Source organism: Nonomuraea sp. NPDC003709, from assembly GCF_040610775.1.
GTDB classification, from domain to species: domain Bacteria; phylum Actinomycetota; class Actinomycetes; order Streptosporangiales; family Streptosporangiaceae; genus Nonomuraea; species Nonomuraea angiospora_A.
Window position 1 is genome coordinate 1 of sequence record NZ_JBEXMW010000048.1, and the last position, 54,143, is coordinate 54,143.

Genomic DNA, 54,143 nt, shown 5'->3' on the forward strand with positions numbered 1-54,143 from the left:
TGCTACTCGAAGGATCACGCGATGGCCGTCTTCATTTCACGACGCCACGCCTGTGACCAGGCCAAACTCGTACACCACTCCCGTGGACGCAACCCGAACTGCAGCCTCCATCGCCCGCCTCATACTCAGCGGACGAACGAGAAAGAGAGGCTGGAGCATGCTCCTCGGTGCTCTTTTGCGCTTCACGAGCCTGTCTCACCTGGCCCATCAGCATCTCGTAAGCGCCGATCAAGGCGAAGGAAGGCCAGGCGGCGACGATGCGGGCAATTGTGGAAGGGTCGGCGACCGTAACATTGGCGCCTAGACTCGCCAGGCTGCCCACGATCAGGAGTGTCCAGGCAAGGGGGCTGCCTCGCTTCCCATGTCGGCTCGCGTAGAGGATGGACATCGAAGAGGCGACGATCATGCCGTCGACGCTCAGCGGGACCAATGCCGCTGACCACGCCTCCTCGCCGTGTCGAATGGCGAGTTCGTGCATGTGACGGTAGCTGACAAACGCGGCAATCCCGGCGAGGATCGCCACCGCCGCCGTTGTGGTCCGGCGAATGATCGCATCTGAGGTTGGCGCCCTCCAGCCTTGGCCAGGTGTACTGCCATTCAAGAGACTTGGCCCTCCTCGTCAGGGTTGAGGATCAAGGTCTGTCCGGGGGCGCATGCACTCGGACAGATCCCTTCTTATCGTGCTGAACGGTTGCGGATCTTTGAGAACGCGTCCAAGGCGGTCTCGTCCGCGTCGTCCAGCGTGTGCAGGTACTTCTCAGTGGTGGCGATGGAGGCGTGGCCGAGTCGTTCTTTGACTACTTGAAGGTCAGCACCGCCAGACAGCAACCATGAGGCGTGCGCGTGGCGAAGGTCGTGAATTCGGACGTTGATCGTGAGTCCGGCCTTGGCCAAAGCGGGCTTCCATATCTGCTTGCGGAACGCTTCGGCGGGAATATGTCCATCCGTCTCTCGGACGGCCCGAGGACGGCGAGGCTTGTCCGCGCCTTTGATCCGGCGTCGTTCGGCACGGTACTGAGCGAGAGCGGCCCGGCAGTGCGGGCATCGACATTTCCCTATGTTGTAGGCCATCAGGGTGCCGTGCTGGTAGGTCTTTCCCCCAGCGTCAGGCCTTGTGAATCCGAGAGCGACTGGTGACGAGGCCGGCGGGGGAGCTGTGGCCGTGAGTTCTACTCGCCAGGTGAACAGGAGATCGTCCGGGTCGAGCTTGTTCTGCTTGATATGGGCTGCCAGCTTGTCCGCCAGCTGTTTGCTGATCTTGAAGCGGCGGAACTCCTTGTCCTTCGGGTATTCCTTGATGAGGAAGCGCCCGCCTTGGGGATGGAACTTGGGATTCAGCTCGACAACGGCTCGGCTGATCGTCAGGATCCTGGTCCTCGGCTCGAGATCCCGCACGCGCAGCTCCGTAAGCTCGCCCCAGCGCAGTCCTGTTTCGATGTCGGTTTCGACCAGCAGGCAAGCGTCTTCGTTGGGCAGCTCCTGATAGAGGACGTCGAACTGCTCCGGGGTGATGATCGTGCGGGGCTTGGCCGCGACGGGCGGGGACTTGACGCCCTTGCAGGGGTGCAGAAACGTCACCTGGTCATTCAGCGCAGTCGTGAAGATCGCGCTAAGGATGATCTTTCCTTTTTGGATGGTCACGGGCTTTGTCCCGGCGGCTTTCGCTGCAGCGATCCAGGCCCGGACGTGTTCGGGCATGATGTCGATCATCCGCATGGATCCGAACTCTGGGATCAGGTGCTTCCGGATGACGTACGTGTAGTTCTGCCGGGTACTGGCTTCCATCTCATGGTTGGGAAGCCAGGTATCTTCGACGTAGTCCTTGAATGGTTGGCGGCCTCGCTTGGAATCCCAAATGCGTCCCTTGGCAGCCTCGGACTCGGCTCGCTGCCATGCCTTGTCGGCCTGCTTCTCCGTGGCGAACGTGCCAGCGTGCCGGATCTGGCCCTTCAGGTCCCGGTAGACGGCCGCGTAACGGACCTTGCCGCCCGTGCCGATGCGTTGTCGAGAGAATCCCACCGGCGCTCACCCCTCTCGCTGTGTGATCTTCTGCCACCGATTTGCCATCAGGACGGTGTGGCACGGACCGATCTCCGATGACACTCGCTGGCACTCAATCGTCGTTCTACCTGCAATTTTACGGAGCAGGTAGTTGATTGACTACAGAGGGTTGAACGTGCGGTAAAGGCTGATAAGGAAGAGGTCCCAGGTTCAAGTCCTGGTAGCCCCACAGAGTTTCACCAGCTCAGAGGCTAGATCCCAAGATTGCGGATCTGGCCTCTTGATCGTTTGACCGTCATGTGACGGCGGCGGGGTGATGCCGTGTTCAAGTAGATTCTCCGGTCTTTCCGAGGATCTTGAGCGGTGTCCTGCAGAGGGGCCTTCAGCCCAGTCGAGAGTCTCTTGCCGCCTGTGCCCGCGCCGACACGCCCTCCAGGTCGAGAAACAGGGCCTCCAGGTCTCGCGCGCCTCGGCCTCGATCGGCTGCGCAGCGCGTTCTCAGTCTGCGGGGCCCCGCTCGCCGTGCTGTCCGCGTGGACCGGTCTGAGAGGCGGTTGATCAGCTCGCCGCGAACATCTGTGCCGCCAGGCGCCGCGAGTTGTCGATGGCCGCGAAACCACGCGGCAGCATGATTGCCTGGTAAGCCGCAACGGCTTCGACCAAAGATTTCCCGCCTCGTGCGGCGGAAAGGATTTCATCCGCCAGTGTGGCGGCGTCGGCCAGCGCGGTGTTCGCTCCGGCCCCCGCAGTGGGCGGCATGGTGTGGACCGCGTCGCCGAGCAGGGTGATCGGGCCCGGCGCCCACGCCGGTATCCGTTCGCTGATCCGGAACGTGATCGGGAAAAACGATTCGGTGTCGGCGCGGGCGTAGATTTCGCGAATAGCCGGATGCCAGTCGGCGACGGTGTCCGTCGAGAGTTTCCACAGTTCTTCCGACGACATGCGAAACAGCCTCTCGTCCGTGACGCCGAGATGATCCGGGGTCGCGACGAGGGTGACCATCAGGTAGTCCTGCGGCCCGTCCACGGGGGTGCGGAACCGGACGGTACCAAACCCGGCGCCGCACGTGCTGCCACCCGAAACCCAGCACAGACCACGCTCGAATTCCTCGGGAGACAACGATCCGGTGAGGGGCATCCGGCCGTACACACACCGCAGACCGAAGTCGTGCACCACCGCTCCGGGGAGCAACAGGCGCCGAACGGCTGATCCGACGCCGTCCGCGCCGACCAGCAGATTCCCCTCGTCGCTGCCGCCTTCGGCGAACTCGACCCGCACCCGTCCCGAGCCGGTCACCTGATAGCCGGATACTGTGCGCCCGAACCGGACGACGTCCTCGAGGCCGGTGAGCAGGCCCTGGCGGAAGGTGTTGCGGTCGACGGCGGTGAGCTGGTCGGCGGGAATGTCGGGGAAGTGCTGTGTGAACACCTGCCGCAGCCCGGTGGTGAAGGTCGTCACCAGATCGCCGTTGCGGCCGCTGGTGCGGCGCAGCACTGCCAGTACGTCCGGTGGGACGCAGTCGGCCAGTGCTGCGTTGCCGGTCGGGTCGAGGTGGATCCGGTAGCCCTGGTTCCGGGTGCGGGGTGTCGGGTCCTGCTCGTAGACGACGACATCGAGCCCGGCATGGTGCAGCGCCTGCGCGAGCGCCAGGCCGCCGACACCGCCACCGGCGATGAGAATCCTTGTGCTTTCCGGCATTTCACTCCCCTTGTTGGCTGCGAGGCCCCAATGGTGCGCCTGGGGAGCAACGCTGTCAAGCGTTCATTTGATACATTCAAACGGCCGCTTGATAGAACCAGGTGAAGATATGATCGCGTGCATGTCCGCGTCGAAACCCCGAAGGTCCCCCAAGCCGCAGGAGCGGCAGCGCGATCCCGAACGCACCCGCGCGCTGATCCTGGACGCCGCGATGGCCGAGTTCGGCGCGCATGGCTACGCGGGCGCCCGGATCAGCGCGATCGCCGCCCGCGCCGGAGTGAACGTGCAGCTGATCTCGTACTACTTCGACGGTAAAGAGGGCCTGTACCAAGCCATTTCGCGGCAGTGGCAGCAACGACAGGCCACGCTGGCGCCCGCGGGCACGCCGTTGCCGGAGCAGCTACGCCGCTATGCGCTGGAGGCATTGCGCAACCCGGACGGGGTCCGCCTGCTGGCCTGGAACGGGCTCGAATACACCGGATCCGACGCGCACCCGTCGGCCGGCATGTTCGGCGAAACCATCGACGAGCTGCGGAAACGGCAAGAAGCCGGTGAACTGCCCGCCGATCTCGATCCAGCCTGCCTGGTCGTCATGCTGATGGCGATGACCATGGCGCCCACCACACTGCCGCATATCATCGAGGGCACCTGCGGCGTCGACCCGCGCTCGTCCGAATTCCTCGACCGGTTCGCCGGCCAGGTAGCCATCCTGGCCAGGCACCTCGGGCTCGGCTGAGTGGTACCACAACTCGCCTTCAGAACATGGCCGTGCAGCTGTCCTACTGGTTCATGCCGCTGCTGTTCCTGCTGGCCGGCTCGGCCGGCTTCTACGCGCTCAAGCGCAGGTCGGCGGGGCGCTACGTCAGCGAGCGGGTGTCCAGGCTGCTGGTGCCGCTGCTGTTCGGCGTGCTGGTCGTCGTTCCGCCGCAGGCGTACTACGCCATGCGGTTCCACCGCGGCTACGAGGGCTCCTACGCCGGCTTCCTGTGGAAGTACTTCACCGACTTCTCCGACTGGTCGGAGTACGAGGGCGGGATCTCGCCTGCGCACCTTTGGTTCATCCTGTTCCTCTTCCTCATCTCGGCCGCGCTTGTGCAGCCGATGCTGGCTCTGGTCAGGCGCGGCTACACCCCGGGCTGGTTGCGGCGGCCCCTGCCCGCGCTGCTGCCGGTCGTGCTGCTGACCGCGCTGTCGTACCTGCCTGAGGTGGGCGGGAAGAACATCTTCGTCTTCGCCGCCTACTTCATGCTGGGCTTCCTCATCGCCACCGACGACGCGATCATGGACATGATCGAGCGGTGGCGCCCGCTGTTTCTGGTGCTGGCGGTGTGCGGGGGCGCGGGTGTACTCATGCTCGGCGGTCAAGAGGGCCTGCCGGCGACAGCCGTGCGCGACCTCGCCTGCTGGACGGCGTTGCCGGCCATGCTCGGGTACGGCAGGCGGCACCTCAACGGCGGGTCGAAGGCGTTGGCGTACTGCAACGAGGCGGCCTTCCCCATGTACGTCCTGCACCAGACGTTCCTGGTCGCCGTGGGCTTCTACGTTCTGGAGCACGCCGACGCCGGGACCCTGCCGTACGTGCTGATCATGACCGTGTCGTTCGCGCTGAGCCTGACCACCTACGAGGTCGTGCGACGCTGGGGACCCACCAGATTCGCCCTCGGCCTTGGCCGCCGGAAGACGTCCGCGGTCGTCGGGTCCGGCTCAACAGGCGGCACGGCCCGCCCGAGCTAGGGCACGTTCGGGGTTCGGATCAGTGTGGACGACGCGGGGCTGGGCGACGGTGAGCAGCAAGCGAGTCGGGTATGCGTGGGATGAATCCGCCGGCCTCCCAGCGGTCCTGCGCGGGCGCAGGTTGTAGACCTCGCGGATGAACCGGCCGGATCGGCGCGGCCCGCGTACTGGCCAGGCGCCGCCGGCTACGTCAGTAAGGCGGTGTGGCAGCGGACCCGGAGGGGCGCCCTGACACCGTCCGGCGGCCACAGCGCGGAGGCGTGCGCGTGGATCAGGTCGTGGAGCCGGTACAGGCCCGGGGCCGGCTCCTGCAGGAGGTGGGCGTTCAGGAGGTGGTCCAGGAGCCGGATCGCCTGGGTGGTGGTCGTGTTCAGCAGGGCAGCGGCGGTGTCGAGGTCGAAGGCCGGGTGGAGGGCCGAGCCCAGGAGCCGGTAGGCCTCTTGCTGGTCGGTGGGCAGGCGTTCGTAGGAGCGGTCGAAGGCGGCGGTGACGCTTTGGTGGCCGGCTGTCAGTTCGGTGAGGCGGTCGGCGGCCAGGCGGTCGAGCAGGTGGTGGGCGTTCCAGGCGGGGTGGGCCTGGAGGCAGGCGGCGGCGATGCGGATGGCCAGGGGGAGGAGGCCGCAGCGGCGTACGATCTCGGCCAGGACGTCCGGAGGCGTGTCCCCGTCGCATCCGGCAGTGCGGCTGAACAGGGTGATCGCCTCTGCCAGAGGCAGGGCGTCCAGGGACAGGATGCGGGCGTTGCCCGGGCAGGTCAGGCGGTGGCGGCTGGTGACGATCACCTGGCAGCCGGGGGTAGCGGGCAGGAGCGGGTGGAGCTGGCGCTCGTCGGCGGCGTCGTCCAGGACGATCAGGAGCCTGCGGCCGGCCAGGACGCTGCGGTACAGCGCGGCGCGGTCGTCCAGGTGCCACGGGATGTGTTCCGCCGGGACGCCCATGGTGCGGAGTATGCGGGCGAGGGCGGCGCCCGGTTCAACCGGTGCCGTCGCCTGGGCGTGGCCGTGCAGGTCCACGAAGAGCTGCCCGTCGGGGAAGCGAGGGGCGAGGCGGTGGGCGGCGTGTACGGCCAGCACCGTCTTGCCCGTCCCGGCCATGCCGTTGACGAAGACGACGGCCTCGTTCAGCTCAGGCATGGTGGTGGTGTGGTCCTCCACGATCGCGAGTTCGCGTTCCCGGACGCCCGGCGTGGCGACGTCGGCGGGCAGCTGCCGGGGGATGGTCCACGGCCTCGGGCCGGTCACAGACGGGTCAGCCAAGGCTGTGGTGGGGCGGCCACGGGCGACCGCGTTCAGGGTCGCCCGTTCCGCACCGTCCAGCTCCAGCGCCTTCGCCAGCTGCAGAACCGAGGTGGTCCGCGGCTGCAACAGCCCGTCGTTCTCCAGCCGACGCACCGTCCTGACATTCAGACCCGCCCGTTCGGCGAGTTGCTCCTGCGTCAGCAGCGCCCTCCTGCGCCACATGCGTAGCAGCGTCCCCAATGACATCCCGACACCCCCGTCTTCTTCGGCGGTCCTGCCCCCGCGAACAACCACGACCATCGAAACCGCGTCCCGGCTGTTCAGGCCACTGGTCGGACGGCATTGGACGGAATCGGACGGGGCGGATGAATCCGGCTATCCGCGCAAACGTGATTGAGGGCGTGCGGGCGATTGGCCAGAATGAGCGCCATGGGCGAGCGAGGCGGGGCCGGCCGATCCCACGATGTGTGCCCTTACCAAGGTCTGGTGCCGTTCGAGGGCACGAAGGCCGAACTGTTCTTCGGGCGTACGCGGGCGACCCGCAGCCTCCTGGATCGCCTGGGGAGGCGGCTGGCGCGGCACGGATCCATCCTGCTGGTCTCGGGCGCCTCGGGGGTGGGCAAGTCGTCGCTGCTGCGGGCAGGGCTGATGCCGGCGCTGGCGGAGGGGATGCTGCCGCTGGCCGGGTCGAAGGACTGGCCGCGCCTGCTGGTGACGCCGAGCGCGAAGCCGTTCGGCGCGCTCGCCGGGGTGTGGGTGGGGGAGTTCGGCGGGCTGGTCGAGACCGTGGCCGAGCGATTACGGGAAGATCCGGGGGAGGTCGTCGCGGGAACCGGGCGGTTCGTGCTGGTGGTCGACCAGTTCGAGGAGCTGTTCACCCTGGTGGGCGACGAGCGGGAGCGACAGGCGTTCGTACGGGCCCTGCACGCCCTGGCCGAGGGCGCGGACGGCGGCGGGGTGATCGTCGGGGTGCGCGCCGACTACTGGGACCGGTGCGCCGCCTACCCGCAGTTCGCCGAGGCGATCCAGGACGGTCAGGTCATCGTCGAGCCGATGACGGAGCCGGACCTGCGGCTGGCCATCACCGGCCCCGCGGCCGCGGCGGGCCTGGAGCTCGAACAGGGGCTGGTGGAGATCATCCTGGCGGAGCTGCGCGCCGGCGACCGGTACGAGGCCGGCGCCCTGCCCCTGCTCTCCCAGGCCCTGCGCAACACCTGGGAGCGGCGCGAGCAGGACACCCTGACAGTCCGGGGGTACGAGGACTCCGGCCGGGTACGCGACTCCGTACGACGTACGGCCGACGAGGCCCTCGACGGGCTGCGGCCGGACGATCGCAAGGCGGCGCTCAGGTTCTTCCGGCGGATGACGACGATCACCGCGGGCGGCCGGGTGGCGCGGCGCCGGGCGACGCTGGCCGAGCTGCACGCCGCCGCGTCGGCACGTTCGGTGGAGGACCTGGAGCGGACGGCGGCGCTGCTGTCCGCGTTCGCCGACCGGCGCTTGCTCACCCTGCACGAGGACAGCGCCGAGATCGCCCACGACGCGCTCCTGACGGCCTGGCCCACCCTGCGGCAGTGGCTCGAACCGGACCTCGCCGCGCAGACGGTGTACGACGGGCTCCTGGAGGCCGCCGCCCAGTGGGCGGAGAACCACCGCGACCCGGCTTTTCTCTACCGGGGACCCCGGCTGCTGGCGGTCCAGGACAGCCGGCCCCGCTGGGAGCGCGACCCCGACAGCTTCCCCCCGCCCGGCGCCACCGTGGAGAGCTTCGTCGCGGCCTCCACGCGGGAGGCGCGGCGGGTGACCCGGCGCCGCCGGCTCGTCATGTCGGGTCTGGCAGCGCTGTCGGTCCTCGCCCTCGCCGCGGCCGGCACCGCCGTCAACGCCGCGGCCGACGCGAACTGGCAACGCGGTCTGGCCAGCTCCCGCCAGCTGGCGGCGCAGAGCGAGGTCACCGGCGACACCGCCCTGGCCTCGATGCTCGCCGTGGCGGCGTGGCGGATCGCGCACACCAACGAGGCCAGGAACCGGGTGCTGACCGCGGCGACCCGTACCGGCAGGGGGACGCTCACCGGGCACCAGCGGGGCGTCACGGCGGTGGCGTTCACTCCCGACGGCGCGACCATCGCGACGGGGGGCGACGACGGGACGGCGCGGTTGTGGGACACGGCGACGCGGCGGCAGCTCGGCGCTCCGATCACCCGGGCGAAGTACGACTGTTCGAGCGTGCGGCTGGATTTCAGCCCCGACGGCCGGACGCTGGCCACGGCGTGCCTCGACAGCGTCCGGTTCTACGACGTGGTCACCCGTCGCGAGCTGGGCGCCCAGGTGAAGGCCGAGGGGGTCGTGACGGCGCTCGCATTCAACCCGGACGGGAGAACGCTGGCGACCGGCGACAGCAGAGGCGTGGTCCAGCAGTGGGACGTGGCCACGCGCCTCCCGCACGGGGCTCCCATGGGCCGTCCGGACGAGGGGCACGCCATCCACGGGGTGACGTACAGCAGGGACGGGAAGATCCTGGTCACCGCCGGGGAGGACAAGACCGCGCGGCTCTGGGACACCGCCACCTCCCGCCAGCTCGGCGCCCCCTTCACGGGGCACACCCAGGCCCTCGGCGACGCGGCGCTCAGCCCGGACGGGTCAACCCTGGCAACCGTGAGCTGGGACCGTACCGGCCGGGTGTGGGACGTGGCCACGCGCAAGCCGAAGGGGATGCTCAAGGACCGCACGGCCGGTTACTACTCGGTCGCCTTCAGCCCGGACGGCACGCGGATCGCGACCGGCGGGGACAGCGGCCGCACCGTGGTGTGGGACACGGCCAGCCGGCAGCAGCTGTTCGCGCTCTGGGACAACTACGCCAGTGTCGACGACATCGCGTTCAGCCCGGACGGGAGTGTGCTGGCCGCCGCCAGCAATGACGGCGTGGTCCGGCTGGCCGACCCGCAGGTCCTCCAGCAGAAGGGGACCCGCGTGCCGGCGCAGGGGGCCGTCGCGCTGAGCCCGGACGGGCGGATTCTGGCCACCGGCGTCGCCGACGAGAAGAGCCCCGACCTCCAGCTGTGGGACGCGGCCACCCAGCGTCCTCTCGGCCCGCCGCTGCATCCCGAGGGCGCCCGCCGTGCGGCGGCGTACCGGGTGGAGTTCACTCCCGACGGGCGGACACTCCTGTCGGAGGGCGCGGACGGGATACGGCTCTGGGACGTCGCGAGCCGCCGCGAGGTCGCGCACGAGAAGTCGCTTCACTGGGCCAGGATCAGCTCCGATGGCAGGTTCGTCGCCGCCCAGCGGGACAAGTCCATCGTGTTCTGGGACATCGCGAGCCGCAGGGACACCGGAGCGCGCATCACCGTACGCGACGGCACCGACGTCATCACGGCGATGACGATCAGCCCCGACGGCACGATCGTGGCGACCGCGGGCTTCGACAACCGGATCCGGTTCTTCGACGTCGCCACCGGCCGGGAGCTGCCCGGCCCGACGTTCACGGCTCACGGCGGATTCGTCAACGACCTGGCCTTCAGCCCCGACGGGCAGCGGCTGGCCGTCACGGCCTACGACAACAGCGTGCGCCTGTGGGACGTGCCGCAGCGCCGTGCGGTCGGCATCGGCCTGATCGCCGAGGAGGGCATGACGACCTCGCTCGCCTTCAGCACCGACGGGAAGGTCCTCGCCACCGGCCTCACCAACGGTGAGGTGCAACTCTGGGACCTGCTGACCTACCGGCGGCTCGGCCCCGCGATGAAAGGCCACACCAAGGGCGTGACCGACCTCGTCTACAGCGACGACGGGACGACGGTCGCCACGGCCTCGGGAGACAGGACCGCGCGGCTGTGGAACGTCCGCACACCCCCCGACCTGGTGGCCGCGGCGTGTGCCAACGCGGGCCGATCCCTCACCCGAGAGGAGTGGGAGAATCTCGTGCCCCAGGAGGAGTACCGCCAGACGTGCACGTGATCCTGGACCCGACCACGGAGAGAACACGGATGTTCCTGCGAGGCTTACGGCGGCGGACAGGCAGACCCGTCCCGGAACTGGTCGCGTTGTTCCGTTCGATCGTCGAGGGAGGCCGCGACTTCCACCCGATCGCGTCCGACTTCCTGGAGCACTTCATGGACGGCGCGGGCGCGTCGAGGACGATGTCACTGCGGTGGCTGCGCTCGTTCAAGGTGATCAAGAAGGCCGAGCGCAAGAATCAGCGCCGGTTCGAACGGCAGCTCGCCCGTACGGCGCGGCAGCTGCGGGAGGGGGAGTCGAGCTGGTTGCACGACTACTGGGACGCGCGGATCAACGCCTTCATCGGTACGGAGCTGTTCTACGTCAGCAGGATGAGCCTGCTGCGCTCGCAGGGGTCGTTCGTGCTGACCAGGGACGGACCGGAGGTACGCGTGTCCGGCACGGTTCGCCACCGCTGGTTCGACCCCTACGACTGGGACCGCGGCCGCTGGGTGTACATCCCCCGGCACGGGTTCGTGCCCATCGCGGTCGGCCGTGACCTGGTGGAGGCCGACGAGGCCCGCAACTTCCTGATGGAGTCGCGCCACGTGCAGACGCTGGAGGGCCGGTGCCTGGAGGGCCGGTGGCCGCGGCGCGGCAGGGACGAGTTCGGCTGGGCGCTGGTGCGGGCGGGAGAGGAATGATCGAGGAGCGTCCCCGTCCGCCCGATCCCGCCGAGGCGGGCAGCACGGCCGACTTCGTACGGTCGCTGGCCCGGCTCAAGCAGTGGGCGGGCGAGCCGTCCCTGAGCAAGCTGCGTTCGCTCGGCGGCCAGACGACGGCCACGGACGGCGCCACGGTCGACGCGTTGCCGAAGAGCACGGTCTCGCACGTCCTGCGGCAGGCCGACCGGCTGCCGCGGTGGGATTTCGTCCGGGCCTTCGTCACCGCCTGCTTCCACTACTGCGACTACCCGGCCGAGCTGATCCCCGGCGAGCTCGAACGCTGGCGGGCGGCCAGGACGGCCCTGGCGAAACCGTCCGCGTCCGTCCCCGAGCCGCCGGCGACGCCGGCCGTCTCCACGCCCGATCCCGCCGTCGAGCTGCTGACCCGCCGCGTGGTCCGCGAGGAGGACAGGGCGCGCAAGGGGCTGCTCGGCGGCTACAACCTCGCGGCGCTCTCCTTCAGCCTGTACGGCGACACCGGCGAGACCGAGTGCGACCTGCACACGATCGGCCGGTTCTTCGGCGACCTGGGCCTGCGGCGCCTGCTGGTCGTGGGCGAGTCGGGGGCCGGCAAGACGGTGCTGGCGATCGAGCTGGTGCTGCAACTGCTGGAGCCCGTGCTCGCCGCCGGCGGCCGGCTCGACCAGGGGCAACTGGTGCCGGTACGGCTGAGCGCGGCCCGCTGGACCCTTGGCAGGCCGTTCGAGGCCTGGCTGGCCGAGCAACTGGCGCAGGACTTCGGGCTCGCGGCCAGGGACGCGCAACGGCTGGTACGCGATCGCCGGGTGCTGCCGGTGGTGGACGGGCTGGACGAGCTGGACCCCGAGCCGGCGTGGGGCCCGCCGCGCCGGGCGATCGGGCTGCTGGCCGAGCTCAACCGCTACAGCGACCTGTCCGGCCGGCGACCGGGCGCGGTCGTCGTGACCTGCCGCGCCGACCGTCACGCCGAACTGCGCGAGGCCGGGGCCGGGCTCGACAACGCCGCCAGGATCCACCTGCACAACCTGACCGGCCAGCAGATCGGCGCGTACCTGCGCACCCGCTGGCCGGACGGGCACCTCTACGGCGCGCACCGCGAGGCCATCCACGGGGCGCTGTCCGGTCCGGCGGGCAAGGCCGTGCACGCCGCTCTCGCCACACCCTGGCGGCTGGTGCTGACCGTGACCGCCGTGGAGTCCGGCGCCGATCCCGCCGGGCTGCTCCGCGTGGATCCGGGGCTCGACACCGGTGAAGGGGTGGCACGGATTGTCAGGAGGCTGCTGGAGGCGTACGTGCCGGCGGCGACCGTGCTGACGCCCCGTACCGCCCACGGGGCTCCGTACCAGGCGGAACAGGTGCGGTCGTGGCTCGTGCACCTGGCCGCCCACCTGCGCTGGCAGGCCGCCCGGGGCGCCGAGGTGGACCGGCCGCCGCCTGGCCTGACGGCGATCGACATCGTTCCGCACCTGCTGTGGCCGATCGGCGGCAGGCGGCGGGTCTGGGCGCTGCACTGCCTGGTCTGCGCGCTCTTCGCGGTCGTCGCGATGCTGGCGTACTGGACGGGGTCGGCGGCTGACGATGCTGGAGCCGGCCCTGAGCGGCTGCTCACCCTGACGCTCATGGCGGGCTGGGTGGCGATCGCCACCGGCCTGTCGTTGTCGCCCTGGCCGGCCGCCGCCGGTGGGCGCAGCGAGGTCCCCCGCCGGCGGCGCGTGATCGGCGGCCTGCTGGGCGCCCTGGCGGGCACGCCCGTCGGGGTGCTCGGCGGCCTGGCCGGACTCGTGCTGACCGAGGGGAAGGTCTTCGGGCCCGGCTTCGCCGTCGCCGCGGGCGGCACCGGAGGGCTGGTGCTGGGCGCGGTCATCGGGCTGACCGCGGCAGGACAGCGGGGCGCCGAGCGGATGACCGTCCCCGAGGTGCTCCACGCCGAGCCCATCACGCTGCTGGGCTTCGGGTTGTGCGGCGCGATCATCGGGCTGGTGCCGCTGCGGCTGGCCCACGCCGGCCCGCTGCCGCTGGCCGTGGGGCTCGCCGGGACCTTCGCCCTCGCCTTCACACTGGGGGTCGTCTTCAAGATCGCTACCGGGGGCTGGAGCAGGGATGCCGAGCTGGCCCACCCGCGGGAGGCACTGCACCGCAACCCGACGATCGGGCTGGCCTTCGGCCTCACCGGCGGCGTCGGCGCCTTCCTGGTGTTCGTCATGAACACCGGCGTCGTGGAGTCGCTGGTGTGCGCGCTCGTCGGCGGCGTGACCTTCGGGCTGTCCTTCGGGGCGATCGCCTGGGCCCGCACGATGATCGGGCTGGTCGTCGCGGCCATGCGCGGCCTGCTGCCGCTGCGGTTGTGGGCCTTTCTCGACTGGGCCTGCGAGGCCCGGCTGCTCCGGGTCAGCGGCGCCACGTACCAGTTCCGGCACCGGGAGCTCCAGGACTTCCTGACCCCCTCCGACGATGACCGGTGAGCTCAGGGCCGCTCGGCTGCGTGTGGCTCGCCTGGGCGGGCGTCAAAGCTCGCTGCGCCGCCACTGCTCGATCTCGTCCTCCAGCGCCTGCTCATTCAGCATCGGTACGAACACGTCGGTCGCCCATGCAGTGAACAACCGCACGAACTCGTGGTCCTCGTCGTCCGGCTCACCGTTGACGTGGAACCACGAGATCAGTGGGGCGGCGTGCGGATCATCCGTGTCGCAGTCCGAGCACAGCACCACCCCGGTGTAGCCCTCCACCCGCGTGCCGACGGCGTTGTACCAGCCGTTCGGCACGCGTGCGTACAGCAACCCCTCTCGGCCGCAGCGGGGGCACCCCGGCGCGTCGTCGGAGCTGATGACCTCGATCCGCCGGCTCAAAGCGACAGTGCTTCAGGCCCGAGCAGCGCCTTGATATCGGCGGCGAAGCTCGGTTCGGCGTTGACCGGCCACTCCGGTAGCGACATCACCATGACCTTGCCCGCCGGCCGCCGCAGGTTGATGTGCAGCGGTACGCGGCCCTGGTGCATCTTGAGCACCTGGCGCAGTTCGTCCAGCAGGGTCGGAGTGATGCGCTCTTCCCGCAGGAGAAGCGTGATCGGGGCGCCGGACTCGCTGTTGACGCCGGACACATCGATGAGGGCCATCTCCTGGGCGAAGACCGAGATCGCGCCGTCCCGGTTGTTGATCTGGCCCTTCACCGACACCACGATGTCCGGCCGCAGCTCCGGCCCGTACAGCTCGTAGTTGCGGGGGAAGAACAGGCATTCGACGGCGGCGTCCATGTCCTCGACCGTGAGGATGGCCCACGTGTTGCCTGCCTTGTTCACCCGCCGGTCCACCTTGGTGACCAGGCCGGACACCTGGACGTCGCCGCGGTCGTCGCGGCCGCTGTCCAGCAGGTCGGCGATCGTGGTGTCCCGGTTCCTGGCCAGGAGCCGCTCGGTGCCGGCCAGCGGGTGGTCGGACACGTACAGGCCGAGCATCTCCCGCTCGAAGTCGAGCTTGGTCTTTTTGTCCCACTCGCCTTCGGGGACGGCGATCGTGAACGCCGCGTCGTCGCCGGTGTCGTCCATCCCGCCGAACAGCGAGTCCTGGCCGTGCGCCTCATTCTTCTTGATGTCGATGACGGACTCGACGGCCTGCTCGTGAATCATGAGCAGGCCCTTGCGCGGATGTTCGAGGGAGTCGTACGCGCCCGCCTTGATCAGCGATTCGATGACGCGCTTGTTGCAGGCGGTGAGCGGCACCTTGCCGAGGAAGTCGTTGAAGTCGGTGAAGCGGCCCTTCTCCTTGCGGGCCTTCACGATCCCTTCGACGACGTTCTCCCCGACGTTGCGGACCGCGCCCATCCCGAACCGGACCTGCGTGTCCCCGACCGCGACGAAGTCGAGTTGGGAGTCGTTGACGTCGGGCGGGAGCACCTGGATGCCCATCTTGCGGCACTCGGCCAGGTAGACGGCCGCCTTGTCCTTGTCGTCGCCCACCGACGTGAGCAGGGCGGCCATGTACTCGGCGGGGTAGTTGGCCTTCAGGTACGCGGTCCAGTAGGCGACCAGACCGTAGCCGGCGGTGTGGGACTTGTTGAACGCGTACCCGGAGAAGGGCAGCATGACGTCCCACAGCGCCTGGATCGCCTCGTCGCTGTAGCCGTTGCCGCGCATGCCGGCCTGGAAGTTGGCGAACTCGGCGTCCAGGATCTCCTTCTTCTTCTTGCCCATGGCGCGGCGCAGCAGGTCGGCGCCGCCGAGGGTGTAGCCGGCCAGCTCGCGGGCGACGGCCATGATCTGCTCCTGGTAGACGAGCAGATGGAAGGTGGGGCCGAGGATCGGTTCGAGCGCTTCCTTGAGCTCCGGGTGGATCGGCTCGATGTCCTGGCGGCCGTTCTTGCGGTGGGCGTAGTTGGTGTGCGCGTTGGCCGCCATCGGGCCCGGCCGGTAGAGGGCGAGCACGGCGGCGATGTCCTCGAACCGGGTCGGTTCCATCAGCTTCAGCAGCGACCGCATGGGGCCGCCGTCGAGCTGGAACACGCCGAGCGTGTCGCCGCGGGCCAGGAGCTGGTAGGTCTTGGCGTTGTCGAGCGGCATCGTCAGGGTGTCGAGCTCGACGCCCCGGTTCTGCTTGATGATCTTGATGGCGTGGTCGATGATGCCCAGGTTCCGCAGTCCCAGGAAGTCCATCTTGACCAGACCCATGTCTTCACAGGACGGGTAGTCGAACCCTGTGATGACCACGCCGTCCTTGTCCCGCATGTGCATGGGGATCAGGTCCAGCAGCGGGGTCGAGGACAGGATGACCGCGGCGGCGTGCACGCCGGTGCCGCGGATCAGCCCCTCGATGCCGCGGCCGGTGTCGATGACCTTCTTGACGTCGGGGTCGTTCTCGTACAGGGCGCGGAGCTCGGTGCCCTCGTTGTAGCGGGGGTGGCTCTCGTTGAAGATGTCCGCGAGGGGGACGCCCTTGCCCATGACATCCGGTGGCATCGCCTTGGTGATCTTGTCGCCCATCGCGAACGGATAGCCGAGAATCCGGCTCGAGTCCTTGACGGCGGCCTTGGCCTTGATCGTGCCGAAGGTGTTGACCTGCGCGGTGAACTCACTGCCGTACTTCTGGGTGACGTAGGCCACCATGCGATCGCGCTGGCGGTCGTCGAAGTCGAGGTCGACGTCCGGCGGGTTGATCCGCTCAGGGTTGAGGAACCGCTCGAACAGCAGGCCGTGCTCCAGCGGGTCGAGCTCGGTGATGCGGGTGGCGTACGCCACGATCGAACCGGTAGCCGATCCACGGCCGGGCCCGACCGGGATGCCGTTGTCACGGGCATATTTGCAGATGTCGGCCACGACGAGGAAGTACGAGGAGAACCCCATCGGACCGATGACCTTCATCTCGGTCTCGTACCGATCCATCACCTCGGCCGGAATCGGGGTGCCGTACCGCATCTCCAGGCCGCGCTCGCATTCCTTGCGCAGCCACGACTCCTGGGTCTCCCCCTCGGGCACGTCCGGATAGTCGGGCATCCGGTCCACCTGGGCGAACACGTCGCCGTAGTCGCCGATCATCTCGGCCACGAGCAGCGTGTTGTCACATGCCTCGGGCAGCTCCGGGAACAGGGCGTACATCTCGTCGGCGGGCTTGAGGTAGTAGCCGGATCCGTTGAACCGGAACCGGTTCGGGTCGTCCTTGTTCTTGCCCACGCCGACGCACAGGAGGCTGTCGTGGGCGTCGGCCTGGTCCTCGGTCACGTAGTGGGAGTCGTTGGTGGCCAGCAGCGGAATGTTGAGCTGCTTGGCCAACCTGAGCAGGTCCTCCCGGACCTCCCGCTCGATGCTGATGCCGTGGTCCATGAGCTCCAGGAAGTAGTTCTCCTTACCGAAGATCTCCTGGTACTCGCCGGCGACCTTGACGGCTTCGTCGTACTGGCCCAGCCGGATCCGGGTCTGCACCGCGCCGGACGGGCAGCCGGTCGTGGCGATGATCCCGGTCGCGTACTGCGAGATCAGGTCCTGATCCATGCGCGGCTTGGAGTAGTAGCCCTCGAACGACGCCAGGGATGACAGCCGGAACAGGTTGCGTAGCCCGTTCGCGTCCTTGGCCCACATGGTCATATGGGTGAACCGGCCACCGCCGGAGACGTCCTTGCCACCCTCGCCGTCCGCCACGCCGGTCTCGGCCCGCTGCCCCCAGAACACCGGCTTCTTCACGAACCGGCTGTGTGGGGCCACATACGCTTCGATCCCGATGATCGGTTTGACCGGTGTGCCCGACGCGACCTTCTGGAACTCGTACGCACCGAACATGTTGCCGTGGTCGCTCATGGCGATCGCCGGCATGTCCAATCGTTCGGCTTCTTTGAACAGCGGCTTCAGCTTGGCCGCCCCGTCCAGCATGCTGTACTCGGTGTGGACGTGCAGATGCACGAACGACTTGCTCACCCGTTCCCCCAACTTCGCATCGGCCCGGATCCTCGCATGAGCCTATTCCGTCTCGCGAGGCTCATGGGGCATCGCGCCCGGAGGGCGGGAAGGTTGTTGCCAGGCTGTTGTTGACGCTGCGTGAAGGACATACCACACCGACCGTGAGCTGGGGAAACGCCTGTGTCTTGGGTCCATACCCGCTGTTCGACAGACTCGAACGTATGAGCGAGCCGCGCAGTCCGACCGCCTCCGATACGGCGAGTCTGCGTTCACCGACGGTGCCTGCGGCCTAGGCTCCAAGCGCGGCCCGGCTCGGGCGGCAGATCCCCCCGGCCTTGGCTGCACGGATCGTCCAGCCGCTCCACAGGACAGCCACTGCGGGAGAGACGAATGGAGTGGTTGGTCTCGCTGCTCGGGGCCGCGCTCATCATGGCCGCCCTACGAGACCTGTTCCACACGCTCTGGCACCCCACCCGCCACGGAGGGCTGAGCCGGCTCGTCATGGCGGCGTTGTGGAAACTGGCCCGGCATCTCCGAGCGCGCAGGCGCGTTGTGGGGCTCGTCGGTCCGCTCGCCATGGCGACGGTGGTCGGCATGTGGGCCGTCACCATCATCATGGGCTGGGCCATCGTCTACTGGCCCCACATGCCGGAGGCGTTCGCCTTCGCACCCGGTTCCGGGCTGTCGCAGGAGCCGGCACTCCTCGACTGCGTCTACCTGTCGCTCGTCATGGTCGCCACCCTCGGGCTCGGGGACATCGTGCCTGTCGCAGGCTGGCTCCGCGTGGTCTCGCCCCTCGAAGCTCTTATCGGCTTCGTCCTGCTGACGGCCACCGTCTCCTGGGTGCTGGAGATCTATCCGACGCTGACCCGCCGGCGAGTGCTCGCGATCCGGTTGGCGTTGCTGCACCGCTCGGACCCGTCCATGCGGCAGCTCGACTGCGCTGCGGGTGCGTCATTGCTGGGAAGCCTGGCCACCGAGGTGGTGCGTGTCCGTATCGACTTCACCCAGTACGCGGAGGCCTACTACTTCCATGACGGTGAGGACCACTCGTCCCTGGCGGCCACGATCGGCTATGCCACTCGCCTCGCCCAGCGCGGGCAGGCAGCCCGACGGGCAGATGTGCGCCTGACGGCCGACCTGCTCGCCGGTGCGTTGGAAGACCTCGCCACCATCCTTGACCAGCGTTTCCTCCACACGAATGGATCACCTGCGGAGGTGTTCGCCGCGTACGCGGCCGACCACGGCCGTGCCCTCACCGGGGCCTGAGCGCTGCTCATCCCATCGGCCCGGCGACCCGCTCGGCCCTTTCGACCGCAACGCCTCCAGCACGGGTGTGCCGGACTCGGGACGGTGCGGCGGGCGAATTCCGCATAAATGCAAGGGTGCCGTCACGATCCGACATGGCGCCGTGTGTCGCATCAGCCGCCTCTGTCCGCCGGGCCATAGTGGTCGAGCCGGCTGCCTCTTCAGGCGAGCGGGTCTGCACCCCGGTCTCCACCACCGGTCCGCCGAGCCACGCGTGGCCCTGAAAGGTCCGCACGACACAGGCACGACAGGGCGCGTGCGCGTCCATGAACGAGAAGGCTTCCACCACTCGCATGACCAAGAGGGACCGAATCCGAGAAGCGGGCAGAAAGCCTCGGAGGCTGGCGCTCAGCGTGCCACAGATCGTGGGAAGCGCGATGGCCGCGGTCACGGCGGCGGTCGCGGCGTCGTACCTGGGCGTCGCCGGCACGGTGATCGGCGCCGCTGTGATGAGCCTCGCCAGCACGGTGGCCACCGACGTTTACACGCACTATCTCAAGCGCACCGGCGACAAGGTCAGGCAGCATGCCGTGAGCGCGTGGCACGAGCGGACAGCCGAGGCGGGTGATGGCGCGGCGCGGCGGTCCGCGCGGGCCGGGGCACTTCTGAAGGCGTTGCCGTGGGCCAAGCTGGGTGTGGCGGCCGCGCTGGTGTTCTGCGTCAGTATGGGCGGCATCCTGACCTACCAGGTGATCGTTGATCAGACGGTGGCCGACCAGGTGACCGGCAAGTCCCGGAAACGGGCCGAACCCCGCAAACCATCTTCCAAGAAGAGCAGGCACGCCGAGTCTCCGGCTCCGGCTCCGTATCGGGAGTCAGCCACCTCGACGCCGACAGGCGCGTCTCCGTCCTCCACCCCCTCCACATCACCGACCACCCGCACCCCCACGCCGGCCCCCACTCTGACGCCGAAGCCGACGCAGAGCGTGCCGGAGCCGTCCGAGCCTTCCACTTCGGAAGGGACTCCCGACGTGACCAGGCAGCCCCCGGCGCCAGGTCAGGGTGGGCCCGCCGGCTCGCCCTCCGCCACGCCGCCGGGCACTGTGCACATAAAGCTCTTCTGAATGTGGCGAAAGACTGGCTGCCGCGCCGACCAGTCGTAGGTGAGCGTGACCTCGGTCTCGGAGGGACCGAGCGGCGCAAGGTCGCAGCGCCGGCGATACGTCCATATTCGTTGAAGCGTCGGCGTGGCGACGTCCGGCCTCGGTAGCTTTCGACGCCGTGAGACGTACGATCTGCGCTGTATTGGCGTTCCTCTCGACGTGCCTGTCGGTGGGAGCGACGCCCGCGACGGCGGCGGGAAAGGTCCCGGCCCAGTTCTTCGCCAAGCTGTACAGCGAGGCCCTGGGCAGGATGCCCGACCCCAGCGGCTGGTCCGCGGCGGTCGGCGACTTCGCCGCCAAGGGCTGCTCGCCGGACCGCGTCAGAGATTTCGCGCGGGGCTTCTACACCTCGGCAGAGTTCATGGCCCTGAACTACGACGCCGAGGAGCGTGTCCTGGCGCTCTACCGGGGCGCGCTCAACCGCGAGCCCGATCGGAGCGGGTTCGACCACTTCACCGGGCTGCTGACCGGGGGCGCGCGGAGCTGGCCGCAGATCGTGGACGCGATCGTCTCCAGCGGCGAGCTGGCCTCGCTCGCCGCGACCATCTGCGGCTCGTCCGCGAGCTACCACTACGGCACCGCGCCTGCCCTGACGCTCACCCCCAAGGGCGCCGGGTTCGCGGGCGGCACGGGCGAGCAGCTTCAGGCGCTGCTGGACGCCACTCCCGAGGGCGGCACGGTGTACCTGGCGGAGAAGGCGGTGGTGCGGGTCGGCGCGATGCTGGTCATACCCCCTGGTCGTACGCTGGCCACCACCGGGACGCCGTCGCCCCGCGAGTATGCCCGGCAGGGGCGCCTGGTGCGCGCTGCCTCCTTCGGCGAGCCGGTCGTGCGGCTGCAGAGCGGCGCCCGCCTGCGTGGCGTCTGGGTGGACGGCCAGCGCGGCGCGTACACGAACTTCACCTTGAACGCCATCAACGTCCAGCTCATGGGCGGCGACGGCACCGAGGTCAGCGGCTCGAAGATCTCTGACAGCCGGGGCTGGAGCAGCTTGCTGGCGCTCGGCAGCGGCGACAATCGGCCGTGCCCGAGGGCCGTGATCAGCGGCAACCTTGTCACCGCGTACTCGTCGGAGCATGTGATGCACGACGGCGTGGGCCGCTGGACCGACGGCATCTCCGTCTCCTGCGAGAACGCCGTCGTCGAGGGCAACGGGATCGTGGACGCTACGGATGTGGGGATCGTGCTGTTCCGTTCGAGCCCAGCGACCCAGCGTTCGAGCGTGCGGGGCAATGTCGTGCTGAACGCAGGTAATGCGGCGTACGGGGCGATCGTCGTGGACGCCCTGTACGGCGGGGACGTGACGCACGACTTCACCGGCGCGACCGTGTCGGGGAACGCCTTCTGGACCGGCCCGGACACGCACGCCGACATCGGCATCGCGGCCGGGACCCGGATGTGGTTCGGCGAGCGCGCCGACGACGGCGCCGGGCTGTCGGTACGCGACAACACCACCAACGGCCTGACGGCGGTCGTCGGCACCGGGATCGCGGTCGGCGGCATGAACCGCGCCACCGTCCAGGGCAACGACCTGCGGCTGTCGGTGCGGGCGATCAGCTCCTGCCCGCACGTGAACTTCGGCGTGGACCAGGAGGGGCACGCCCAGGACGGCGACTTCCAGCCGGGCGCCACGCCGGTCGACTTCACCAACCCCTCCGGGGGAGGCTGCATAGGCCACTGAAGCCCCCAGGGGGGTCCGAGAGGTCGTACTGTTCCTGTCAGCCGAGCCAGCTCGCGACCTGCGACTTGACCCCGGGGTACCAGCCGAGTTGGAGATGGTTGGCACCGGCGATCAGCGCGGTGCCGGCCACCGTACCGATGCCCACCGTGGACAGCGCGCTGCTGACGAACACCACGCCGTCGCTGGGTCCCCGGTTCTCGTTGTAGATGCCCACGACGCTGGGCGACCCGCCGGCCAGCAGGTACGTCGCCACCGACGCCGGCACACCCGCCTGCTGGATTCGCGAGATCAGCGAGCCCGCGTTGATCGCGGCCTGGATGCCGGGCCCGGAGGTGTAGAAGCCCTGTCCGCCGTAGTACGTGGTGTACCAGTCCTGCTGCGTCTGGTCGATGCCGTGGGTGCCGTCGAAGCGCGCCAGCATCTGCCGCTGCCCGGGATAGCAGTCGAACCCGCCGGCGGGTACGAACGAGAACTCCGGATGGTTGGCGTAGATGCCGTAGCAGGTCATGTACGTGTGTGGCGCGGGGGAGTTGACGCTGCCGCCGCACTCCGGCCAGATCGAGAAGTCGTGCGCCCAGCCGTGAGCGAACGGATAGTCGTAGCCGGCGTTCGGGCCGCCGAGCGTGATGAGCTTGCGCACGTCGCCGGCGTACGAACGGCCCCAGCTCGGCTTGACCGACGACACGTACATCCGCGCCGACATCTCACCCTTGCTCCAGCCCACCAGATCCACAGCGGACACCCCGAGCTTGGCCTTGATGATCGCGATCGCGTCGCCGACCTCCTGGGCCTGCATCAGGTTGTCGCCTTCCTTGTGCGCGAACCCGATGGCGAAGACCCGGTATCCGGCGTTCGACAGGTGCTGCATCAGGCCGGTACTCGGGCAGCTTATGGCGCCGCAGCCGAAGCCGCCGGACTCGCCGGGATTGGCCCACGCCCGGTCCGGATTGTCGTTGGCGCCGTGGACCAGCAGTACCGGAGTGGCCTTGGGGTTGGCGTTCCAACCGGGTGCGTGGTACAGCAGGAACCGGCCGGAGAACGGCCGCTTGACGCCGCCGAAGAAGCTCAGCCGCTGGCCGTCCTGATCTCCGCGGCCGTCCGGCGGGTAGCTCTCTTGGGTGAACCCGGACGTGGTGTCCAGGTACCGCTCCACCGAGGACCAACCGTTCGCGACATTGGCGTACGTGGCTTCCAGCGTCAGGTACGAGGGGGTCGCGGCATGGGCCGCGGTCGGTACGAGCAGTGCGGTCAGCATCACCGCGACCGTCCATAAGCAACGCATTTGGGCCTCCTGTCTACGGGATTTCGGCGACCGCGGCGGCAACGCGCGCGGCGAGCAGGATCGTGTGGTGGCCGGTGTCGTCGACGGTGCGCGCCGGCATCCGGGAGCCGGGGCATGGCGGCGAGGCCGTGGAGGCCGGCAGGGCGGGCATGACGGTCGTGTCGGGCATGAGTGCTCCCTGAGTCGGTCGGCAACCCCGAGACCGGCCGCCATCGTCACTTGAGCGCCGTGGCCGTTCCAGTGCCGCCCGCCACACCTTTGCCGCACCGGACGTGTGCGTGCGGCACATCCGTGGAGGGCAGCCAGGGCGTCGCGGGCGAAGAGCTAGGGCCGCTGGTAGAGATCGGGGATCCCGTCATGGTCGGAGTCGGCGGTCTCGGACCGGTGGATGCGCCGGTAGACGCGGGCACGCAGCCGAAGGATCACCGTGGCCAGCAGGGCCGCGGTCAGGGAACCGGCCAGGACCGCGATCTTGAACCGCGCGTCGGCCTCGCCCGTTCCGAACGCCAACTCCCCGATCAGCAGCGACACGGTGAACCCGATGCCGCCCAGGACGGCCAGCCCGGCCATGTCGATCCAGGCCAGCCCTTCGTCCAGAGTGGCGCGGGTGAAGCGGGCCACCAGCCAGGTGGCGGCCAGGATGCCGACCGGCTTGCCGACCAGCAGCCCGGCCACGATCCCCATCGCCACGGGGTCGCTCAACGCTCCTGCCGGCCCGCCGAGGCCACCGAGGCCGACCCCGGCGGAGAAGAACGCGAACACGGGCACGGCCACACCGGCGGACAGCGGGCGGAACCGGTGCTCGAAATGTTCGGCCAGGCCCGGTCCCTCCGTGCCGCCCGGCGGTGTCCGGGACAGTACGGGGACGGTCAGAGCCAGCAGCACCCCGGCCACGGTGGCGTGCACCCCTGAGGCGTGCACCAGTGCCCAGCAGGCGAACGCCGGCGGCAGCAGCAGCCACCACGCACGTACCCCACGCCGTACCAGCACAGCGAAGATCGCCAGCGGCACCACAGCGGCCAGCAGCGGGAGCACCGACAGGTGTGAGGTGTAGAAGGTGGCGATGATGACGATGGCGATCAGGTCGTCCACCACCGCCAAGGTCAGCAGGAACGTGCGCAGCGCGTCCGGCAGGGAACGGCCGATCACCGCGAGCACCGCCAGCGCGAAGGCGATGTCGGTGGCCGTCGGGATCGCCCACCCCCTGGCCGCCGTTCCGCCGGCGACCGCCAGATACACCAGTGCGGGCACCACCACGCCGCCGGCTGCCGCGGCCACCGGCACCACGGCCCGGCGCAGGTCACGCAGATCGCCGGCGACGAACTCCCGTTTCAGCTCCAGACCGGCCACGAAGAAGAAGATGGCCAGCAGCCCGTCCGCGGCCCAGGTGGCCAGGTCGAGGTTCAGGTGCAGAGCGGCAGGGCCGGCCTCGATGGCGCGCAGGTCCTGGTAGGTCTGCGCCCACGGCGAGTTGGCCCAGATCAGCGCGGTGAGCGCGGCGGCGAGCAGCAGTGCCCCGCCGATGGTTTCCTTGCGCAGGATGTCGGCGATGCGGCGCGCTTCGGGCCAGGTGCTCCGGCTGAACAGGCGGGGAACGCGCGTGGGGCTGGTGCCGGGCATGGAACTCCGCTCCTTCGGCAGGGGTCGGGTCGCTCACTTGCCGACCAGACTTCCCGGCACACCTATAAATAAGGTATCAGGACACGTAAAGAGCTACGTAACGGACTCTCGTCCGGTTCGGATGGTCCACGGGATCTCCTGGTCGTTCGGGTGGCCGGGGTTGAGTGCCAGCTGCGCGCAGCGGCGGCCTTGGTCTCGCAGCGGGTTGGTGACGGACGTGATGCCGAGCCGGCGGCCGGCCGGTGAGGCATCCCAGCCGAGGTAGGCAGCCTCCGGGTGAGTCTCCTGGAGGGCCTGGTGGGCTCCCAGGACGAGTTCGTCGCTCATGGCGATGATGAGCGCGGTGGGGGTGAGCTGGGGGGCGAGTTCTCGTGCCGCGGCGAGGCCGTCCTGTTGGGTGTTGCGGGCCACGACGGCGATCGGCGTGCTCGTCCAGTCGAGCCCGGCCTGTTCGATGGCGGTGCGGTAGCCACGCAGGCGGGCGTCGGTGACGGGGAACGGTGCGCGTGGCGGCAGCTCGGCGCCGGTCGTCACCATGTGCTCGCGGTCGCGATCGAGCGGGAATGAGATCACGACGGGCGTCCGGCCTTCGCGGAGTCCCTGGGAGGCGACCGCGAGCGCGGCCCGGTAGTCGTCCTGGGTGACGCACGCGATCCCCTGGCGTGGTGGGCCGCCCTGGATGACAGCGGGACGGGGGTCGTCGGCGACTGCCGCCAGCACCGGGTCGTCCTCTGCGGTGGTCCACAGCACGAAGCCGTCGACCGCCGCGGACAGCACGCGGTCGGCGTCGGCGGCATCGCCCCGTGTGGGGATGAACGTGAGGCCCCGGCCTTCCTCGACGCAGACCTCCGCGACCCCGGCCAGGAACTGCGCTGCTTGGGGATCGTCGAAGGCGTACGCCAGATGCTCGCTGAAGACCACCCCGATCTGATGCGTTCGACCGGATTTCAGCGCGCGGCCCACGGCGTCGGGGTGATATCCCAGCTCGTCGGCGGCGCGGTGCACGCGTTCGCGGGTGTCGGTCGCGACCCGGGCAGGCCGGGTGAAGGCGTAGGAGGCGGTCATGGGTGACACCCCGGCACGAGCCGCCACATCTTTCAGTGTCACGCGTCTGCGGTCGGTTGGCACGGTGCCATTCTAGTTGTGTAGCGTTACACATATGTCCACAGTGATCGCCCGCCCCGGCGGCATGTTTCGCGCGGCGCCGTTTCTCGGCTTCGCCGGTTTCGGCGCCTTCTGGGGTGTGTGGGGTGCCGGCCTGCCCCTGCTGCGAGCCCAGGCCGGTGTGAGCGATGCGGAGTTCGGCGTCGTACTGCTCTTCATCGCCGCCGGAGCTCTGCCCGCCATGCTGCTGGCCGGGCGGCTCGTCGACGCGCTCGGTCTGCGTGTCACCGGAGTACTGCTCGCGCTGCTGGGTGTCATGGGTGTCGTGCTCTCCGCCGCCGCGGTGAACTATGCCGCGTTGTGCGCCGGCATCCTGTTGATGGGAGCCTGCTCGGGAGCGGCCGATGTGGCGCTCAACACGCTGGCGGCGACGGTCGAGAAGCGAACCGGACGTCCCGTCGTGACCCGTTCGCACGCGGCGTTCTCCGCCACGGTCGCGCTCTCGAGCCTGGCCACCGGTGCACTCACCGCGATCGCGGACAGCCTGCTGGTGAACTTCGCCGCGGGCGCGGTGGTGGTCGTGGCGCTCGGTCTGGCCGTCGTCACCGCGACGCGACCGGCCCATGCTGATGACGACGCCGCCGCACCTGAGGGCGCCGCCACGCGTCCTGGTCGCATGTCGGGGTGGATCGCGCTGGTCATGGTCGGGGCGATCGGCGCGTTCGCGTTCGCGGCGGAGAACGCCTACCAGTCCTGGAGCGCCGTCCTGCTGACCGACGCGTTCACCGCCTCGCCGGCGCTGGCCGCCGTCGCGCCGGCGGCGTTCGCCACAACGGCGGCACTGACCCGTTTCGCCACCGGTACGGTCACGCTGCGCCGCCCGATCGCCACGCTGGTCGTGGCAAGCGCGATCGCCACGGCCGGTGGCGTGCTGACGGCGTTCGCGGCCACGCTGCCGCTCGCCCTGGGAGGCGTCATCGCCGCCGCCGTCGGCACCTCGGCGCTCTTTCCCACCCTGCTGTCCTACGGGCTTCGGCCCGTTCCCGACGGGTCACGAGGACGGGCCACGTCCGCCATCTCCACGGTTGCCTATCTCGGCTACCTCGCGGGCCCGGCGTACTTCGGGCTGCTCGCCGATGCCACCGGGGTGCAGAGGACGTTCCTCGGTATCGCCGCGCTGACCGCCGTGGTGCTGGCGGCGATCCCGGCGCTGCCGGCGCTCAAGCGAGCAGGAGGATGGCCGGCGCGGGGCCGAAGGCGCCGCCGAGCTGGTAGCACAGGGTGAGCAGGCTCACGGCGGTGGCCCGGTGCTCGTCCGGTACGACGGCGCCGCCGCGGGTCGCGTACCAGGCCATCGCCGCTGTGGCGGCGAACACCGCGAACGCCGTGGACGCCGCGACGAGCACCGGCCACGGGGCGATCGACGGCAGGGCGACGGCCGTGGCGCCCGCGGCCAGCAGGACGGATCGGGTGACGGCGGGACCGAGCCGAGCGGCCCGCCGGGTGAACAGCAGCGCGGCGATGGAGCCGGTGGCCAGCATGATGAGCGCCAGATCGCCGAGCGCGGCCTGCTGCGGCTCGACGACGCCGACCTCGCCGCCGCCCACCTCACCCTGCTGACCATCACCGACGTGAACCAGTAGACGTTCTACGGCGCCGTCCCCCTTCCCCAGGAAGAGGTCGACCGGCTCGTCACCGCGGGCGTGCGGGCCTTCCTCCGTAGCTACGCTCACTCCTCCGCATAGCACCAACCCTGAGGCGCCACTCGATGCGGACCGGGTCAGATGGGCTTGGCCTCGAGGAGGCTTGCTCCCGCGCCCAACTCCACAACCTCTCCCAGTTCCAGATCGGCCGAGGCGAAGAGCTGCGCGTACTCCTGTCGGCTCCGTTCCGAGCCGCCGTTGAAGATGGCCAGCATCCGCAGGTCCAGGTCCTTGCCCAGATGCGGCTCAGCGTCGTCGGGCAGCACCACTTCCAGGATCAGCACGCGCCCGCCGGGTTTCATGGCGTGCCGGACATTTCGCAGAATGCGCACAGCGTCGTCGTCGCCCCAATTGTGCAGGACGCTGGCAAGCAGGTAGACGTCCCCTCCCGAGGGCACCGAGTCGAAGAAGTTCCCGGCCACCACCTCGCACCGATCAGCCAGGCTCTCGGCGGCCAGCACGTCCCCGGCATGGGCCACCACGTGGTCGAGATCGAGGAGGATGCCCCGCATGCCGGGATTGGCGCGCAAGACCGTGGCCAGGATCGAGCCGCTGCCTCCGGCGACGTCGACCATGGTGCCGACGCCGGTGAAGTCATAACGCGTGACCAGGACCCGCGTGAAGGCGTCGGCCCTGGCGGTCATGTAGTCGTCGAAGATGTGGCTGATGTCGGGATGGCGGGCCAGGTGCTCGTAGAGCTCTCCATACCTGGTGACGAACGCGGAGCTGCCCTCGCGTACCGTGTCCGGCAGTTTGCCCATGGCGTACCAGAAGCTCTCCTCGCCCAGCATGCGCATGGAGGAGCGGATCGAGCCGGGGATGTCCGAGCGGAGCGCCGAGCCCTCCTCGGTGAGGGCGTATCGGTCGGCGCCGGACGGACGGACGACTCCGATGCCCGCCAGCTCGCGCAGGACCCGGCGGAGCGAGGGAGCGTGCGCCCCGCACCGTGCGGCGAGCTCTTCGGTGTCGAGCGGCCCATGCGCGAGCTGATCGGCCACGCCGAGCTCCGTCATGGTCAAGAGTGCAGCGAATCGGGAGATACCGGAGACCGCTTCCCAGAGGAGCTTGTCGGATGACGGCATGTGTCCTTTTCCCAGAAGTCATGGCGTACGGTTCGCCTGCCTGTGCCAGACCAGCAGCCGGCGCTCCGCGAGCACGAACAGCGCGTTGACGATATAACCGAGAATGCCCAGCAGAGCGATCGTCGCCCAGACGCCGGGTGTGTCGAAGCTCCGCTGCGCCACCAGCAGTTGGTAGCCGATGCCGTTCGTGCTGCCGAACACCTCGGAGATCACCATGAGGATCAGCGCGAGGGACAGGCTCAGTCGCAGGCCCGCGAAGATCTTGGGCGAGGCGGCGGGGATGACGATCCGGTGTAGCCGCTGCGGTCTCGACAGTCCGAAGACCGTGGCGGTCTCGGTGTAGGTGCGGTCGACGTTCCTGGCTCCGTCGATCGAATTGAGCAGTACGGGCCAGATCACGCCGGAGACGATCGCGGCGAGCTGCATGGCCAGGCCGGCCTGGAACAGCGCCAGGAACAGCGGCAGCAGCAGGGGCGGCGGAACGGCACGGCCGAACTCGATCAGCGCGTCCACGTAGTCGGCCGCGACCCGCGAGCGCCCCAGTGCCACGCCGGCCACCACTCCGATGAACGCGGCCAGCAACCAGCCGGAGAACATGCGTCCCATGCTGGGCAGGATGTTGTCCACAGCGTCGTCGGTGAGGAACAGGCGCGCGGCCGGGCCGGAGAACCACAGCTCGTGCATCCGGGCGACGATGCTCGTGGGCGGTGGGAAGTCGGTGTCTCCGAGCCGTCGCGTGACGAGCTCCCAGGCGGCGATGACAGGGAGGATCACCAGGACCCCGGCAAGTGATCTCACGTCTGCGCCGCACCCGTCCGCGCCAGGTGCCAGCCGAACAGACGGCGCTCGGCTGCCCGCAGCGAGGCGTTGGCCAGCAGGCCGAACATGCCGGCCCACAACGTGGCCGCCATGACGAGGTCGGTCCTGTTGCCGCTGCCCGCCTGGATGACGAAGACGCCCAGGCCCGCGGTTCCACCGGCGAACAGCTCGGCGCTGACGGCGATGATCAGCGCGACCCCGGAGGCGATCCGGACACCGGTCGCGACGAAAGGCGCGGCGCTGGGCAGGCTCACTCTGCCGAGCACGGCCACCGGCCCGAATCCGAAGCTACGCAGCGAATCCTTCGCCAGCGGGTCGACGTCGTGCATGCCGTACAACGTGTTGAACAGGATCGGCCAGACGGACGCGTACACGATGACGCCGACCTTCATCAGGCCGTCCACCGGGATCAGCAGGATCGCCAGCGGGATGACCGCGACCGAGGGAATGGGCCGCAGAAACTCCAGTACGGGCCGGGCGGCGCGCTCCACCGGGGCCAGCGCGCCGAGCAGGACGCCTGCCGGGACCGCCACCGCCACCGCCACCAGCAGGCCGAGTGCCCAGTTCGTGAGCGTCGTGAGCGCTCCCAGCAGGAACTCTCCGTCGACCGCCAGCCGCGCGGCCTCCATCAGGATGTCGGAGGGCGCGGGGAAGATCACGCCGTCGCCCAGCCCGAACCGGATCACCAGCTCTCCCGCGACGAGGAACGCCACAACGCCGGCGACGCTGCGGAATGACCGCGAATGACTCATCCGTCCGACGGCGTCGCGATGACCGACTTCACGTCGATCGGACTCTCGAGGTACTTGTACTCAAGCATGAGGTCGGCGACTTTTTGCAGCCTGTTGGCGCTCAGCGCGCTCGGGAAGGTGCCCAGGGTGATGACCGAAGCGGTCTTCGCATCGATCTTCGTGTACTTGGGCAGGATCGCCTCGATCTCCTTACGGTCGTTCGACGCGAGTTCTTGCGCCTTGGCGATGGCTCGCTGAAAGGCGGCCAGCGTCTTCGGGTTCTTTTTGACCCAGTCGTCGGAGGCCATCCAGCCTGCGATCGGCAGGTCCTCGGTCTGCCCCGTCATGGTGTCGGCGATCTTGCGGAAGCCCAGCTTGCTCTGGTTGGCGGTGATGAACGGCTCGGTGATCCAGGCGGCGTCGGCCTGTCCGGCCTGGAGCGCGTTGCCCATGTCGGGGAAGGGCTTCTCGGCGAATTTGACGTCGTTCTCGGTGAGACCGGCCACCTTCAGCTGGGTCGTGACGGCCAGCGTGGCGATGTTCCGGAAGTTGTTGACCAGGACGGTCTTGTCCTTGAGATCCGCGACGGTCTTGATCGGCGAATCCTTCGGGACCATGATGTTGTAGGCGTTCGGGCCGGCCTGGTACATGTCCGCGACGAGCTTGAACTTCTCGCCCTTGCTCACCGCCAGGAAGGTCGAGACGTAGTTGGTCTGAGTGATGTCCAGCTGACCGCTCTTGATCTGCGGAAGGGCCGCGGCGCCGCCGACGATGGCGACCGGCTCGACCGTCAGGCCCTCTTGTTGGAAAAAGCCCTTGTTGATGGCGATGTAGAGGGAGACGGGGTCGGGAATCGGCATGGCGCCGACCCTGATGGTGGCCTTCTCCAGGCCGTTGCCGCCCGAGCCGGCCGACTGGCCGTTTCCGCCGCAGCCGGTGAATAACAGAGTGGCGGTAACGCCGAGCACGAGAGTGCGACGGCGCACTTTGCAGGTCATTTGAAGTTCTCCTAACACAGGAAGCCTCCGGTGATCGGCACCGGGGCACCGAGCGTGAAGATTACCGAAGGCGAGATCGATGCTGAAGCGCGACGGATGACGTTTCTCTTGGATTTCTCTGCAAATGAATTGCGTCACCAGCGCTAACAGCGGGTGCGGCGCCGAATGATCCGATGCTCCTGGGATCGAACTGCCGAGTTACTGTGTGTGATGTTTGCAGAGACGTGCAAATGTTGATTTATCTAGTACCTTGATTGGCGTTGGCCAGCTAATGGGGTTTGTGGTCGAATTGCGCCGGAGCTTGCCCGTGCTCGGTCAGTGGCGCCGGAGCTTGCCCGCGTTCAGTCAGCGACGTGGCTGAAGTCTCCCGAGGCAGGCCGTCCGGGGGACGCTTGCCATCGGTAAGGACAAAGATGACCCAAGTTGGTCGTGCCGGCGTTCCCGTTCTGCAGGAACGGTTCGTGGCCGACGAGAAGTCACCGGAGCAGGCGTCGGTGGAGCAGGTTCCCGCTCATGGGAACCCGATGGCGTTGCGGAACTGGCGGGTGCGAACCCGCCTCATCACGCTTATCGCCATTCCGACCCTGGTGGCCGTGGTCCTGGGCGCGCTGCGGGTCGGCATATCGATCAGCAGCGCGGAGCAGAATCAGCGCATCAGCAATGTGGGCTCCTTGGTGACGCAGCTCGGCGAGCTGTCCCGCGAAATGGCACTCGAGCGAGACCTTTCCGCGTACTATGTCGCCTCCGACAGGGAATCGGCGCAGCTGGAGCAGCTCACGGCCCAGCGGCGGATCGTCGATTCCAGCGTGCAGCGCACGAACGCGACGGCCGCGGAGGTCGAGGACTCGCTGTCCGATCTCGGTCGCAGGAAGCTGGCCCTCGTCCGCATCAGGCTGACCCAGCTCGCCTCGCTGCGTGCCACCGTGTCCGGGCAGAACGCGCAGCTGCCGCCGCTCCCGACGATGGAGAAGTACTCCGAGGTCATCGCGGAGATGCTGCAACTGTACGACGAGGTGGGGCAGGGCTCGACGGACGAGCAACTGATCTCCACCAGCGCCGCGCTGCGAGCCGTCGCCCGATCGGAGGAGGAGGCCGCCAAGCTGCGAGGCCTGTTGACGATCGCGCTGGTCAAAGGGTCGTTCGAAGAGCCCGAGCGCAAGGCTTTCCTCGACGCCCGCTCCAACCGCGAGAGCGAACGCGCCTCGTTTCGCGCCGTGGCCACGCTGGCGCAGCGGCAGTTCCACGACAACACGGTCGCCAGCGTGGAGGTCGGCCGGGGCGAGTTCTACATCAACAGGGCCGTGTTCCTCGCCAATGCCGGCCTGCCCCTGCGGCGGCTCGACACCTCGACCTCCAACGACGTCACCCTGTGGTTCAACGCCATCAGCGACACCGTCGACCGGCTGCACACCGTTCAGCGGGCGTTGCTGGAGCAGGTCGGCACCCGAAGCGCCGATATTCAGTCCAGCGACCGGTCCGCGGCCACGCTCAACATCATCATCCTCGCCGTGCTGCTGCTCCTGGTCCTCGCCATCACCGCGGTCATGGCCCGCTCGCTCGTCCGGCCGCTCAGGCGGTTGCGCAGGGACGCGCTCATGATCGCCAGCCAGCGGCTCCCCGAGCTCGTGCGGCAGCTGCGCAACAGCGAGGTCGACACGAAGGCGATACACGTGCCGCCGATCGCCATCTCCTCCAAGGACGAGATCGGCGAGGTGGCGCGGGCGTTCGACGAGGTCCACCGTGAGGCGGTCCGGCTGGCGGGCGAGGAGGCCCGCCTGCGCGCCAATGTCAACGCGATGTTCGTGAACCTGTCGCGCCGCAGCCAGACGCTGGTGGAGCGGCAGATCACCCTCATTGACGGTCTGGAGCAGGGCGAGCAGGACGAGCAGCGGCTCGGCAACCTGTTCAGGCTGGACCACCTGGCCACCCGTATGCGGCGTAACAGCGAGAACCTGCTGGTTCTCGCCGGCCAGGAGACGCCCCGCCGATGGAGCAAGCCCGTCAAGCTGGTCGACGTCGCGCGCGCCTCGCTGTCGGAGGTCGAGAACTACGAGCGGGTCATCCTCCAGGTGCCCGACGGCGTCGCGGTGGCCGGCCAGGCCGTCAACGACATCATCCACCTGCTCGCCGAGCTTGTGGAGAACGCGTTGTCGTTCTCGCCGCAGGAGACCCAGGTGACGGTGTCGGGCAGCAGGATCGACGGGGGCGGCATGATGCTGTCGATCACCGACTCCGGCATCGGCATGACCCCGGACGAGCTCACCATCGCCAACGACCGCCTCATCGACGCTCCCACCGTGGACGTGTCGGTGTCGCGGCGCATGGGCCTGTTCGTGGTCGCGCGTCTGGCCCACCGCCACGGAGTCCGGGTGCAGTTGCGCCCGCACGAATCCGGAGGGCTCACCGCGATGATCCTCATGCCCGAGGCGATGCTCGCCGCGCAGGCGCCCGGCTATCCCGGCGGCTCCGCCGAGGCTGTCCCTACCCCACCGCAGTGGGGCTCGTTCCAGATGGGTCCGGCCCATCCTTCGTACCCGTCCAACCCGTCCGGCGCCTGGCTCACGCCGTCGGAGAGGCCGGGGGGATCCGGCGGCTGGCCGTCCGCCGACACCGGCTCGTACGCCGTCGCTGACCCGTGGGCGCCGCCGAGGAGATCGTACGACCCGCCGAGCCAGGAAACGCTCTTCCCCAGGCGCCCCAACCTGGGCCTGCGCGGCGGCATGGACGACGCGCCGCAGCGGCCGTCCGGTTATGACTTCCCCGACACGGCGTCGGCATCCACCGGTCCCATTCCGGCCGCCAAAGCGGCCTCGGACGAGTATCTGCCGATCTATGCCTCGATCGAGTCGGCGTGGTTCGAGCAGGGAGTCAGCTGGGGGGCGGCCGACGCCGGATGGAACGCCGCCAAAGCCGCCGCCGTGGAGCCGGTGCGCGACGGTGAGACCGCGACCGGGCTGCCCAAGCGGGTGCCCAAGGCCAACCTGGTGCCCGGCTCGGCCACCACGGCCTCCACGCCCCAAGATGTCCCGCCGATGCCGTCCGTCTCGGCGGACCGGGTACGCAGCCGCCTGTCCAGCTTCCAGCAGGGCTACCGGTCCGCTCGCGACGACATCAGCATGGGCAGGGCCGCCCCTGACCCGAAGCACAGAGGACAGGGCGCATGAACGACGTGAGCTACATGGCGTACGAGGTCGACTGGCTGATCAGCGAATTCGTCGGCATCGTTCCAGGAGTCGTCCACGTCGTTCTCTTCTCCGCCGACGGCCTGCCGTTGGCGACGTCCTCGGGCTTCCCCGTCGACCGGGCCGGCCGGCTGGCCGCGATCACCTCTGGGCTGGTCGGCCTGTCGGTGGCCGCGGCCTGCGCCCTCGACGGGGGTGGGGTCGTTCAGAGCATGGTGGAGATGGCGAACGGCATGATGCTGACCACCATGTCGATCGGCGAAAGCGCTTGCCTGGCCGTGCTCTCCGAGTCCGACTGCGACGCGGCGCTTGTCGCGTACCACATGACGCTCATGGCGGACCGGGCGGGTCAGGTGCTTACTCCCGCCGTACGCGAACATCTGCGCGCCAGCCAGATCAGGTGATGCGGACGTGTGACCAGGACGCGGGCGATCACCGCTTTCCGGTATCCCTGCCGACCGCTGAAGCAAGTTTGTATGCGCCATCGTGAGACGCTGCTTCCTATTTGCCGAAGCTCGAGAGGAAGGGTTACCAATGCGCACGCGCCTGGTCATTGAGCGACTTGATCGGGTACCCGTGACCGTGACGATGGTCCCCGGATTGTCCATGCTCGCGCTGATCTGCGATGCGCTCGCGGGCCGGGACAGGGGTGCCCCCGAACGGTGGCGGCAACTGGTGCGCTCTGCCGCGGTGGCACCCGACGGAATGGTGGTGGATTCGCTCTCGGCACCCGGCTACACCATATTTCCCGATGTCGCGTTCCCCGGAGACTTCAGCCGGGATCTGGACGTTCCCACGCAGCTCGAAATGCTTCGCGATCTGTCGCCCGACGCGTTACAAACAGAGCTGGACTCCATCACCGACGGGAGACCGCCGCCCCACTGGCAGCCCGCGATGAAGCACCCTCGCCGTTGGCTGCACGGATTTGCCGACCTGCTGGGGCAGGCATGGTCCGCCATGTATCCGGAATGGCAGCAGACCCGCGCGCTGTTCGATCGCGAAGTCGAGCGGATCGCCGTGGCCAGCGCCCGAGGAGCACTCGATGTCGTGCTCAATGACGTGCACGCCGACTGCACTTTCAGTGAGGGCGCGCTGAGCGTCCCCGACTATGGTCCCGACGAGTTCTCCATCGAGTCCAGGGGCTTGGTGCTGATCCCCATGCTCGCCGGGCCGGACGCGCTCATCGTCCGCTTCGACGGCCCGGAGGTCGCCTGGATCGGCTATCCCCCGCCGTACCTGACGGTGCCCCGGCCGAAGGACACCGAGGAGCAGCTCCAGTTCCTCTTCGGCGACGCACGGGCGACCATCCTGGCCAGCGTCGACCAGCCGATGTCGATGGGTGTTCTGGCCAGGCGCATCAAATGCCACCCCAGCGTGATCACCTACCACTGCAAGCGCCTCGAATCGGCGGGGCTGGTCACCCGGCGGCGCGACGGCAGGGAGATCTACGTCCACCTGACCAGGCGCGGCACGGCCCTTCTCGATCTCTTCACCTCCTGATCCCGGATCGACGGCGTCGACACCGCGGCCTCGGTCTCGGCCCACCGCCTGCGTGGCCGCCCCGGCACGAAACCCGCACCATCGATGTCGCGCGTGGCGGGTGAATCCTCTGGCGGGTCCGGTGCCTCTCATATGCGTTCCGTCATCGACGAAGGAGAGGTTGTCGTGATCGTTGCTGTGGGAGTCGCGGTCGCCGTCGTACTCATCTGCACCTGTAGCGTGGTCGTGCTGCGGCGGAGGAGGCGTACGCGTGGCTGAGACGACGACCTGGCCGGACGAGGCGGTGATCGCGGCGGCCCGCGACGGCGACGCCGAGTCGATCGCCGCGCTGGTGTCGGGCGCGCACCCGCACGTGCGGCGCTTCGCGCGTCACCTGTGCGCCACGCCGGAGGACGCCGAGGACGCGGCGCAGGAGGCGTTGATCGTCCTCTATCGCAAGATCGGTACGCTGCGCGCCACCGGCGCCCTGGTGTCGTGGATGTTCCGGATCATCCGCAACGAATGTGTACGCAGGGCCAGACTGGCACTCCGGCCACCGCCTCCCCTCCACGGCGCCGCCATGCGGTCCGCGGAGGAGGAGGTGTTCGAGCGGCTGGAGGCGGCGCGGGTGGCGGCGGCCATCGCGGCGCTGCCGGCCGACCAGCGGCAGGTGCTGATCATGCGGGACGTCCAGGGCCTCAGCGGCCGGATGACCGCCGACGCGCTGGGCCTGAGCGTGGCGGCGATGAAGTCGCGCCTGCACCGCGCCCGCGCGGCCGTGCAGGACCGGCTGGGCGAAGGGGTGTGCGATGACTGACGGACACGAGTTCGCCAGCGCGTCACTGCCTCGGCATCTGGCACGTGGCGTGGTGGGGTTCGGGGCGTTGATCGGCTCGGTCGCGCTGATCCCGGTGATCGGGCCGGTCAGCCTGGTGCTGGCGCCGGTGGCGCTCCTGGCCTTCCGCGGGTGCCCGACGTGCTGGCTGATCGGCCTGGCGCAGACCGTCTCGATGGGACGGTTGCGGCGGTCGTGTACGGACGGCGTGTGCGAGCTGCACGTCGCCAAGCGGACGTAGCCGGCCTCTCCGGGAGATCGGGGGAATCGCCCCGAGGCGTCGGCAATGATCGATAACGTGCCAGGATGAGTGATGCGTTTCCTCGGCACGTGCTCTGCGTTCTCGGCGCCGGGCTGGACCTTTCGGAGATAGAACGGACTGCGGCCGGCTTCGGCGGTTTCGTCCTCGACCGCGAATACTCCGAGGCCGAACCCGACCCTCGGATGCCGGAGGCGTTCGAGGCCAGTATGGCGGCGGCCTCGTTCGACGAGGCGGACTGGGCCGCAGTGGAGTCCCACGACACCGTCGGCTACCTGCTGTCCGCGCCGATGATGCGGGAGCTGGCGTTCGACACCTCCCGGCGGCTGCTGGCGGTGACGGCCGCGCTGCTGCGGTCCGGAGCCACGGCGGTGAAGAACGAGAGCAGCGGGATCGCGCACGGCCGGGACCGCTGGCTCGCGCTGGCCGATCGAGCGGCCGACGCCGCGGACGAGGCCCTGGCCGGCGCGCTGGTCAGCGCCTGGGTGCAGCGGCCGCTCCACGACGGTGAGGTGCTCTACAGCTGCGGCATGCACCTGCTCGGCGCGCCCGATGTGGAGATCGAGGTCGGTGCGGAGCTTCCGGCGGAGGACAGGCTGGCCGAGCTCGTCGCGCACCTGGACACGCTCGCCATCTACCTGCTGACCGATCCGCGCGCGGAGGAGATCGAGGACGGCGCCGGGTTCCGGATGGCCGAGGACGCTCCGCGCTGGTTGCTGCGCACCGGCGCGTGCGACCGTTATGACGAGGACGATCTGTTCTTCAACCCGTACGGATACATCCGGCTGACTCACGTCTAGCCGGCTGCGGCCCTCAATTCCGCGGGGTGGCGGTCCCGCTGAGCCCGGCGGACGGCGAAGGGGGCCGCCAGTCCCGTCACGGCGAACAGCCCTCCGACGACGTACCAGCCGGGACGACCCCAGGTGATGCAGAGCGCGATGAGCAACGCCGGGCCGAGTCCTTCGGCCAGTCCGGCGCCCAGCCCGAACACCCCCAGATACTGCCCCGTGGCGTGCTCCGGCGCGAGGGCGAAGGAGACCTCGAAGCCCGCCGCCGAATGCCACAGCTCGCCGATCGTATGGATCACTACCGCGATCACCAGGAGCGTCGCCGCTCCCCACGCCGGCAAGCCGGCGGACAACGGGATCAGCGAGCAGGAGACGAGGAAGGCGGCGCCCGCCCGGCGGTAGGCGCCGCCGCCGGCCATTGGGGAGTCGACGCCGCGGCTGGCCCGTACCTGGAGCGCGACCACCATGACCGTGCTGATCAGCATGGTGCCGGAGACGAGCCAGCGCGGCGCGGCGGTGAACCCGACCAGCCAGAGGGGGATGGCCACGGTGAGCACCTTGAACTGGACGGCCATGATGCCGTCGAGCACGGTGAGCAGCAGGTAGGGACGATCCCGCAGGGCGATCCAGCGGGGCCCGCGGACGACCGGTCCGGGCGCGACCGGCGGCAGGCAGATCAGGATTGCCGCGGAAGCGGCGAAGGCGAGGGCGTTGCCGGCCACGAGAAGCCGGTAGGCCATGAGGGTGTCGGCCTGGACGGCCCAGCCGGCCAGCAGGGCACCGAAGGAGACGCCGACGTTGGTGACGGCGCGGAGGTAAGCGCGGAACTCCTGGGGCCGGTCGCCGCCGTAGTGTCTGATGAGCGGACTGCGTGCCGCCAGCCCGGCCGCCTTCGCCCCGGTGGCCGCGCCCACGGCGAGGAGGAACGGCCAGAAGCTGTCGGCCAGCACGAAACCGGCCGTGGCCAGCGCCTGGACGACCAACGTGATCGTGTAGACGCCGCGTGCGCCGTGTCGGTCCGCGAGGTGGCCGACGGCGATGCCCAGGGCCAGCGAGACGATCCCGGCGATGCCGAGCCCCAGGCCCACCTGGCTCGCCGGGAGGTGGACCCCTTCGGTGAAGTACAGCACCCCGGCGGTCAGGTAGAGGCCGCTGCCGAGGGTGTAGACGAAGTTGGAGGCGGCGAGGACGCGCTGCGGCCCGGCTTCCGGCATCAGCATGGGGACGCTCCGCTCAGTTATTGCAACAGAATTGCATTAGCAAGATATGCGCAAATATCCGGCACGTCTATGGTCAGCCGATGGCCAGGCGGAAGCGGTCGCCGAGGTCGGCGAGGCGTTCGACGGGTTCGTTGGCGAACACGAGCCGCAGGTAGTGCCCGCCGCTGGGGCCCCAGCCGTCCATGGGGGTGGCCGCGACCTTCGCCCGGTCGAACAGGCGCCGGGACAGTTCGGCGGGGGTCAGCTCCAGGGGCCTGGTGTCGATGAGGAGCGACCATCCGCCGTGCGGCCGGACGACCGGGTACGCGGCGAGCCGGCGCAGGACCGTCTCGCAGCGCCGTTGCCACTCGGCGGTGGCGGCGGCGACGTCGGCGTCGGCGTCGGGCGCGTCCAGCGCGGCGGCCACGGCGTCCTGTGCCAGGCCGACCTGGCAGACGACGTTGGTCAGGCCCACCAGGCGGATGTCGGCGACGATGTCGGCGGGGCCGGTCACCCAGCCGACGCGCCAGCCGATGAGCCGCAGCTCCTTGGAGGCCGAACCGACGGTGATGGTGCGTCGTGCCAGGCCCTCGTGGGCCGCCGGGTGGCTGGGAGGGCGGCCGTCGAAGCGGATGCGTTCCATGGCCGCGTCGTAGATCAACCAGGCGTCGTGGCGTTCGCAGGCGTCGGCGAGGGCGGACCAGTGGTGCTCGTCCAGGACGAGGCCGGTCGGCATCGCCGGCCCCATCATCAGGACCGCCGCCGTGTCGGGTCCGACGGCGTCGGCGAGTCGTTCGGGGTCGACGGTCCAGCCGTCCGCGGTGGGCTGAGCGGGGACGAAACGGGGGACGCCGCCCGCGAGCCGGACCCGGTTGACCAGGCCGGCGTATATGGGGTCGCACAGCACGACCTCCTGACCGGGCTCGACGGTCGCCAGCAGCGTGTTGAGGATGCCGTTGAGCCCGCCGGCCACGCTGACGCATTCGGTGTCGGCGTCGTAGGCGTGCCCGGAGATGCGCCCGACGTGCGCCGCGGCGGCCGCGCGAAGCGAGCGGCGCCCCTGGAAGGGCAGATAGCTGTTGGCCGCGTCGTCGTCGACGGCGGCATGCGTGGCGGCGATGGCGACGGCGGGCGGCCGCAGGTCGGTGTCGAGGTTCTCCAGCCGCAGGAACTCCGGGTCGCCCACGGCGTCGGCCGCGTCGCCGACGGCGTCCACACCGATGCCCGGGATGTCGCGCAGCCGCGTCACCGTCATCTCGCCTCCAAAACCATTCTATTGGTACGTCCATACCACTATGCTGATACGCATGGAGCTCGCGCAAGTGGTGGGGACGAACGTGCACCGGCTGCGTACGACGGCCGGGATATCGCTGGCCGACCTGGCCTCCGCCGGCGGCATCAGCAAGACCACGCTGCACGGCATCGAGCAGGGCCAGGGCAACCCGACCCTGAGCACCCTGTGGGCCCTGGCCACCGCGCTGAAGGCGTCCCTCGGCGAGCTGCTGGAAGCGCCCGCCTCGACGGTCGAGGTGGTACGCGCCGACGACCGGCGGCCGCGGGTCGAGGGCGACGCGGTCAGCGCGCGTCTCCTGCACCGCATCAGGGTGCGCGGCACCGTGGAGGTCTACGACATCGCCATCGCCGAGAGCACCCAGCACTCCGACGCCCACCTGCCCGGCGTCGAGGAGTGCCTCGTGCTCACCCACGGACGCATCACCACGGGACCCGCCGATTCCCTCACCGACCTGGCCGAAGGCGATTCCATCAGGTTCGACGCCGCTCACCCGCACCTGTACCGAGGCCACACCCCGGACAATCGTGCTGTGCTTCTCATGGTCCACCCGGAGGGCTGACCCGTTATGACCGTCCCCGATGTGGCGGCCACGTGACGCACCGGCAAGAGTCCGGCCTGGAGCACGGCTTCATCCAGAACATGGACCTGACCTCCGCCGAGGCGGCCGCCGCGCACGAGCGGCTGTTCGAGGACATCAGGACCCTGACGCGCCGGGCCCGGTGATCAGGGGCAGATCTTCCGGTACGGCAACCCGGGCAGATACTCCTGCCACTCCGCGCGCGTCAGCGAGCGCCCGGCCCGGGCGCAGACGGCCGCGGCCGTACGCTCCGGATCGACGGAGACCGCGCGCAGCACACCCGCCTCGTCGAGGGTACGGAGCACCGCGCCACCGGCTCCGAACCCGGTCGTCATCAGCGGCTCGTCCGCCCCTGCGAACGACGGCCCGAGCTTGCGAGGCGTGATGGGGTCCCAGAGCTGGACCTCCCCCTCGGTGAGGGACGCGGCCACGTCGCCCGTCCGGGAGAAGGCCAGCTGGATGATCCCGCTGTTGTCACCGGGGTACGGACGGAACGTCGAGCCATGCCTCTTACCCGTGCGCAGATCCCAGAACGCGAGCCTGCCCGACTGGCTGTAGGCGGCGAGGCTCGCCCCATCAGGACTGAAGGCGATGCTCCTCAAACCGCTGCTCAGCCCTCCTGGACCGAAGGCGGGGCCGACCGGCTGCCCGGAGGAGAGTTCGATCAGGTGGTTGGCCGAGTCGCTCATCGGAGCGATCATCGTGCTGCCTGGCCGGAACACGATGTCCATCAGGTCGTTCGTGTCGACGGGCCGCAACCACGTGTGGTGCGGCACGTCCCAGACGAAAAGCCGGCTCCGGGATGTGCCGCCGATATCGTGGGCGGCGATCGCGACCAGCGTCCCGTGCTCGTTCACAGCCACGGCGTTCGCCATCCAGTCGCCCGGCAGCGGGACCCTGGTCACGCGCGACGGCTGCGCGGTGTCCCACATCTCCAGCGGCTTCCCCACGCCGCTGAAGGCCGCCAGCAGCCGCCCGTCGCCGCTGAACGCGAAGTGCAGATCGCCGTCCCCGATCCTTATCTTCAGGGGCGATCCCAGCGGGCGGAGCCTTTCCGCGTCCCAGAGCACGAGTTGCCGCGCCTCGGACTGGTGCGTGGCGAGGAATCGGCCATCAGGACTGAACACAGCGGTCTCAGGGGCATGGCCGGGCAGCCGCGTGCGGTGAAGGAGATCGGAGATGTCCAGGCTCACCACAGTCTCGTCGGTCAGGTAACGCAGGGTCGTGCCGTCGAAGCCCACGTCCTCCGGTGCGCCCCGGTAGGAGAGCACGGTGTTCCCGTCCGAGACTCGGACAAGCCCGAGGCTGCTGTCGTTCCCGACCACGAGGTAGTGGCCGTCCGGGCTGAACTGTATTCCGTTGGTGCTGTAGCGGCTCGCCCCGATCGTCGGCTGACCCGCGAGGTCGCGCCCCGTGTGCGCGTCGACAAGGGCGATGCGCGAACCGGTGCCGCAGGCGATGGTGCGGCCGTCGGGACTGATGGCCGCCACCCATGCCTTCTTGGCGCAGTCGCCCGAGCGGGGCCATGCGGCCACCGGTTTCCCGCTCGGCAGCCTCAGCATGGTGAACCGGCCTTCGAGGCCCGCGTTCACGACCAGGTCGTTGGCCAGAGTGACGGAGGGTTTGAGCATGCCGTCCCTCGCGCCGATGTCCGCGCCGGTCCGCGTGTCCCAGAGGTCGCCGGCCTGGGACCCCAGCCTGAGGACGTACCGGTCGCCGGTCTGGAACTTGAGCCCGTTGAAGTATTCCGGCTCCTCGATCCTCCGTCTGGCTCCGGTCTGCCTGCCGGTGCTCGTCTCCCAGATGCGGATCTCATGGCCCGCCGCCACGGCCAGCAGCCGGCCGCTGGGGCTGAGGCCGGCGCCCAGGAACTTCTCCCCACCGATCTTCAGGTCGTCCCAGCCGCCGGTCTTCCTCCCGGTCCGCAGGTCGTAGATCCGCACCCCCTGCGGGGACACGCTGACGAACGTGCGCCCGTCCCTGGTGATCTGCCGTACGGTCTCCGCGCCCGAGTCCGGGTCGGAGAACGCCGAGCGCTCGCGCTGTGCCCAGGCGTTCTGCAACGTCGCCCGCGTCGCGGTGACCGGGGCCAGCCGCCAGGCGGCGACGCTGAGCAGCATCGCCCGTACCGGGTCCGCCGTGCGCATCGCGTCGGCCTGGGCCGCCACTTTGCCCGCGACCGCCTCGTCCCGCTGCGCGGCGACGATCCTGCTCTGCTCCGAGATGACGAGGCTCTGCCGTACGGCGACGGCGCCGCCGATCAGGGCGAGGACGAGCAGGGCGGACAGAGTGACGGTGAGGAGGCGGCGGCGTCGGATCCGGTGGCGGGTGGCGGCGTTGCAGGCGTCGAGGAAGTCGCGTTCGAGCTTGCTGAGCGTGAGATGGCGGCGTCCGGTGGCGGCCCAGCGCAGCGCGGTCTCCAGGCGGCTGCCCTGGAAGACGTCGCCTTCACGGCGCCCGTGGGTGTTCCAGTGGCGTGCGGCGGCGCGGATCAGGTCGTGCGTGGGCAGGCCCGCACGCTCGTCGCCGACCCAGGACCGCAACCGCGGCCAGGCCTGTAACAGGGCGGGCCGGGCCAGTGCGACGTCGTCGCCTCGAACGGCGATCACGTAGGAGAAGACCTCCAGGATCCGTTCGAGCGCGGCCCGCTCGTCCGGTGTCCTTGCCTCGAACAGCTCCTCATGCGACGCGGTGCGTACGGTCACCTCACCTGCGTCGGTGACGGCCACCATGCGCAGGAACAGGTCGGGCACCAGGTCGCGTTCGCCGGGGCTGAGGAACCCGTAGGCGTCCTCCGCAAGCGTGCCGAGGGCGGGATCGGCGGCGGCTCCCCGGCTGAGCAGCCCGGCCTCGGCGCTGCCGACGGTGAGCAGGTCGGCCTGACCGCCCTGGAACCCGCTGATCAGGCCGAGCAACAGCTCGCGCGCGGTAGGCCGGGCGAGCGGGTCCTTGGCCAGCGCTGCCGAGACCAGCGGCCGCAGCGAAGGCGGCAACGCGGAGAGGTCGGGTTCGGCGGACAGGACGCGGTGCATGACCGCGCCCAGGCTCTCGGCCCGGAAGGGGTCGTCGCCGTTGGCGGCGTAGAGCACGATCGCACCCCAGGAGAACACGTCGGCGGGAGCACCGGCACGCTGGCCGGTGAACACCTCCGGCGCCATGTAGGTCGGGGTGCCGGCCACCAGACCGGTGGCGGTCAGCGACATCTCCAGGGTCCGCGCCACCCCGAAGTCGATGACGCGCGGACCGTCGGGACCCAGCAGCACGTTGTCAGGCTTGAGGTCGCGGTGCACGACGCCGGCGTCATGGATCGCGGTCAGCGCCGTGGCCACCGCGGTGGCCAGGCGGTGCAGCTCGTCGCCGCTGAAGCGGCGCCCGCCGGCGACGGCCTGACGCAGGCTCGGCCCTTCGACGTAGTCGCTGACGATGTACGGCTTGGGCGCGTCCAGATCGACCGCCAGCACTCGTGCCGTGCAGAACGAGGCCACCCGCCGGGCCGCCGTGGCCTCCTTGCCGAAGCGCGACCGCAGATCCGGATCGCCGGCGGCATCACCGTGCAGCACCTTGATGGCCACCCGGTCGCCCTGCGCGTCGTACGCCTCGTAGACCACCCCCTGGCCCCCGGCGCCCAGCCGCCCGGCCAGCCAGAAGTCCCCCAGCCGAAGAGGATCCCCAGGCAGCAGGGCCGACGCCATCTGATCACCCCGTCATCTCGGATCTTCTACGTCCTTAGATGCGGCCCCCGCGGCGGAAGTTGTCCTTCGTCGATCACCCGGCGGCGCCATGGCCGGGGAAGAGCCCCTGAAGGAGCGTGTAGCCCGGCATGCGTTCGGCCGGACGCACGCTCACGGTGAACATCTCCGGCTCGTCGAACACCGGCTCTCCGTTCGGGCGGCGTGCGTACGGGACGCGCCCGTAGTCCACGCCGTCGCTCTGATCAAAGCTCATCCAGGTGATCGCCTCCTGCTCCCCTTCGAGCAGCGGGAGGTTGGAGACGGCCCGGCTGAAGACCTTGTCCGGCGTGATCACCCATACCTGGGGGACCGCGAAGATCCATCGCGTCGCGGCGATCTCCTGCGCCCTGGTGGCGGCTCGATTCTCGAAGTCCGTGGCCGACTGCTGATCGCGAAGGTAGTCGTAGTCGCTGAGCACGAGTTGGCGTTCACCCTGGAGCGCGACGATGGCCGGGCAGTCGCGGGCGAGGATGTTCTTCTCCAGCCGGCCGATCACGTCGAAGAGCAACGTGGCCGTCTCGTCGTTCATCACGTCCTCCGAACTTCGCAGTCCCCCACAGATCCTGCCATGACGCACTGGGATGGATCTCTCAGCGGAGGGCGTCTTCTCCAGGGGGACGGGTCTGCCCGGTGAGCAGCGATCGAGTGCGGGCCGGCGCCGACGGAGGCAGGTCGGCGAGGACATCGGCGAGCGAGACCGCGGCCAGGCTGCCGCGCCACACCCGATGCGCCTCGGCCATCTTCACGGCGAGGATGCAGGCCTGCCGGCACTCCTCGGCCGGAAGCGCGCCGCGGCCCTGCCTGCGGATCTCGCGGCATTCGTACGGAGCGGAGGCGCCGTCCACCGCCTCCACGATCTGCAGCAACGTGATCTCCGCGGGCTCGCGCGCGAGCCGGAACCCGCCGCGCGGCCCTGTCGTCGCCGACAGCACGCCCGCCTTGACGAGCGACTGGAGCTGCTTGGCGAGGTAGGGCGCGGGCAGGTCGTAGTACTCCGCCAGCTGGGCGGCCGATGCGGTGGTCCCCGGTTCGAGCTGCGCCAGCGAGGTGGCGCAGTGCAACAGCCATTCGGTGCTTACGGGCAGCTTCACGATCGGCAGGATATCGTGGATATTGCGGACCTGTTTAGTCCGAGATATGGTCCTGGTTGATCGTGGACAAGGAGTGATCATCATGCGGATCGCCGTCGCCGGCGCGACCGGCAACATCGGTTCCCTGACCGTGGCCGCCCTCGAACGGGACGGGCACGACGTCGTACGCATCAGCCGTTCGCTCGGCGTGGACCTGCTGACCGGTGACGGGCTCGACGACGCCCTCGCCGGGGTCGAGGCCGTCATCGACGTCACCAACGGGCCGGAGGGGGATCGGGCCGAGACGGTGGCCTACTTCGCGGCGGCCACCCGTAACCTGCTCGCCGCCGAGGAACGGGCCGGCGTACGCCACCATGTGCTGCTGTCGATCGCCGGGGTGGGCCGGATCGACGGCAATGCGCACTACGCCGGCAAGCGGGAGCAGGAACGCCTGGTGGCCGCGGGGCCGGTGCCGTGGACGGTCGTACCGGCCACGCAGTTCCATGACTTCGCGGAGATGGTGGCCGGCTGGACCGAGCAGGACGGCGTGGCCACGGTCGCGCCGCTGCTCATGCAGCCGATCGCGCCCGCGGACGTGGCCGCCATCCTGGCCGAGATCGCGGTGGGCGAGCCGCAGGGACGCTATGTCGACGTCGCGGGGCCCGAGCCGCAGGACCTCGTCGACATGGCCCGGCGTACGCATCGGGCGCGCGGCCGGGAGGTGAAGCTCGTGCCGACCTGGTCGGGCTTGTTCAGCCAGGAGATGGTCGGCAACGTGCTGCTGCCGGGCGAGGGCGCCCGCATCGCGCCGACGACGTTCGACGACTGGCTCCAGGAGCAGAAGTGACCCGGGTCAGGGCTGGACGGCGTTTCGGGCCTTGTGCATCGGGAGCATGTCGAAGATGCTGATCACGCGGGTGATCCTGCCGTTCTCGACGGTGAAATAGTCGATGCCGCGGAAGTCCTTCAGCAGCGGGGTGTCGGTGGTGTACACGGTCGCCGCGTTCGTGTCGTTGCCCAGGACGTCGATGACGGTGGCGCTGACCAGCGAGGTCGCGAACGGTTCGAGGAACCCGCGGTATCCCTCCACCCCCTCGAACGTGCCGGTCGGGGCCTCGCACACGACGTCGTCGGCGAGGAGGCTCAGGGCCTTGTCGATGTTCTTGCTGGTCCACGCGCGGACGAAGTCGTCGGCGATCTGCTGGGCGAGCCCGTTCGTTCCGGTCACAGCACGGTTCCTTTCAGAGATGCCGCCCCCGGTGGGCGGCCCGTCTACCTGCATCTTCACGGGGATATATGTCAGGTAGCGTCATATACCTTTGAAGACGTGAGATCCGAGCGCCTGCTGTCGATCATGCTGCTGCTGCAGACCCATGGGCAGCTGCCGGCCGGTGACCTGGCCGAGCGCCTGGAGGTGTCGGTCCGCACCGTCATGCGCGACGTCGAGGCGCTGTCGTCGGCCGGCGTGCCTGTCTACACCGTGCGCGGCCCCCACGGCGGCATCGCGCTGCTGCCCGGCTACCGCACCAACGTCACCGGCATGACCGCCGACGAGGCCCGAGCGCTGTTCGTGCTGATGTCCGGTCACGCTCACACCGAGCTGGGCCTGGGGCAGGCCCTCGGCTCCGCGCTGCGCAAGCTGATGGCCGCCCTGCCCGCCCCGCACCGGCCCGACGCCGACCTGGCCAGCCGCCGCATCCTCATCGACCCGGTGCGCTGGCGCGGCGGTCCGGCGCGCTCGGCGACCGGCCCCGCCGTCGACCTGGCCGTGCTCCAGCAGGCCGTCTTCAACGACCGGCGGCTGCGCCTGCGCTACCGGCACGGCCGCGACAACCGCGTCCGCTCCTACACTCTCGATCCGTACGGCCTGGTCAACAAGGCCGGCGTCTGGTACCTGGTCGCCGACCACCGTGGCGAGCCGGCACTCTTCCGAGCCGACCGGGCCCTGTCAGCCGGCATCCTCGACGAGCCCGTACGCCGCCGCGACGGCCTCGAACTGGCCGACGTCTGGGACGGCCTGCGCCGCCACATCGACGAGATCCCCGCCCCGCTGCCCGTCACGGTCAGCGTCCACCGGGACATCCTGGCCAGATTCCTGCGCATCCACGAAGCCGACCTGGCCGGCCCTCCTCCCGCGACCGACCAGCGAGCAGCGCGGGTGCACGTCGAGCTGCACTTCCGCTCCCTGGCCGCGGCAGAGGTGCTCCTGGCCTTCGGCACCGACGCCGAAGTCCTCGCCCCGGCCGAGCTCCGCCGGGCCCTGGCGCGCAAGGCGGCCGAAGCCGCCGCCCGCTACAACTGCGCATAACGGTGGAAACCGCTGGTACGCCAGACCGCTCCCGACGAGGTCACCGCGAACGCCTCCAGCTCGTCCTGATCCTCCACCCACTCCCGCGCCGCGGAGCCCATCGCGAACGCGGCGGTGGCGTAGGCGTCCACGGTGGTCAGGTCGTACCCGACGAGGGTGAGCGAGGCCAGCGCGGTGGCGGGGGCGCCGGTGTGCGGGTCCACGATGTGGTGCCCGCGTTCGGCGGTGCCGGAGGTGGCGACCGCCAGGCCGGTCCCCGAGACGACGGCGGCCAGCGCCCCGGGCCGCAGCGGGTCGGCGATGCCCACCCGCCACGGCCGGTCGGGTTCCGGCGATGAGCCGAGGCGGACGTCGCCGCCGCCGTTGACGCTGTGCCGCCGCGCGCCCGCCGCCGCCAGCAGCGCCGAGGCGTGCTCGATGGCCCAGCCCTTGACCAGCGCGGACGGGTCGAGCCGGCCGCCGGGCATGAGCGTGAAATAGCCGCCGGTGTCGCGCTCGACCTGGGCGCAGCGGGCCAGCACGCGGACGATCTCGGGCGGGCAGCTCTCCGGGGCGATCTCGCCGCGGCCGAGGCGGCTGATCGGGCTGCCGGGCCGGTACGTGGAGAAGAGGGCGTCCACGTGGTGCAGCCAGGTCACCGCCTCCTCGATCGCCGACGTGATCCGCTCGGACGCCTCGTGCCGGACGTCGAAGGAGAACACCGTCCCCATGACGTGCTCGACGTGCCGGATCGTCACAGCCCCGCCCGGTCGATCGCGCTCTGCAGGGAGCGGGCGTAGCCCTCGCTGGTGTAGGTGGCACCGGACACCGTGTCGATCTGCGCGCTCTGCGCCGACAGCGCCTCCTGGGTGAGGATCGGCAGCGCGGCGTCGTTGATCTCGATGTCACGGCGGTTGCCGTCGGGCGCCTGCAGCACCTGGACGTCGGCGATCTTCCCGCCGGACACGGTGATCGCGACCTGCACCGGGCCCCAGCGGGTGTCGGCCGGATCGCCGGTCACGGTGGTCCCCTGAGCCGGCGTGGTGCCTTGAGCCGGCGTGGTGCCTTGAGCTGGCGTGGTGCCTTGAGCTGGCGTGGTGCCTTGAGCTGGCGTGGTGCCGGACTGCTTCTGGGCCAGGGCGGCGGGTGGCTGGGCCGCCTGCGACACGTCGTGCGGCTTGAACGACAGCAGCAGCACCAGGCCCACGGCAGTGGCCAGCACGGCGAGCAGTGCTCTACGGATAGGCATTTATCGTCGTACTCCTAGAACTCGAAGGATTCGTGATGGATGTGCCGCCGGGGCACTCCGGCGGCCCGCAATGCCTGGATCGCGGCCCGGGTCATCTCGGCGGGGCCGCACACGTACACGTCGTGGTCGCGCAGGCCGGGCACGACCCGGGCGAGCACGGCCGCGTCGAACGGCCCGCCGGGGCCACGGGGGCCGGTCGAATAGTGCAGGTTCGCGCCCCGGGCGACGGCGATGTCCTCGAGCTCCTGCCTGAACACCAGGTCGGCCTCCCTGCGTGCCCGGTAGAGCAGGGTCAGCTCGCCGGGAAGCGACTCGAACAGGGCACGTAACGGGGTGATGCCGACGCCGCCCGCGATCAGCAGCACCTGCCGGCGGGAGCGCAACCGGCCGGTGAAGGCCCCGTACGGTCCCTCGGCGAAGACCCGCGTCCCGGGGCGCAGTCCGGCCAGGGTCGCGCTGTGGTCGCCCAGCGCCTTGACCGTGATCCGCAGCCCTCCGGCACCGGGCGGGGCCGACAGCGAGTACGGGTTCGCCGACCACCACAGCCCCTTGGCCAGGAAGCGCCAGCGGAAGAACTGGCCGGGCTCGGCGCGCAGCCGTTCCAACCGCCGGCCGGTGACCTGGATGGAGATCACGCCGGGGGCTTCGGCGGTCACCGCGGCCACCCGCAGCCGATGCCGCAGGAACAGCCGGACGGGCGCCAGGAGCCGGTACCAGACGACGAGCGCGGCCACGCCGAGGTAGAGGACATACCAGGCGACCTGGGCGGCCCGGTCACCGGCGAACTCCGCACCGGTGGCGAGCTGGTGGCCGAAAGCCAGGTAGGCGGCGACGTAGGTGTAGAAGTGCAGCAGGTACCAGGTCTCGTAGCCGATCCGGCGGCGGGCGGCACGGGCCGAGATCGCGCCGATGCCGAGGAGCAGCAGGCAGGCCGCGGTGGCCTCCCACATCTCGGGGAAGGTCATGACCATGGTGACGGCCTCGTCCGCCACGTGCTGCCCGTCGGCGATCGCGTACCCCCAGATGACCGACAGCACGTGCGCGGTCATCAGGCCGACGACGTAACGCCCGCCCATGGCGTGCCAGCGGGTCAGCCGGTCGGTGCCGACGCCGTGCTCCAGCGCGGGCACGCGCGCCATCAGCGCGATCAGCACCGCCATCGCGTAACCGGCCAGCAGGCCGGTGATTCGCCCGGCGTTCGTGAGCCAGCCGGCGGCGCCAACCACCGCGGACGTGTCACGCCACCACAGCGCGACGACCGCGACCGCGCCCAGGCCGATCAGGACGAGCACCGGGCCGGGGCGGGCCACGAACCCGGTGGACCTGACCTGCGGGGCGGTTCGGGATGGTACGTGCGTGATGGTCACACCGTTCTCCTGCTTCTTCGGGAACGGGACCCACCGTGCCAAGTGAAACTCTGCGTTCCTTCTGAACGGCCCGGGACGGAGGTGCTCTCAGAGGATTTTCAGAAGATTTCGGTATGAAATGGACATGGAGGTGACCGTGTCGGTGTTGCTGCGTCCTGACGGTGCGCCGATCCGCGTGCTGGTCGTGGACGACGAACCGGACATCGTCGAGGTGCTGGAGACGGTGCTGCTCCAGGAGGGGTGGCGGGTCCGCGCGGCCGGGGACGGCATGACCGCGGTGCGGGCGGCCGAGGAGTTCGTGCCGGACGCGGTGGTCCTGGACGTGATGCTGCCCGATCTGGACGGCCTGGAGATCATGCGCCGGATCCGCGAGCGGCTGCCGGAGGTGTGCGTGCTGTTCCTCACCGCCAGGGACGCGGTGGAGGACCGCGTGGCCGGGATCACCGCCGGCGGCGACGACTACGTGACCAAGCCGTTCAGCCTGGACGAGGTGCTGGCCCGGCTGAACGGGCTGCTGCGCCGCGCGGGGATGGCCCGGGCCGGGAACGGCACGCGGCTCGTCGTGGCCGATCTCGTCATGGACGTCGAGGCCAGGGAGGTGACCAGGGCGGGGACGTTGATCGACCTGACGCCGACCGAGTTCGACCTGCTGCGGCTGCTCATGCTCAACCCGCGCCGGGTGCTGAGCAAGACCCAGATCCTCGACCACGTCTGGTCCTACGACTTCGGCGGGCAGGCCCATGTGGTCGAGCTGTACGTCAGCTACCTGCGCAAGAAGATCGACGCGGGCCGCGAGCCGCTCATCCACACCGTCCGCGGGGTCGGCTACGTGCTGAAGCCGCCCGCATGAGCCGCCTCCTGCCGCGCACGCTGCGGGGCCGGCTCGTCGCGGGGGTCCTGGCGCTGCTGGCGCTGGCCTGCGTGGCCGTCGGCGTCGCGACGTCGTTCGCGATGGACCGCTTCCTGATGGGGCGGGTCGACCAGCAGCTCGCCACGATCGGCGGCAGGTACGCGGCGAGCCTGGAGCACGGCGACGACCGGAGCGGGGGCGACACGCGCAGCCAGGCCCCGGGCACCTTGGGAGTGCGCCTCGCCGGCGGCGTGATCACTCAGGGGGCGGTGGTGACCCCGTACGACGACGATCGGGCGCGGCTCGCCGGCGGTGACCAGGCCGTCCTGGCCGCGTTGCCGGCCGACGGCGTGCCCAGGACCGTGTCCCTGTCGAGCCTGCATGAATACCGGGTCGTCGCCGTACCGGGCCGCGACGGCGACGTGCTCATCACCGGTCTGCCGTTGCACGAGGCCGAGGAGACCTTGAGGCGCATGCAGGTGTTCGAGGTCTTCATGTTCGGCGCCGCGCTGGCCGTCACCGGCGTCGCCGGCGCGGTGTGGGTCAGGCTCGCGCTGCGCCCCCTGGAACGCGTGGCCGCCACCGCCCGGCGGGTCACCCGGCTGCCGCTGGCCAGCGGCGAGGTGGCGCTTACCGAACGGGTGCCCGACACCGATCCGCGTACCGAGGCCGGGCAGGTGGGGGCCGCGTTCAACAGCATGCTGGGGCATGTGGAGGCGGCGCTGGCCCGCCGGTACGCCGTCGAGCAGCGGCTGCGCGCGTTCGCCGCCGACGCCAGCCACGAGCTGCGCACCCCGCTCGCCGCGATCCGCGGCCACACCGAGCTGGCCCTTCGCGGCGCCGAGCCGATGCCCGAGGGGGTACGGCACGCGCTCGACCGCATCGACGCCGAGTCCGGCCGGATGAGTGAGCTGGTCGCCGACCTGCTGCTGCTCGCCCGGCTGGACGCGGGCCGCCCGCTGGCGCGGGACGAGGTGGATCTCACCAAGCTGGCCATCGAGTCCGTCGGTGACGCCAGGGTCGCCGCGCCCGCCCACCGCTGGCGGCTCGAACTGCCCGAGGAGCCGGTCACCGTCCAGGGCGACCCGTCGCGGCTGCGCCAGGTGATCACGAACCTGCTGACCAACGCCGGTACGCACACCCCCGAAGGCACGGCGATCACGCTGACGGTACGACAGGCGCCGGGTGCGGCGGAGCTGACGGTCGCGGACGGCGGGCCCGGCATCCCGGCGGACATGCAGGAGGAGATCTTCGAGCGCTTCTCCCGCGTGGACAAGGGGCGATCGCGCGCTTCCGGCGGCACGGGGCTCGGCCTGGCGATCGTCAAAGCGGTGGTCGCCGCGCACGGCGGCACGATCGGCGTCGAAAGCCGCCCCGGCCGCACCGCCTTCCACCTCCGCCTGCCCGACCTGGGGCAATAGCGGGTGTCATGCGGAAAATGGCAGGCACGCGAGCGGAGTGATGGCCTACCGTGCCGCGAGTGACGGATCTGCTTCCCCCGGCAGTGCTGGACGCGGTGCTGGGCCACCCGGGAGGCTCGCTCGTGTCGTGCCGGAGCGAGCCGGTCACCGGCAGCTCAGGGGCCGCCACCGGTGCCGTGACCAGGCTGTCCGGCCAGGCACGGCTCGGCCGCGACCAGGTCTCCTTCACCGTGATCCGCAAATCCTGCCGGCCGCTGACCACCGGACGACACGCCGCCGGCGCCGCCGATCCCCGGCACTGGGCCAACTGGCGGCGGGAACCTCTCGCCTATGCCAGCGGGCTGCTGCCGAAGGGACCGGGCCTGGCCGCGCCCCGCTGCTACGGCGTCATCGGCGACACCGTCTATCTCGCCGACGCCGGAGCCACCCCGGAAGCCCCGCACGTGGCCGCTCACCGGCTCGGCCGCTGGCAGGCCGACGTCGCCGTCCCCGACGTGCCGTGGCTGTCCGTCCACCAGCTCGCCCAGCGGATCGCCGTCAGTGACCTGAGCTGGACCGGCATGGACGTGCCCGCACACATCCCGGCGTTGTGGCAAGAGCGCCACGAACTGCTGGAGCGGCTCGACCGGGTGCCTCGCGTGCTCGTGCACGGTGACTTCTCCCACGGCAACCTCGTCGCCGCTCACGACGGCGCCGACACGGTGGCGCTGGACTGGGCGACGTTCGGGGTGGGCCCGGTGGGCGCCGATCTCGCGTCACTGGCGCTGACCACCCTCGGACGCCATCTCACCGACTACCTCGACGGACTGGCCGGCCGCTTCGACACCGCCGACGTCGAGCTGGGCTACCGGGCGACGCTCGCGCTGACCGGAGCCGGTCGCATCCACTGGATGGTGTCGCGCGGGATGAGGCCTCCCGCCGGCTATGTCGACTTTGTCACCGCCGAAGCCACCTCACGCCTATGCCCGTAGTGCCCGTCGCGCCGTCCGGTCGACGGCGGGGGTCTGCACGTCCGGCCCGGTCTCGCCGCCGTACGTGGCGATCTTGTACTCGACGGCCGTCAGGGAAAGGGTCAGCTCACGGATCCGGCGGCGGATCGTGTCGCGATGCTCGATGAGCAGGTCGAGCCGCTCGGGCACCGTGTGCTCCCCGGCATCGACGAGCGAGATGTAGTCCTGCAGGTCACGCATCGCCATCCCGGACAGCCGCATCCGGGTCAGGAACACCAGCCGCCGCACCGCGGCGCCGTCGTAGACGCGATGGCCGTTGCCGTCCCGGGCCACCTCGACCAGCCCCGCCCGCTCGTAGTAACGCAACGTGTGCGGCGAGATCCCGAGCAGGTCGGCGACCTCAGCGATCGCCATCGGCTCGGACACCTCGGCCGGCTCGGTGAGGGAGTGGATCGCCTCGACCGACATCGCGCCGTCGTCGCCGAGC

Annotated in this window: 47 protein-coding genes; 22 read left to right on the forward strand and 25 right to left on the reverse strand. The window is 69.8% G+C overall.

The annotated features are described in order from the left end of the window. Positions 1-31: 31 nt before the first annotated feature. The 3 genes from ABZX61_RS62535 to ABZX61_RS62545 form a co-directional block, all read right to left on the reverse strand. Positions 32-601 (reverse strand): DUF2637 domain-containing protein, encoded by a 570-nt coding sequence (locus tag ABZX61_RS62535; RefSeq protein ID WP_355211960.1) that lies wholly within the window; start codon positions 599-601, stop codon positions 32-34. 74 nt (positions 602-675) lie between these two features. Further along, on the reverse strand, positions 676-2,019 hold the full coding sequence (locus ABZX61_RS62540; RefSeq protein ID WP_355211963.1) for a tyrosine-type recombinase/integrase: 1,344 nt from the start codon (positions 2,017-2,019) through the stop codon (positions 676-678). A gap of 540 nt (positions 2,020-2,559) precedes the next feature. Beyond that, positions 2,560-3,699 (reverse strand): FAD-dependent monooxygenase, encoded by a 1,140-nt coding sequence (locus ABZX61_RS62545; protein WP_355211965.1) that lies wholly within the window; start codon positions 3,697-3,699, stop codon positions 2,560-2,562. A gap of 121 nt (positions 3,700-3,820) precedes the next feature. Between ABZX61_RS62545 and ABZX61_RS62550 the strand changes: the two genes are divergently transcribed. Beyond that, complete coding sequence (locus ABZX61_RS62550) at positions 3,821-4,435, forward strand: TetR family transcriptional regulator (RefSeq protein WP_355211968.1); 615 nt, start codon at positions 3,821-3,823, stop codon at positions 4,433-4,435. 26 nt (positions 4,436-4,461) lie between these two features. Beyond that, complete coding sequence (locus ABZX61_RS62555; protein WP_355211971.1) at positions 4,462-5,433, forward strand: acyltransferase family protein; 972 nt, start codon at positions 4,462-4,464, stop codon at positions 5,431-5,433. A gap of 185 nt (positions 5,434-5,618) precedes the next feature. Here the strand turns inward: ABZX61_RS62555 and ABZX61_RS62560 are convergent, their stop codons facing one another. Beyond that, the gene (locus tag ABZX61_RS62560) at positions 5,619-6,917 is read right to left on the reverse strand and encodes an NB-ARC domain-containing protein (RefSeq protein ID WP_355211974.1); all 1,299 of its coding nucleotides are present in this window, start codon (positions 6,915-6,917) and stop codon (positions 5,619-5,621) included. Between the two features lie 183 nt (positions 6,918-7,100). Between ABZX61_RS62560 and ABZX61_RS62565 the strand changes: the two genes are divergently transcribed. The 3 genes from ABZX61_RS62565 to ABZX61_RS62575 are packed head-to-tail and all read left to right on the forward strand — an operon-like array spanning position 7,101 to position 13,770. After that, a complete protein-coding gene (locus tag ABZX61_RS62565; RefSeq protein WP_355211977.1) occupies positions 7,101-10,625 on the forward strand; it encodes a WD40 repeat domain-containing protein in 3,525 nt (1,174 codons plus the stop codon). Then, a complete protein-coding gene (locus tag ABZX61_RS62570; RefSeq protein ID WP_355211980.1) occupies positions 10,616-11,308 on the forward strand; it encodes a hypothetical protein in 693 nt (230 codons plus the stop codon). Before ABZX61_RS62565 ends, ABZX61_RS62570 begins: the two co-directional genes overlap by 10 nt. Further along, a complete protein-coding gene (locus tag ABZX61_RS62575) occupies positions 11,305-13,770 on the forward strand; it encodes an NACHT domain-containing protein (protein ID WP_355211983.1) in 2,466 nt (821 codons plus the stop codon). The genes ABZX61_RS62570 and ABZX61_RS62575 overlap by 4 nt, the downstream gene beginning before the upstream one ends. Positions 13,771-13,812: 42 nt before the next feature. On the opposite strand, the gene ABZX61_RS62580 is transcribed toward ABZX61_RS62575, so the two are convergent. Together ABZX61_RS62580 and dnaE are read right to left on the reverse strand one after the other, a co-directional pair. Further along, entirely contained in the window at positions 13,813-14,154 is a 342-nt protein-coding gene (locus tag ABZX61_RS62580) for a DUF6300 family protein (protein ID WP_355211986.1), read from the reverse strand. Then, positions 14,151-17,705, reverse strand: coding sequence for a DNA polymerase III subunit alpha (gene dnaE / locus ABZX61_RS62585; RefSeq protein ID WP_350724253.1), 3,555 nt, complete (start codon positions 17,703-17,705; stop codon positions 14,151-14,153). Before dnaE ends, ABZX61_RS62580 begins: the two co-directional genes overlap by 4 nt. A 372-nt stretch (positions 17,706-18,077) precedes the next feature. Here dnaE and ABZX61_RS62590 point away from each other — a divergent pair, with 372 nt between their 5' ends. From ABZX61_RS62590 to ABZX61_RS62600, 3 genes are all read left to right on the forward strand, one after another. Beyond that, the gene (locus tag ABZX61_RS62590) at positions 18,078-18,956 is read left to right on the forward strand and encodes a potassium channel family protein (protein ID WP_355211989.1); all 879 of its coding nucleotides are present in this window, start codon (positions 18,078-18,080) and stop codon (positions 18,954-18,956) included. A gap of 416 nt (positions 18,957-19,372) precedes the next feature. Continuing rightward, positions 19,373-20,059 (forward strand): hypothetical protein, encoded by a 687-nt coding sequence (locus ABZX61_RS62595; RefSeq protein WP_355211992.1) that lies wholly within the window; start codon positions 19,373-19,375, stop codon positions 20,057-20,059. 157 nt (positions 20,060-20,216) lie between these two features. After that, a complete protein-coding gene (locus ABZX61_RS62600) occupies positions 20,217-21,779 on the forward strand; it encodes a DUF4214 domain-containing protein (RefSeq protein ID WP_355211995.1) in 1,563 nt (520 codons plus the stop codon). Positions 21,780-21,816: 37 nt separating this feature from the next. Here ABZX61_RS62600 and ABZX61_RS62605 read toward each other — a convergent pair whose 3' ends face one another. The 4 genes from ABZX61_RS62605 to ABZX61_RS62620 form a co-directional block, all read right to left on the reverse strand. Then, the gene (locus ABZX61_RS62605) at positions 21,817-23,061 is read right to left on the reverse strand and encodes a hypothetical protein (protein ID WP_355211998.1); all 1,245 of its coding nucleotides are present in this window, start codon (positions 23,059-23,061) and stop codon (positions 21,817-21,819) included. 13 nt (positions 23,062-23,074) lie between these two features. Beyond that, positions 23,075-23,230: a hypothetical protein gene (locus ABZX61_RS62610; RefSeq protein WP_355212001.1), complete on the reverse strand. Its 156-nt coding sequence runs from the start codon at positions 23,228-23,230 to the stop codon at positions 23,075-23,077. Positions 23,231-23,385: 155 nt separating this feature from the next. Then, the gene (gene nhaA / locus ABZX61_RS62615; RefSeq protein WP_355212004.1) at positions 23,386-24,681 is read right to left on the reverse strand and encodes a Na+/H+ antiporter NhaA; all 1,296 of its coding nucleotides are present in this window, start codon (positions 24,679-24,681) and stop codon (positions 23,386-23,388) included. 93 nt (positions 24,682-24,774) lie between these two features. Next, positions 24,775-25,809, reverse strand: a complete 1,035-nt coding sequence (locus ABZX61_RS62620) for a LacI family DNA-binding transcriptional regulator (RefSeq protein WP_355212007.1) — start codon at positions 25,807-25,809, stop codon at positions 24,775-24,777. A 31-nt stretch (positions 25,810-25,840) separates the two neighbouring features. Between ABZX61_RS62620 and ABZX61_RS62625 the strand changes: the two genes are divergently transcribed. Further along, positions 25,841-27,070: an MFS transporter gene (locus tag ABZX61_RS62625; protein WP_355212009.1), complete on the forward strand. Its 1,230-nt coding sequence runs from the start codon at positions 25,841-25,843 to the stop codon at positions 27,068-27,070. Here the strand turns inward: ABZX61_RS62625 and ABZX61_RS62630 are convergent. The 5 genes from ABZX61_RS62630 to ABZX61_RS62650 all read right to left on the reverse strand — a co-directional run bounded on the left by ABZX61_RS62630 (position 27,006) and on the right by ABZX61_RS62650 (position 31,136). Beyond that, the gene (locus ABZX61_RS62630; RefSeq protein WP_355212012.1) at positions 27,006-27,518 is read right to left on the reverse strand and encodes a hypothetical protein; all 513 of its coding nucleotides are present in this window, start codon (positions 27,516-27,518) and stop codon (positions 27,006-27,008) included. The genes ABZX61_RS62625 and ABZX61_RS62630 overlap by 65 nt on opposite strands. A gap of 47 nt (positions 27,519-27,565) precedes the next feature. Beyond that, a complete protein-coding gene (locus ABZX61_RS62635; RefSeq protein ID WP_355212015.1) occupies positions 27,566-28,501 on the reverse strand; it encodes a methyltransferase in 936 nt (311 codons plus the stop codon). An 87-nt stretch (positions 28,502-28,588) separates the two neighbouring features. Beyond that, positions 28,589-29,368, reverse strand: a complete 780-nt coding sequence (locus ABZX61_RS62640) for an ABC transporter permease (protein WP_355212018.1) — start codon at positions 29,366-29,368, stop codon at positions 28,589-28,591. Next, positions 29,365-30,102, reverse strand: coding sequence for an ABC transporter permease subunit (locus ABZX61_RS62645; protein ID WP_355212020.1), 738 nt, complete (start codon positions 30,100-30,102; stop codon positions 29,365-29,367). Before ABZX61_RS62645 ends, ABZX61_RS62640 begins: the two co-directional genes overlap by 4 nt. A 35-nt stretch (positions 30,103-30,137) precedes the next feature. After that, positions 30,138-31,136, reverse strand: a complete 999-nt coding sequence (locus tag ABZX61_RS62650) for an ABC transporter substrate-binding protein (protein WP_355212023.1) — start codon at positions 31,134-31,136, stop codon at positions 30,138-30,140. Between the two features lie 395 nt (positions 31,137-31,531). Between ABZX61_RS62650 and ABZX61_RS62655 the strand changes: the two genes are divergently transcribed. The 6 genes from ABZX61_RS62655 (at position 31,532) to ABZX61_RS62680 (ending at position 37,673) form a co-directional block, all read left to right on the forward strand. Next, a complete protein-coding gene (locus ABZX61_RS62655; protein WP_355212026.1) occupies positions 31,532-34,282 on the forward strand; it encodes a nitrate- and nitrite sensing domain-containing protein in 2,751 nt (916 codons plus the stop codon). After that, on the forward strand, positions 34,279-34,704 hold the full coding sequence (locus tag ABZX61_RS62660; RefSeq protein WP_355212029.1) for a roadblock/LC7 domain-containing protein: 426 nt from the start codon (positions 34,279-34,281) through the stop codon (positions 34,702-34,704). Before ABZX61_RS62655 ends, ABZX61_RS62660 begins: the two co-directional genes overlap by 4 nt. Positions 34,705-34,834: 130 nt before the next feature. Beyond that, positions 34,835-35,800 carry a helix-turn-helix domain-containing protein gene (locus ABZX61_RS62665; RefSeq protein WP_355212032.1) on the forward strand — a complete coding sequence of 322 codons (966 nt, stop codon included), beginning with the start codon at positions 34,835-34,837 and terminating at the stop codon, positions 35,798-35,800. Positions 35,801-36,050: 250 nt separating this feature from the next. Further along, a complete protein-coding gene (locus tag ABZX61_RS62670) occupies positions 36,051-36,596 on the forward strand; it encodes a sigma-70 family RNA polymerase sigma factor (protein WP_350724287.1) in 546 nt (181 codons plus the stop codon). Beyond that, the gene (locus tag ABZX61_RS62675) at positions 36,589-36,855 is read left to right on the forward strand and encodes a hypothetical protein (protein ID WP_350724289.1); all 267 of its coding nucleotides are present in this window, start codon (positions 36,589-36,591) and stop codon (positions 36,853-36,855) included. The genes ABZX61_RS62670 and ABZX61_RS62675 overlap by 8 nt, the downstream gene beginning before the upstream one ends. Positions 36,856-36,920: 65 nt before the next feature. Continuing rightward, positions 36,921-37,673, forward strand: a complete 753-nt coding sequence (locus ABZX61_RS62680) for a hypothetical protein (protein WP_355212036.1) — start codon at positions 36,921-36,923, stop codon at positions 37,671-37,673. Here the strand turns inward: ABZX61_RS62680 and ABZX61_RS62685 are convergent. Both ABZX61_RS62685 and ABZX61_RS62690 read right to left on the reverse strand, forming a co-directional pair. Further along, entirely contained in the window at positions 37,670-38,881 is a 1,212-nt protein-coding gene (locus ABZX61_RS62685) for an MFS transporter (protein ID WP_355212039.1), read from the reverse strand. The two genes, ABZX61_RS62680 and ABZX61_RS62685, sit on opposite strands and share 4 nt — an antisense overlap. Before the next feature lie 73 nt (positions 38,882-38,954). Further along, positions 38,955-40,115 carry a pyridoxal phosphate-dependent aminotransferase gene (locus tag ABZX61_RS62690; protein WP_355212042.1) on the reverse strand — a complete coding sequence of 387 codons (1,161 nt, stop codon included), beginning with the start codon at positions 40,113-40,115 and terminating at the stop codon, positions 38,955-38,957. Between the two features lie 52 nt (positions 40,116-40,167). Between ABZX61_RS62690 and ABZX61_RS62695 the strand changes: the two genes are divergently transcribed. Both ABZX61_RS62695 and ABZX61_RS62700 read left to right on the forward strand, forming a co-directional pair. Next, the gene (locus ABZX61_RS62695; RefSeq protein WP_355212045.1) at positions 40,168-40,713 is read left to right on the forward strand and encodes an XRE family transcriptional regulator; all 546 of its coding nucleotides are present in this window, start codon (positions 40,168-40,170) and stop codon (positions 40,711-40,713) included. A 32-nt stretch (positions 40,714-40,745) separates the two neighbouring features. Next, a complete protein-coding gene (locus ABZX61_RS62700) occupies positions 40,746-40,877 on the forward strand; it encodes a hypothetical protein (protein ID WP_355212048.1) in 132 nt (43 codons plus the stop codon). Here ABZX61_RS62700 and ABZX61_RS62705 read toward each other — a convergent pair whose 3' ends face one another. The 3 genes from ABZX61_RS62705 to ABZX61_RS62715 form a co-directional block, all read right to left on the reverse strand. Next, the gene (locus ABZX61_RS62705; RefSeq protein WP_355212051.1) at positions 40,878-44,423 is read right to left on the reverse strand and encodes a serine/threonine-protein kinase; all 3,546 of its coding nucleotides are present in this window, start codon (positions 44,421-44,423) and stop codon (positions 40,878-40,880) included. A gap of 73 nt (positions 44,424-44,496) precedes the next feature. Further along, on the reverse strand, positions 44,497-44,991 hold the full coding sequence (locus ABZX61_RS62710) for a hypothetical protein (RefSeq protein WP_355212054.1): 495 nt from the start codon (positions 44,989-44,991) through the stop codon (positions 44,497-44,499). Between the two features lie 61 nt (positions 44,992-45,052). Then, complete coding sequence (locus ABZX61_RS62715) at positions 45,053-45,553, reverse strand: Rrf2 family transcriptional regulator (RefSeq protein WP_355212057.1); 501 nt, start codon at positions 45,551-45,553, stop codon at positions 45,053-45,055. An 82-nt stretch (positions 45,554-45,635) separates the two neighbouring features. Here ABZX61_RS62715 and ABZX61_RS62720 point away from each other — a divergent pair, with 82 nt between their 5' ends. Continuing rightward, complete coding sequence (locus ABZX61_RS62720) at positions 45,636-46,379, forward strand: NAD(P)H-binding protein (protein ID WP_355212060.1); 744 nt, start codon at positions 45,636-45,638, stop codon at positions 46,377-46,379. A 6-nt stretch (positions 46,380-46,385) separates the two neighbouring features. Here ABZX61_RS62720 and ABZX61_RS62725 read toward each other — a convergent pair whose 3' ends face one another. Next, the gene (locus ABZX61_RS62725) at positions 46,386-46,760 is read right to left on the reverse strand and encodes a nuclear transport factor 2 family protein (RefSeq protein WP_355212062.1); all 375 of its coding nucleotides are present in this window, start codon (positions 46,758-46,760) and stop codon (positions 46,386-46,388) included. Between the two features lie 99 nt (positions 46,761-46,859). Here ABZX61_RS62725 and ABZX61_RS62730 point away from each other — a divergent pair, with 99 nt between their 5' ends. Beyond that, complete coding sequence (locus tag ABZX61_RS62730; RefSeq protein ID WP_350724311.1) at positions 46,860-47,840, forward strand: YafY family protein; 981 nt, start codon at positions 46,860-46,862, stop codon at positions 47,838-47,840. Here ABZX61_RS62730 and ABZX61_RS62735 read toward each other — a convergent pair. The 3 genes from ABZX61_RS62735 to ABZX61_RS62745 are packed head-to-tail and all read right to left on the reverse strand — an operon-like array spanning position 47,825 to position 50,435. Continuing rightward, entirely contained in the window at positions 47,825-48,577 is a 753-nt protein-coding gene (locus ABZX61_RS62735) for an FAD:protein FMN transferase (RefSeq protein ID WP_355212065.1), read from the reverse strand. The two genes, ABZX61_RS62730 and ABZX61_RS62735, sit on opposite strands and share 16 nt — an antisense overlap. Then, positions 48,574-49,068, reverse strand: coding sequence for an FMN-binding protein (locus ABZX61_RS62740; protein ID WP_355212067.1), 495 nt, complete (start codon positions 49,066-49,068; stop codon positions 48,574-48,576). Before ABZX61_RS62740 ends, ABZX61_RS62735 begins: the two co-directional genes overlap by 4 nt. Before the next feature lie 14 nt (positions 49,069-49,082). Further along, on the reverse strand, positions 49,083-50,435 hold the full coding sequence (locus ABZX61_RS62745) for a ferredoxin reductase family protein (RefSeq protein WP_355212070.1): 1,353 nt from the start codon (positions 50,433-50,435) through the stop codon (positions 49,083-49,085). Between the two features lie 124 nt (positions 50,436-50,559). Here ABZX61_RS62745 and ABZX61_RS62750 point away from each other — a divergent pair, with 124 nt between their 5' ends. From ABZX61_RS62750 to ABZX61_RS62760, 3 genes are read left to right on the forward strand one after another with little or no spacing between them, the layout of a single operon-like run. Next, the gene (locus ABZX61_RS62750) at positions 50,560-51,285 is read left to right on the forward strand and encodes a response regulator transcription factor (RefSeq protein ID WP_355212073.1); all 726 of its coding nucleotides are present in this window, start codon (positions 50,560-50,562) and stop codon (positions 51,283-51,285) included. Beyond that, the gene (locus ABZX61_RS62755; RefSeq protein ID WP_355212075.1) at positions 51,282-52,706 is read left to right on the forward strand and encodes a HAMP domain-containing sensor histidine kinase; all 1,425 of its coding nucleotides are present in this window, start codon (positions 51,282-51,284) and stop codon (positions 52,704-52,706) included. The genes ABZX61_RS62750 and ABZX61_RS62755 overlap by 4 nt, the downstream gene beginning before the upstream one ends. A 59-nt stretch (positions 52,707-52,765) precedes the next feature. Next, the gene (locus ABZX61_RS62760; protein WP_355212077.1) at positions 52,766-53,677 is read left to right on the forward strand and encodes a phosphotransferase; all 912 of its coding nucleotides are present in this window, start codon (positions 52,766-52,768) and stop codon (positions 53,675-53,677) included. Here ABZX61_RS62760 and ABZX61_RS62765 read toward each other — a convergent pair. Next, positions 53,666-54,143, reverse strand: a 478-nt coding sequence (locus ABZX61_RS62765; RefSeq protein WP_355212080.1) for a MerR family transcriptional regulator, incomplete at its 5' end; no start/stop codon positions are given. The genes ABZX61_RS62760 and ABZX61_RS62765 overlap by 12 nt on opposite strands.

What these genes read in the sequence shown, in the direction of transcription:
- ABZX61_RS62545 (WP_355211965.1), bottom strand. Translation starts at nt 3,699, where the DNA reads ATGCCGGAAAGCACAAGGATTCTCATCGCCGGTGGCGGTGTCGGCGGC.
- ABZX61_RS62550 (WP_355211968.1), top strand. Translation starts at nt 3,821, where the DNA reads ATGTCCGCGTCGAAACCCCGAAGGTCCCCCAAGCCGCAGGAGCGGCAG.
- ABZX61_RS62555 (WP_355211971.1), top strand. Translation starts at nt 4,462, where the DNA reads ATGGCCGTGCAGCTGTCCTACTGGTTCATGCCGCTGCTGTTCCTGCTG.
- ABZX61_RS62560 (WP_355211974.1), bottom strand. Translation starts at nt 6,917, where the DNA reads ATGTCATTGGGGACGCTGCTACGCATGTGGCGCAGGAGGGCGCTGCTG.
- ABZX61_RS62565 (WP_355211977.1), top strand. Translation starts at nt 7,101, where the DNA reads ATGGGCGAGCGAGGCGGGGCCGGCCGATCCCACGATGTGTGCCCTTAC.
- ABZX61_RS62575 (WP_355211983.1), top strand. Translation starts at nt 11,305, where the DNA reads ATGATCGAGGAGCGTCCCCGTCCGCCCGATCCCGCCGAGGCGGGCAGC.
- ABZX61_RS62590 (WP_355211989.1), top strand. Translation starts at nt 18,078, where the DNA reads ATGGAGTGGTTGGTCTCGCTGCTCGGGGCCGCGCTCATCATGGCCGCC.
- ABZX61_RS62595 (WP_355211992.1), top strand. Translation starts at nt 19,373, where the DNA reads ATGGCCGCGGTCACGGCGGCGGTCGCGGCGTCGTACCTGGGCGTCGCC.
- ABZX61_RS62605 (WP_355211998.1), bottom strand. Translation starts at nt 23,061, where the DNA reads ATGCGTTGCTTATGGACGGTCGCGGTGATGCTGACCGCACTGCTCGTA.
- ABZX61_RS62610 (WP_355212001.1), bottom strand. Translation starts at nt 23,230, where the DNA reads ATGCCCGACACGACCGTCATGCCCGCCCTGCCGGCCTCCACGGCCTCG.
- nhaA (WP_355212004.1), bottom strand. Translation starts at nt 24,681, where the DNA reads ATGCCCGGCACCAGCCCCACGCGCGTTCCCCGCCTGTTCAGCCGGAGC.
- ABZX61_RS62625 (WP_355212009.1), top strand. Translation starts at nt 25,841, where the DNA reads ATGTCCACAGTGATCGCCCGCCCCGGCGGCATGTTTCGCGCGGCGCCG.
- ABZX61_RS62635 (WP_355212015.1), bottom strand. Translation starts at nt 28,501, where the DNA reads ATGACGGAGCTCGGCGTGGCCGATCAGCTCGCGCATGGGCCGCTCGAC.
- ABZX61_RS62655 (WP_355212026.1), top strand. Translation starts at nt 31,532, where the DNA reads ATGACCCAAGTTGGTCGTGCCGGCGTTCCCGTTCTGCAGGAACGGTTC.
- ABZX61_RS62660 (WP_355212029.1), top strand. Translation starts at nt 34,279, where the DNA reads ATGAACGACGTGAGCTACATGGCGTACGAGGTCGACTGGCTGATCAGC.
- ABZX61_RS62665 (WP_355212032.1), top strand. Translation starts at nt 34,835, where the DNA reads ATGCGCACGCGCCTGGTCATTGAGCGACTTGATCGGGTACCCGTGACC.
- ABZX61_RS62675 (WP_350724289.1), top strand. Translation starts at nt 36,589, where the DNA reads ATGACTGACGGACACGAGTTCGCCAGCGCGTCACTGCCTCGGCATCTG.
- ABZX61_RS62680 (WP_355212036.1), top strand. Translation starts at nt 36,921, where the DNA reads ATGAGTGATGCGTTTCCTCGGCACGTGCTCTGCGTTCTCGGCGCCGGG.
- ABZX61_RS62685 (WP_355212039.1), bottom strand. Translation starts at nt 38,881, where the DNA reads ATGCTGATGCCGGAAGCCGGGCCGCAGCGCGTCCTCGCCGCCTCCAAC.
- ABZX61_RS62690 (WP_355212042.1), bottom strand. Translation starts at nt 40,115, where the DNA reads ATGACGGTGACGCGGCTGCGCGACATCCCGGGCATCGGTGTGGACGCC.
- ABZX61_RS62695 (WP_355212045.1), top strand. Translation starts at nt 40,168, where the DNA reads ATGGAGCTCGCGCAAGTGGTGGGGACGAACGTGCACCGGCTGCGTACG.
- ABZX61_RS62705 (WP_355212051.1), bottom strand. Translation starts at nt 44,423, where the DNA reads ATGGCGTCGGCCCTGCTGCCTGGGGATCCTCTTCGGCTGGGGGACTTC.
- ABZX61_RS62710 (WP_355212054.1), bottom strand. Translation starts at nt 44,991, where the DNA reads ATGAACGACGAGACGGCCACGTTGCTCTTCGACGTGATCGGCCGGCTG.
- ABZX61_RS62720 (WP_355212060.1), top strand. Translation starts at nt 45,636, where the DNA reads ATGCGGATCGCCGTCGCCGGCGCGACCGGCAACATCGGTTCCCTGACC.
- ABZX61_RS62740 (WP_355212067.1), bottom strand. Translation starts at nt 49,068, where the DNA reads ATGCCTATCCGTAGAGCACTGCTCGCCGTGCTGGCCACTGCCGTGGGC.
- ABZX61_RS62750 (WP_355212073.1), top strand. Translation starts at nt 50,560, where the DNA reads ATGGAGGTGACCGTGTCGGTGTTGCTGCGTCCTGACGGTGCGCCGATC.
- ABZX61_RS62755 (WP_355212075.1), top strand. Translation starts at nt 51,282, where the DNA reads ATGAGCCGCCTCCTGCCGCGCACGCTGCGGGGCCGGCTCGTCGCGGGG.